Source organism: Streptomyces sp. C36 (genome assembly GCF_040932295.1).
GTDB classification, from domain to species: Bacteria; Actinomycetota; Actinomycetes; order Streptomycetales; family Streptomycetaceae; genus Streptomyces; species Streptomyces triculaminicus.
The window spans coordinates 339,533-396,101 of record NZ_JBFQGI010000004.1; the positions used below are offsets into that span (position 1 = coordinate 339,533).

The 56,569-nt window shown below is 70.3% G+C and carries 53 protein-coding genes and 1 pseudogene (2 of these 54 cut by a window edge); 26 read left to right on the forward strand and 28 right to left on the reverse strand.

Annotated features, from left to right (window positions below):
• A protein-coding gene (locus AB4K12_RS15055) for a YibE/F family protein (protein WP_368434705.1) crosses the window boundary here: on the forward strand, positions 1–1,245 show its 3' portion. Its footprint begins 63 nt before the window's first position; only the last 1,245 of its 1,308 coding nucleotides appear in the window; its start codon lies off the left edge, out of view; the stop codon is at positions 1,243–1,245.
• A gap of 322 nt (positions 1,246–1,567) precedes the next feature.
• Here the strand turns inward: AB4K12_RS15055 and AB4K12_RS15060 are convergent, their stop codons facing one another.
• From AB4K12_RS15060 to AB4K12_RS15070, 3 genes are all read right to left on the reverse strand, one after another.
• Entirely contained in the window at positions 1,568–2,014 is a 447-nt protein-coding gene (locus tag AB4K12_RS15060) for an SsgA family sporulation/cell division regulator (RefSeq protein WP_086573811.1), read from the reverse strand.
• A gap of 430 nt (positions 2,015–2,444) precedes the next feature.
• Entirely contained in the window at positions 2,445–2,663 is a 219-nt protein-coding gene (locus AB4K12_RS15065; protein ID WP_086573813.1) for a DUF5326 family protein, read from the reverse strand.
• 218 nt (positions 2,664–2,881) lie between these two features.
• Complete coding sequence (locus AB4K12_RS15070; protein ID WP_086568383.1) at positions 2,882–3,199, reverse strand: cupin domain-containing protein; 318 nt, start codon at positions 3,197–3,199, stop codon at positions 2,882–2,884.
• A 104-nt stretch (positions 3,200–3,303) separates the two neighbouring features.
• On the opposite strand from AB4K12_RS15070, the gene AB4K12_RS15075 reads away from it, so the two are divergent.
• From AB4K12_RS15075 to AB4K12_RS15085, 3 genes are all read left to right on the forward strand, one after another.
• Positions 3,304–3,684: a phage holin family protein gene (locus AB4K12_RS15075; protein WP_086568385.1), complete on the forward strand. Its 381-nt coding sequence runs from the start codon at positions 3,304–3,306 to the stop codon at positions 3,682–3,684.
• 213 nt (positions 3,685–3,897) lie between these two features.
• Entirely contained in the window at positions 3,898–4,794 is an 897-nt protein-coding gene (locus tag AB4K12_RS15080; protein WP_362260105.1) for a LysR family transcriptional regulator, read from the forward strand.
• A gap of 41 nt (positions 4,795–4,835) precedes the next feature.
• Entirely contained in the window at positions 4,836–5,333 is a 498-nt protein-coding gene (locus AB4K12_RS15085) for an NUDIX domain-containing protein (RefSeq protein ID WP_086568388.1), read from the forward strand.
• A 23-nt stretch (positions 5,334–5,356) separates the two neighbouring features.
• On the opposite strand, the gene AB4K12_RS15090 is transcribed toward AB4K12_RS15085, so the two are convergent.
• The 3 genes from AB4K12_RS15090 to AB4K12_RS15100 all read right to left on the reverse strand — a co-directional run bounded on the left by AB4K12_RS15090 (position 5,357) and on the right by AB4K12_RS15100 (position 8,839).
• Positions 5,357–6,682, reverse strand: a complete 1,326-nt coding sequence (locus tag AB4K12_RS15090) for a globin domain-containing protein (protein WP_368434706.1) — start codon at positions 6,680–6,682, stop codon at positions 5,357–5,359.
• Between the two features lie 199 nt (positions 6,683–6,881).
• Positions 6,882–7,520: an HAD family hydrolase gene (locus AB4K12_RS15095; RefSeq protein WP_368434707.1), complete on the reverse strand. Its 639-nt coding sequence runs from the start codon at positions 7,518–7,520 to the stop codon at positions 6,882–6,884.
• Positions 7,521–7,615: 95 nt separating this feature from the next.
• Positions 7,616–8,839, reverse strand: a complete 1,224-nt coding sequence (locus tag AB4K12_RS15100) for an MFS transporter (protein WP_368434708.1) — start codon at positions 8,837–8,839, stop codon at positions 7,616–7,618.
• Between the two features lie 189 nt (positions 8,840–9,028).
• Here AB4K12_RS15100 and AB4K12_RS15105 point away from each other — a divergent pair, with 189 nt between their 5' ends.
• Positions 9,029–9,490 carry a MarR family winged helix-turn-helix transcriptional regulator gene (locus AB4K12_RS15105; RefSeq protein WP_368434709.1) on the forward strand — a complete coding sequence of 154 codons (462 nt, stop codon included), beginning with the start codon at positions 9,029–9,031 and terminating at the stop codon, positions 9,488–9,490.
• 81 nt (positions 9,491–9,571) lie between these two features.
• Here the strand turns inward: AB4K12_RS15105 and AB4K12_RS15110 are convergent, their stop codons facing one another.
• A complete protein-coding gene (locus AB4K12_RS15110; protein ID WP_368434710.1) occupies positions 9,572–9,934 on the reverse strand; it encodes an ArsR/SmtB family transcription factor in 363 nt (120 codons plus the stop codon).
• Between the two features lie 105 nt (positions 9,935–10,039).
• On the opposite strand from AB4K12_RS15110, the gene AB4K12_RS15115 reads away from it, so the two are divergent.
• On the forward strand, positions 10,040–11,317 hold the full coding sequence (locus tag AB4K12_RS15115) for an MFS transporter (RefSeq protein WP_368434884.1): 1,278 nt from the start codon (positions 10,040–10,042) through the stop codon (positions 11,315–11,317).
• A gap of 12 nt (positions 11,318–11,329) precedes the next feature.
• On the opposite strand, the gene AB4K12_RS15120 is transcribed toward AB4K12_RS15115, so the two are convergent.
• The 5 genes and pseudogenes from AB4K12_RS15120 to dnaB form a co-directional block, all read right to left on the reverse strand.
• Entirely contained in the window at positions 11,330–11,821 is a 492-nt protein-coding gene (locus AB4K12_RS15120) for a hypothetical protein (RefSeq protein WP_368434885.1), read from the reverse strand.
• 57 nt (positions 11,822–11,878) lie between these two features.
• A pseudogene (locus AB4K12_RS15125) lies at positions 11,879–12,082 on the reverse strand (helix-turn-helix domain-containing protein); the annotation flags it as partial.
• Positions 12,083–12,266: 184 nt separating this feature from the next.
• Entirely contained in the window at positions 12,267–13,394 is a 1,128-nt protein-coding gene (locus tag AB4K12_RS15130) for an alanine--glyoxylate aminotransferase family protein (RefSeq protein WP_368434711.1), read from the reverse strand.
• 92 nt (positions 13,395–13,486) lie between these two features.
• Positions 13,487–14,854, reverse strand: a complete 1,368-nt coding sequence (locus AB4K12_RS15135; RefSeq protein ID WP_368434712.1) for a serine hydrolase domain-containing protein — start codon at positions 14,852–14,854, stop codon at positions 13,487–13,489.
• Positions 14,855–14,967: 113 nt separating this feature from the next.
• Positions 14,968–16,431: a replicative DNA helicase gene (dnaB, locus tag AB4K12_RS15140; protein WP_368434886.1), complete on the reverse strand. Its 1,464-nt coding sequence runs from the start codon at positions 16,429–16,431 to the stop codon at positions 14,968–14,970.
• 545 nt (positions 16,432–16,976) lie between these two features.
• Here dnaB and AB4K12_RS15145 point away from each other — a divergent pair.
• Positions 16,977–18,317 (forward strand): MATE family efflux transporter, encoded by a 1,341-nt coding sequence (locus AB4K12_RS15145; RefSeq protein ID WP_368434713.1) that lies wholly within the window; start codon positions 16,977–16,979, stop codon positions 18,315–18,317.
• Positions 18,318–18,441: 124 nt separating this feature from the next.
• On the opposite strand, the gene rplI is transcribed toward AB4K12_RS15145, so the two are convergent.
• The 4 genes from rplI to rpsF form a co-directional block, all read right to left on the reverse strand.
• Entirely contained in the window at positions 18,442–18,888 is a 447-nt protein-coding gene (gene rplI / locus AB4K12_RS15150) for a 50S ribosomal protein L9 (RefSeq protein ID WP_086567625.1), read from the reverse strand.
• 18 nt (positions 18,889–18,906) lie between these two features.
• Positions 18,907–19,143 (reverse strand): 30S ribosomal protein S18, encoded by a 237-nt coding sequence (gene rpsR / locus AB4K12_RS15155; RefSeq protein ID WP_004950692.1) that lies wholly within the window; start codon positions 19,141–19,143, stop codon positions 18,907–18,909.
• 78 nt (positions 19,144–19,221) lie between these two features.
• Positions 19,222–19,806, reverse strand: a complete 585-nt coding sequence (locus tag AB4K12_RS15160) for a single-stranded DNA-binding protein (RefSeq protein WP_086567626.1) — start codon at positions 19,804–19,806, stop codon at positions 19,222–19,224.
• Positions 19,807–19,887: 81 nt separating this feature from the next.
• The gene (gene rpsF / locus AB4K12_RS15165; protein WP_006604399.1) at positions 19,888–20,178 is read right to left on the reverse strand and encodes a 30S ribosomal protein S6; all 291 of its coding nucleotides are present in this window, start codon (positions 20,176–20,178) and stop codon (positions 19,888–19,890) included.
• A gap of 273 nt (positions 20,179–20,451) precedes the next feature.
• Between rpsF and AB4K12_RS15170 the strand changes: the two genes are divergently transcribed.
• The 3 genes from AB4K12_RS15170 (at position 20,452) to AB4K12_RS15180 (ending at position 23,114) form a co-directional block, all read left to right on the forward strand.
• On the forward strand, positions 20,452–20,778 hold the full coding sequence (locus AB4K12_RS15170; RefSeq protein ID WP_086567628.1) for a hypothetical protein: 327 nt from the start codon (positions 20,452–20,454) through the stop codon (positions 20,776–20,778).
• Between the two features lie 101 nt (positions 20,779–20,879).
• The gene (locus AB4K12_RS15175; protein ID WP_362260125.1) at positions 20,880–21,998 is read left to right on the forward strand and encodes a peptidoglycan bridge formation glycyltransferase FemA/FemB family protein; all 1,119 of its coding nucleotides are present in this window, start codon (positions 20,880–20,882) and stop codon (positions 21,996–21,998) included.
• Positions 21,999–22,082: 84 nt separating this feature from the next.
• Positions 22,083–23,114, forward strand: a complete 1,032-nt coding sequence (locus tag AB4K12_RS15180) for an alanine racemase (RefSeq protein WP_086567631.1) — start codon at positions 22,083–22,085, stop codon at positions 23,112–23,114.
• Positions 23,115–23,151: 37 nt separating this feature from the next.
• Here AB4K12_RS15180 and AB4K12_RS15185 read toward each other — a convergent pair whose 3' ends face one another.
• Positions 23,152–24,645 (reverse strand): glycosyltransferase family 87 protein, encoded by a 1,494-nt coding sequence (locus tag AB4K12_RS15185; RefSeq protein ID WP_368434714.1) that lies wholly within the window; start codon positions 24,643–24,645, stop codon positions 23,152–23,154.
• Positions 24,646–24,774: 129 nt separating this feature from the next.
• On the reverse strand, positions 24,775–27,381 hold the full coding sequence (locus AB4K12_RS15190) for a transglycosylase domain-containing protein (protein WP_368434715.1): 2,607 nt from the start codon (positions 27,379–27,381) through the stop codon (positions 24,775–24,777).
• 430 nt (positions 27,382–27,811) lie between these two features.
• Here AB4K12_RS15190 and AB4K12_RS15195 point away from each other — a divergent pair, with 430 nt between their 5' ends.
• The 4 genes from AB4K12_RS15195 to AB4K12_RS15210 all read left to right on the forward strand — a co-directional run bounded on the left by AB4K12_RS15195 (position 27,812) and on the right by AB4K12_RS15210 (position 31,510).
• On the forward strand, positions 27,812–28,399 hold the full coding sequence (locus tag AB4K12_RS15195; RefSeq protein ID WP_190063694.1) for a PadR family transcriptional regulator: 588 nt from the start codon (positions 27,812–27,814) through the stop codon (positions 28,397–28,399).
• Between the two features lie 49 nt (positions 28,400–28,448).
• The gene (locus AB4K12_RS15200) at positions 28,449–29,531 is read left to right on the forward strand and encodes an inositol-3-phosphate synthase (RefSeq protein WP_362260132.1); all 1,083 of its coding nucleotides are present in this window, start codon (positions 28,449–28,451) and stop codon (positions 29,529–29,531) included.
• 73 nt (positions 29,532–29,604) lie between these two features.
• On the forward strand, positions 29,605–30,873 hold the full coding sequence (locus AB4K12_RS15205) for an MFS transporter (RefSeq protein WP_368434716.1): 1,269 nt from the start codon (positions 29,605–29,607) through the stop codon (positions 30,871–30,873).
• A 109-nt stretch (positions 30,874–30,982) separates the two neighbouring features.
• Complete coding sequence (locus tag AB4K12_RS15210; protein ID WP_207246754.1) at positions 30,983–31,510, forward strand: hypothetical protein; 528 nt, start codon at positions 30,983–30,985, stop codon at positions 31,508–31,510.
• A gap of 113 nt (positions 31,511–31,623) precedes the next feature.
• Here AB4K12_RS15210 and AB4K12_RS15215 read toward each other — a convergent pair whose 3' ends face one another.
• Positions 31,624–33,084, reverse strand: a complete 1,461-nt coding sequence (locus tag AB4K12_RS15215; RefSeq protein WP_368434717.1) for a CCA tRNA nucleotidyltransferase — start codon at positions 33,082–33,084, stop codon at positions 31,624–31,626.
• A gap of 210 nt (positions 33,085–33,294) precedes the next feature.
• Here AB4K12_RS15215 and AB4K12_RS15220 point away from each other — a divergent pair, with 210 nt between their 5' ends.
• The 7 genes from AB4K12_RS15220 to trxA all read left to right on the forward strand — a co-directional run bounded on the left by AB4K12_RS15220 (position 33,295) and on the right by trxA (position 42,950).
• Complete coding sequence (locus AB4K12_RS15220) at positions 33,295–35,628, forward strand: DUF6049 family protein (RefSeq protein WP_368434718.1); 2,334 nt, start codon at positions 33,295–33,297, stop codon at positions 35,626–35,628.
• A 45-nt stretch (positions 35,629–35,673) separates the two neighbouring features.
• A complete protein-coding gene (murJ, locus tag AB4K12_RS15225; RefSeq protein ID WP_368434719.1) occupies positions 35,674–37,977 on the forward strand; it encodes a murein biosynthesis integral membrane protein MurJ in 2,304 nt (767 codons plus the stop codon).
• 109 nt (positions 37,978–38,086) lie between these two features.
• A complete protein-coding gene (locus tag AB4K12_RS15230; protein WP_368434720.1) occupies positions 38,087–39,760 on the forward strand; it encodes a protein kinase family protein in 1,674 nt (557 codons plus the stop codon).
• A gap of 31 nt (positions 39,761–39,791) precedes the next feature.
• Positions 39,792–40,481 (forward strand): RNA polymerase sigma factor SigM, encoded by a 690-nt coding sequence (sigM, locus tag AB4K12_RS15235; RefSeq protein ID WP_368434721.1) that lies wholly within the window; start codon positions 39,792–39,794, stop codon positions 40,479–40,481.
• Positions 40,478–41,485: an anti-sigma factor gene (locus AB4K12_RS15240; RefSeq protein ID WP_368434722.1), complete on the forward strand. Its 1,008-nt coding sequence runs from the start codon at positions 40,478–40,480 to the stop codon at positions 41,483–41,485. Before sigM ends, AB4K12_RS15240 begins: the two co-directional genes overlap by 4 nt.
• 118 nt (positions 41,486–41,603) lie before the next feature.
• Positions 41,604–42,572, forward strand: a complete 969-nt coding sequence (gene trxB, locus AB4K12_RS15245; protein WP_086567651.1) for a thioredoxin-disulfide reductase — start codon at positions 41,604–41,606, stop codon at positions 42,570–42,572.
• A gap of 51 nt (positions 42,573–42,623) precedes the next feature.
• Positions 42,624–42,950: a thioredoxin gene (trxA, locus tag AB4K12_RS15250; protein WP_086567653.1), complete on the forward strand. Its 327-nt coding sequence runs from the start codon at positions 42,624–42,626 to the stop codon at positions 42,948–42,950.
• Between the two features lie 101 nt (positions 42,951–43,051).
• On the opposite strand, the gene AB4K12_RS15255 is transcribed toward trxA, so the two are convergent.
• The 9 genes from AB4K12_RS15255 to rpmH form a co-directional block, all read right to left on the reverse strand.
• Entirely contained in the window at positions 43,052–43,669 is a 618-nt protein-coding gene (locus AB4K12_RS15255) for a GNAT family N-acetyltransferase (protein WP_368434723.1), read from the reverse strand.
• Between the two features lie 321 nt (positions 43,670–43,990).
• Positions 43,991–45,160, reverse strand: coding sequence for a ParB/RepB/Spo0J family partition protein (locus AB4K12_RS15260; protein ID WP_368434724.1), 1,170 nt, complete (start codon positions 45,158–45,160; stop codon positions 43,991–43,993).
• Positions 45,157–46,209: a ParA family protein gene (locus tag AB4K12_RS15265; RefSeq protein ID WP_368434725.1), complete on the reverse strand. Its 1,053-nt coding sequence runs from the start codon at positions 46,207–46,209 to the stop codon at positions 45,157–45,159. The genes AB4K12_RS15260 and AB4K12_RS15265 overlap by 4 nt, the downstream gene beginning before the upstream one ends.
• Positions 46,210–46,470: 261 nt before the next feature.
• Complete coding sequence (gene rsmG / locus AB4K12_RS15270) at positions 46,471–47,205, reverse strand: 16S rRNA (guanine(527)-N(7))-methyltransferase RsmG (protein WP_362256089.1); 735 nt, start codon at positions 47,203–47,205, stop codon at positions 46,471–46,473.
• An 85-nt stretch (positions 47,206–47,290) separates the two neighbouring features.
• Entirely contained in the window at positions 47,291–47,803 is a 513-nt protein-coding gene (locus tag AB4K12_RS15275; protein WP_368434726.1) for a protein jag, read from the reverse strand.
• 14 nt (positions 47,804–47,817) lie between these two features.
• Positions 47,818–48,918: a membrane protein insertase YidC gene (gene yidC, locus AB4K12_RS15280; protein ID WP_368434727.1), complete on the reverse strand. Its 1,101-nt coding sequence runs from the start codon at positions 48,916–48,918 to the stop codon at positions 47,818–47,820.
• Between the two features lie 3 nt (positions 48,919–48,921).
• On the reverse strand, positions 48,922–49,239 hold the full coding sequence (yidD, locus tag AB4K12_RS15285; protein WP_086567664.1) for a membrane protein insertion efficiency factor YidD: 318 nt from the start codon (positions 49,237–49,239) through the stop codon (positions 48,922–48,924).
• Positions 49,236–49,664: a ribonuclease P protein component gene (gene rnpA, locus AB4K12_RS15290; RefSeq protein ID WP_368434728.1), complete on the reverse strand. Its 429-nt coding sequence runs from the start codon at positions 49,662–49,664 to the stop codon at positions 49,236–49,238. The genes yidD and rnpA overlap by 4 nt, the downstream gene beginning before the upstream one ends.
• A gap of 24 nt (positions 49,665–49,688) precedes the next feature.
• The gene (gene rpmH, locus AB4K12_RS15295) at positions 49,689–49,826 is read right to left on the reverse strand and encodes a 50S ribosomal protein L34 (RefSeq protein ID WP_003949374.1); all 138 of its coding nucleotides are present in this window, start codon (positions 49,824–49,826) and stop codon (positions 49,689–49,691) included.
• A 427-nt stretch (positions 49,827–50,253) separates the two neighbouring features.
• Between rpmH and dnaA the strand changes: the two genes are divergently transcribed.
• The 5 genes from dnaA to AB4K12_RS15320 form a co-directional block, all read left to right on the forward strand.
• Positions 50,254–52,095 carry a chromosomal replication initiator protein DnaA gene (dnaA, locus tag AB4K12_RS15300; protein WP_368434729.1) on the forward strand — a complete coding sequence of 614 codons (1,842 nt, stop codon included), beginning with the start codon at positions 50,254–50,256 and terminating at the stop codon, positions 52,093–52,095.
• A 961-nt stretch (positions 52,096–53,056) separates the two neighbouring features.
• The gene (dnaN, locus tag AB4K12_RS15305; protein ID WP_086567668.1) at positions 53,057–54,187 is read left to right on the forward strand and encodes a DNA polymerase III subunit beta; all 1,131 of its coding nucleotides are present in this window, start codon (positions 53,057–53,059) and stop codon (positions 54,185–54,187) included.
• A gap of 164 nt (positions 54,188–54,351) precedes the next feature.
• On the forward strand, positions 54,352–55,230 hold the full coding sequence (gene gnd / locus AB4K12_RS15310; protein ID WP_368434730.1) for a phosphogluconate dehydrogenase (NAD(+)-dependent, decarboxylating): 879 nt from the start codon (positions 54,352–54,354) through the stop codon (positions 55,228–55,230).
• A 35-nt stretch (positions 55,231–55,265) separates the two neighbouring features.
• Entirely contained in the window at positions 55,266–56,390 is a 1,125-nt protein-coding gene (gene recF / locus AB4K12_RS15315) for a DNA replication/repair protein RecF (protein ID WP_362256102.1), read from the forward strand.
• 13 nt (positions 56,391–56,403) lie between these two features.
• Positions 56,404–56,569, forward strand: partial view of a DUF721 domain-containing protein gene (locus AB4K12_RS15320; protein WP_368434731.1) — the start only. It continues 377 nt past the right edge of the window; the window shows 166 of its 543 coding nt (coding positions 1–166); its start codon is at positions 56,404–56,406; its stop codon lies beyond the right edge, outside the window.

Genomic DNA, 56,569 nt, shown 5'->3' on the forward strand with positions numbered 1-56,569 from the left:
AGCCATGGCCCCGCGACCCCCGTCTCGGCACATCTGCGCAAGGTGATCGCCGCCGTTCTCGTCCCGTTCGCGGCCGCGGTCGTGGCCGGCCTGATCATCCTGTGGCCCGGTGGCGTCCCACCGCATCCGCACACGGGACTGGGCCTCGACCAGCAGACCGAATCGGGCCGGGTCGTGAAGATCGAGGAGCTCGACTGCCCCAAGTCCGGTGCTCAACCGCCCCCGTCACAGCAGCAACAGGGAGCGCCTCAGCCCACCAAGGGCAAGTGCGAGAAGGCCGAGATCGAGGTGACCTCGGGCAAGGACAAGGGCCACACCTTCACGGAGATGGTGCAGCCGGACGCCTCGCGCCGCTACGACGTGGGCCAGGAGGTCGTCCTGGCCTACGCCCCGAAGGCGCCGGAGGCCCTTCGCTATTCGGTCACCGACGTGAACCGGACACTGCCGATGGCCATACTCGCGGGCATCTTCGCCCTGTCGGTCGTGGTGGTGGGCCGGCTGCGCGGCATCTTCGCGCTGGTGGCGCTGGTCATCAGCTTCGGCGTGCTGACGATGTTCATCCTCCCGGCCATCCTGCAGGGCTCCGATCCCCTGCTCGTCGCGGTGGTGGGCGGCAGCGCGATCATGCTGATCGCGCTCTACATGTGTCATGGGCTCAACGCCCGCACCTCCGTCGCCGTCCTCGGAACGCTGACGTCCCTGCTGGTCATCGGCCTGCTCGGGTCGTTCTTCATCGACTGGGCGCACCTGACGGGCAACACCGACGACCAGACGGGCCTGGTGCACGGGCTCTATCCGCAGATCGAGATCCGCGGCCTGCTGCTGGCCGGGATCATCATCGGCTCGCTGGGCGTGCTGGACGACGTCACGGTGACCCAGACGTCGGCGGTGTGGGAGCTGAAGGAGGCCGACCCCACGGCCAATTGGCGGAAACTGTACGGCTCGGCGATGCGCATCGGCCGGGACCACATCGCCTCCGTGGTGAACACGCTGGTACTGGCGTACGCGGGCGCCTCGCTGCCGCTGTTGCTGCTGTTCTCGATCGCGGACAGCGGGGTGAGCACGGTGGCGACCAGCGAGATCGTCGCGGCGGAGATCGTCCGCACGCTGGTCGGCAGCATCGGGCTGGTGGCCTCGGTCCCGGTGACGACCGTGCTGGCGGCGCTCGTTGTCAGCGCCGACCGGCAGACGGCGACCACGGGGAGGGGAAGGGCGCGCGGAGGCAGGCGGCGCCGCGCGAAGTGATCGACGGGTGATCGACGGTGGTCGACGGGTGGTCCGCCGGGGTTCGGTGAACTGGGGAGGGTCACGGGGACGATCGGCCCGGGCGTCGTCAACGGCCCCGGCGGGGGGTGGCAGTTGTTCGCGACCATGGGCACGGCCTGCGGGCCGGACATCGGTGCGAAAGGTGACAGTGTCGACAAAACCACTGTGAAGGGAGCAGCGGCGGGGGAAGCGGCGGCGGTCCGGCGGTCCGGACTGCGGCGACCGCGCCGCGGGGGGTGGCACCGCGCGCCGAGCGGGTGCCGATCGGGGAGGGCGCCAGCCGACCGGGCCGGTCGGCCCGCTAACCGGCGTTCTGACCCTCGGGATTGCCGGCGAGGATGCTGTCCAGCGCCGCGGCGAGCTCGTAGTCGAAGTCGGCGACCGTGCGCTCCTCGCCCAGCGGGGCCACGCGGTCGGTGCGGTCGAGGAAGGCCACCAGCGGCGCCGCGCCCGCCCGGAACAGCGCGCCCTCCCCACCCACTTGCAGCCGGATGAAGACGTCCGACAGGTGCTGGGAGGAGGCGGGGGCGATGTGCACATCGCCCTCGCCGGACGGCTGGCTCAGCCCGTCGAGCAGCAACTCGCGGGCGAAGGCCCAGGTCACCGGGGCGTCGCCGGGGAGGTGGAAGGTGAACTTCACCGCGTACGGATCACTGCTGTCGTAGCCCAGCTCCACCGGGATCCGGAAGGACAGCTCCTCGGAGACGAGGAACGTCATGACCACTTCTGCCTGAACTGTGTCGCGCATCGCCCAATGCCCCGTCTTCGTCGGTTTGGCAGGGATTGAAGCCTGATGGCCCCAATGACGCCATAGTCTGACAAGAACGCCCAGTGGATCACAAGGAGTGATTTTCCAGTTACTCATGGAGACCGAGGGTGAGCATACGAGCTCGCCGACTCTGGAGCGTAGCGACTCGACTACTGCATGGAGTCGTAACCAGGGGATTTGCTGGCACGGAACAGCCGAGAACTGGCCAAAGTGGCCCGAGGGCGCACGGATTACCGTTTACGCCCCCGGGCTTCGCGTTCACGTTGACGGAGAGATGTTGACGGAAGAGATAACTCCCCGCCTTCCGCTTCGTTGAGTTGACCGAGCGGACACCGAACGGTGGCGTGGGCGACGCCGCCTGCCGGTGGGGACGTTCCGGGCGGCACGTCACGTCCGGAACGACCGGCCCCTACCAGTCGCCCCTCGACGACGAGGACGACGTGAACTTCTTGACGACGAAGATCAGGCCACCGACGAGAGCGACCAGCAGCAGCGCCTTGAAGAGCAGGCTGATGACAAAGCCGAGCACGCTCATGATCAGGCTGCCGAACACCAGCAGGACGAGGACCGGCACGGCGATCCACTTCACCCACCACGGCATCCCGTCGAATATCCCCTTCTCGGCCATGTCGATCCCTGCTCTCCGCTTCGCGCGTGATTTCACGCGGCCTCGTCACATCACGGCCGGTCGGACTTCCACGGCGAATGCCGTGGGGGGAGTCTGCGGCCGCCCGGAGCGGAATGCCCCGGCCTGCATTCGATGCTAGGGCGGCGGGACCTTCCGGCGGGGCCCGCGCAGCCCCCGTCCTCCCCTGAACCGCCCCCTACGGGATCGCGGGGTCCGGCTCAGCTCTCGGGCGGAGAGAAGACCACCAGAACCCTCAGATCCTCGCTGATGTGGTGGAAGCGGTGGACCACCCCGGCGGGGACGTACACCACGCTGCCGCGCCCCACCGTCGTGGTCTCCTCCCCGACCGTGACGGACGCCCGGCCGCTCATCACCACGTACACCTCGTCCTGGAGGTGCGGCCCCTGGGGGTCGGCGTCGCCGGCGTTCAGCGCGTACAGCCCGACGGACATGTTCCGTTCGCGCAGGAACTGCAGGTAGGCGCCGTCATTGGCGACCCGCTCGGCCTCGAGCTCATCCAGCCGGAACGCTTTCATGCGTGGTCCATCCCTCGCCGTACCGATCGCCGCGCCGGTCACCCCGGCGCCCGCGCCCATCGAGCGGATCTTCATCGACCGCGCCCGTCTGCAACGATCTCACCATGAAGAATTTCGTAGTCAAGACGATCGCCAACGCGGCGGCCCTGGCGGTAGCCATCTGGCTGCTCAAGGGCATCACCCTGTCCGGCGAGAACACCGCCCGCAAGGTGGTCACGCTCTTCCTCGTCGCGCTCGTCTTCGGCGCGGTCAACTTCATCGTCAAGCCGGTGGTGAAGCTGCTGTCGTTCCCGCTCTTCATCCTCACCCTCGGCCTGATCACGCTGGTCATCAACGCCCTGATGCTGTTGCTGACCTCGTGGCTCGCGGACCGGCTGGACCTGGCCTTCCACGTGGGCGGCTTCTGGCCCGCCCTGGTCGGCGGCGTGATCATCTCCGTCGTGGCCTGGGCGATGCACATGATCCTGCCGGACGAGAACGACTGACGGCGGGCCGCGTCCGGCGTCGGCGGACCACGGCACGAGGACGGCTCGAGCCTCCCCCCTCTTGGCTCGAGCCGTCGCGGCTCCACGCGTGAAGAACCGCGCGACCCAGGCTAGTTGACTCTGCGTCAGTGTCCAATCACGCTAGCGACACAGACCTATCGACTTATTTATAGTTCCCCTACGGCCGATGGCGGCGAACAAGGGGATGACAGCATGGATCTGGCCCTTTTACGCACATTCGTCACGGTGCACCGGGCTGGCTCCTTCACCCGTGCCGCCGCCCTGCTCGGCCTCTCCCAGCCCGCCGTCACCAGCCAGATCAGGACCCTGGAACGACAGCTGGGCCGCCCCCTCTTCCTGCGTCAGGCCCGCGGCGTGCGCCCCACCACCACCGGCGACGAGCTCGCCCACAAGATCGCCCCGCATGTCGACGCCCTGTTGGAGATCGCCGAGGCCGACCTCGACGACCAGCGGGCCAACCGCACACTGCACCTGGCCGGTCCCCCCGAGTTCACCGCCCTGCGCGCACTGCCCGCGCTCACGCCCCTCATCGTCCAGGGGCTGACCGTGCGCGCCGCCCACGGCATGGCCGAGGACCTCTTCGACGGCCTGGGCGCCGGCCATCACGACCTCGTCGTCACCACTTCCCGCCCGCGCGGACGGCTGCTGGCCGCCACGCCCCTCTGCGACGAGGAGCACGTCCTGGTCGCAGGCCCCCGCTGGGCGGCCCGCCTGGGAGGCGCCGCCGTCGTCCGCGACAAGGGCGTGCACGCGCTGGAGGACCTGCCCGTCGTCGAGGTCCACGAGAGCCTGCCGTTCGTCTCCCGCTACTGGGCCGCCGTCTTCGACACCAAGCCCACCGCCGCGGGCGCCGTCATCGCCCCCGACCTGCGCGCCGTCCTCTCCTGCGTCGCGGCCGGGGCCGGCATCGGCGTCCTGCCGCGCTACCTGTGCGGCGACGCCCTCGACAGCGGGGAGGTGGTCGCCCTGCTCGACCCGCCGGTGCCCCCGCTGCGCACCTATTTTCTGGTCGTCCGGGCCGGCTCCCTGGCCCACCCGCATCTGGCCAGGGCGCACGAGTGGCTGTTGCGTGCTGCCGTTTCCTGGTGAGAAAGGGTTTCGCGGAGGGGACCGTGCGGCAGATGTCCCCTATGACCGAACGGCCCGTGGTCAAACGCACCGCCCGCGCCATCCTGCTCGACGGCGAGCCCGGCTCCGACGCGCTCGACATGATCCTCATCAAACGCACCAAGCCCGACGAGGCCCCGTACTGGATCACCCCCGGCGGAGGAGTCGAGCCCGAGGACCCGACCGTCGTCGCCGCCCTCCACCGGGAGGTCGACGAAGAGCTCGGGGCGAAAGTCGTCGACGTGGTCCCCGCCTTCGTCGACACCGTCTCGCACTCCCTGCACCACGCCGCCCACGGCGTGAAGGTGCAGCACTTCTTCGTCTGCCGGCTCGCCTCCATGGATCTCTCGCGCCGCCACGGCCCCGAGGTGGACGAGCCCCTCGGCACATACGAGGTCGTCCGCATCCCCTTCACCCGGGCGGGCATCGACTCGGTGGAGGTGGTGCCGCCGTCGCTGCGCGCCTTCCTCCACGCCAACATCGAGGGCGTACGCGCCCTGCTCGCCGCCGACCTGGGGTGACGGGCCGGCCCATCGGACACCCCCTAGGTCGCGGACGCCGTCAGCTCGTCGAGCGAGTCGTGCCGTATGCGATCGGCGGGCATGCCGATGCCGACCAGGGTGTCCACGCCGCTGCGGATCATGCCGGGAGGACCGGAGAGATACGCGTCGTAGGCGTTCCACGGCCCGTACTTACGGACGACCTGAGGCAGTTGCCCGCTCAGGCCGAGGGTGGGGCCGTCGGAGATCACCGGACGGACCATGAGCCAGCGGTGCGACTTCTGCAGCCTGAGCATGGTGTCGATGTCGTAGAGATCGTCGTTGTGCCGGGCGCCGTAGAACACGTCCACGGGACGGCTGCGGCCGTGCCGCGCGACGTCCTCCACCAGGGCCTTGATGGGGGCGATGCCGGTGCCGCCGCCCAGGCAGAGCAGGCCGTTGTCGCTGCCGTGGTCGACGGTCATCGAACCCGTGGGCGGCCCCAGGCGGATGACGTCGCCGGGGCGGGCGCGGTGCACCAGCGCGCGGGAGACCCAGCCGGCCGGGACGGCCTTGACGTGGAAGGACAGCAGACCGTCGGGGCGGGGCGCGCAGGAGAAGGAGTAGTTGCGCCAGACCCTCGGCCACCACGGCGTCTCCAGGCTCGTGTACTGGCCGGCGCGGAAGGAGTAGGGCCGGTCGGGCCGTACGGTCACGACGGCGATGTCCGGCGTGCGCGACTCGTGCGAGACGATCTCGGCCTGCCACCAGGCCGGGGACGTGCGCGCGTCCTCGGCCGCCGCGTCGATCATGATCTGGGAGATCGCGGTATAGGCCCGCACCCACGCCGCCTCGGCGTCCGCGTTCCAGCTGTCCCGCGCGTAGTGGGCCAGCGCCCCGATCAGGCACTCGCCGACGGCGGGGTAGTGGGCGGACTCGGTGCCGTACTTGCGGTGGCCGCGGCCCAGTTGGGAGAGGTACTCGGTGAGGGTGGCGGTGTCGTCGACGTGCCGGGCGGCGGTGAGCAGGGCCCTGAAGAGCCGGTCGCGCTGGGTGTCCATGGCGGCGGGGAAGAGGGCCCGCAGGCCGGGGTGGCGCAGGAACAGCAGCGCGTAGAAGTACGAGACGACCTTGTCGGCACTCGGTTCGATCTCGGCCAGCGTGCGGCGGATCAGCAGGGCGTCGGGGGACGGTCCGGCCGCCGGCGCGCCGGCGGAGGCGGGGCCGGGCGCGGGGCGCCGGCCGGCCGGGCCCCCGGTTCGGCGCGAGGGCGCGGCCCCCTCCGGTAACCGAGGCGGCCCCCCCTGGGCGCCCGGCCGGGTGAACCAGCCCCGCTCACCCGCGTCGCCGGTGGTGCGGCCGTCGGCCGAGGGGGTGGTCGGAGCGTTCATGGTCGCGTCGCCTCGCCTCGAACATCTCGGTGTTCCAGCACGCGCAGCATTCCACCCCTTGCCCGGCGCCCGGCAAGCTTTGCCGGAAGTCCCCGCACCGCTCCCCCGGTTGGGGATAGGCTGCGCTCCTTTCCGGCCCGCCGGTAAGCCCGTGGGACGCCAGGGCGTGTCCCGCCCGTGCCGGCCCGTCGGCCACGCCCTACGCCCGGGGCGCGTCCGCCACCAGCGCGTAGGCCTCCCTGAGGTCACGCCCGCCGTAGGCGTGGGAGGCGATGTCCCGCACATGGTGGTCGGCGTTGACGGCGACCGACACCGGGACCACCGCGAAGAGCCGGGCGTCCGACATGGAGTCGCCGTACGCCACGCAGTCGGCGCGGCCCAGGCCGTAGCGCTCGCACAGCTCGTCGGCGATCCGGACCTTCGCGGACGCGTCGAGGATGCCCGCCGGGTCCACCGGGTCGCGGAACGGCACGGCGGGCCACCGCGAGCCATGGGCCGCGTCCGCTCCCCAGTCCAGCAGGCGTTCGACGAAGAACCCCGGCGACAGCGAGATCACCGCGCACCGCTCGCCCCGCGCCCGTATCTCCTGCCAGACGTCCCGGATGCCCGCCAGCCAGGGCGCGCCCTCGAAGGCCGCCGCCACCTGCGGCTCGGTCAGCTCTCCCCAGAGCTCCACCGCCAGCTCGGCGAACCGGGGCGGCGTCAGCTCCCCCGCCGCGAACGCCTTCTCCAGCTCGCCGATCTCCGTCTCCAGCCCGAGCTGCCGGGAGATCTCCACCGCGGCCGCCGATCCGTGGATCAGCGTGCCGTCGAGGTCGAACAAGTGCAATCTGCTCATGACGACCGAGCGTAGGCGCACTCCCGCCGCGAGGGATCACGCCCCTGACCTCTGCCCGGGCCACGACCGGCCCCCGGGTCCCGGCCGCCCGCCGCTCAGCGGGCGGCCGGCGAGGCCTCCCGCTCGGCGGCCACGGGCGATCCCCCGGCGACCACGCGCCCGGCCGAGGGGGCCGTGGTGCGCCGCTCGAGCGACGCGGAGAGCAGGGCGAGGAGCAGCGCGGAGGCGGCCATGGCGGCGCCGACCCAGTTGGGGGCGGTGTAGCCGAAGCCGGCGGATATCACGAGGCCGCCGAGCCAGGCCGCCATGGCGTTACCCAGGTTGAAGGCGCCGATGTTGACGGCGGAGGCGAGGGTGGGGGCGTCGGCGGTCTGGTCGAGCACCCGCTTCTGCAGCGGGGGGACGGTCGCGAAGCCGAAGGCGCCGATGAGCGGGATGGTGACGGCGGCCGCGGTCTTGTCGTGCGCGGTGAGCGGCAGCAGGGCGAGCAGGACCGCCAGTCCGCCGAGGGCGGTGAAGAGCATGGGCATCAGCGCGCGATCGGCGTACCGGCCTCCGATCAGGTTGCCGACGAGCATGCCGAGGCCGAAGAGGACGAGCAGCCAGGTGACGGACGAGGGGGCGTAGCCGGCGACGTCGGTCATCATCGGGGCGAGGTAGGTGCTCATGGTGAAGACGCCGCCGAAGCCGAGGACGGTCATCGCCATGGCGAGCAGGACCTGGGGGTTGCGGAAGGCCGCGGTCTCGCCGCTGAGCCGGGTGCGCTCGGGCCGGGGCTGCGGGGGCACGAGGGCGGCGATGCCCAGGACGGCGAGGACGCCGAGCCCGGCGATGATCAGGAACGTGACGCGCCAGCCCACGTTCTGGCCGACCAGGGTGCCCATCGGCACGCCGACCACCGTGGAGGTGGTCAGCCCCGTGAACATCATCGCTATCGCGCCCGCCTTCTTCTGCGGGGCGACGAGCCCGGCGGCGACGATCGACCCGATGCCGAAGAACGCCCCGTGCGCGAGCGACGCGACGATCCGTCCGGCGAGCATCAGCGAGAAGACGGGGGCGGCGGCGGAGATTGTGTTGCCCACGACGAACAGGCCCATGAGGCCCATGAGCATCGTCTTGCGCGGAATCCGGCCCCCGAGGATGGCCAGGACCGGCGCCCCGACGACGACGCCGAGCGCGTAGCCGGTGGTCAGGAGGCCGGCGGTGGGGATGGAGACGCCGAACTCGTCCGCGATCTCGGGAAGCAGGCCCGAGGTGACGAATTCGGTCGTGCCGATACCGAAGGCGCCGATGGCGAGCGCCAGCAGGGCGAGTGGCATGACGGGGGTCCTTAGCGGAGGCAGCGGTGGGCGAAGTCTTTGCGGCAGACTTTTACCGGCCTCAACAATAATTGCAGACGCGGGTTACTTGCAAGCGCGGGCCATTGCGGCGGGGAGATACGCTGGTCGGGAGCGACTCGAACGGCACGTGCCCCGGCGACCGCGTACGACTCCGAAGGAGGGTCATCCATGTCCCACACCCCGGACCCCGCCCTGACCGGCCTGGCGCAGGGCTGGTGCGCGCTGTCCGCGCTGCACAGCCGCATAGAGGCCCATCTCGAGCGGGCGCTGCAGGCCCATCACGAGCTGAGCGTGCGCGAGTTCTCGGTGCTCGACGTCCTCAGCCGCCAGCACGACGGCGACGGCGGGCACCTGCGCATGAACGAAGTCGCCGACGCCGTCGTACTCAGCCAGAGCGCGACGACGCGCCTGGTCAACCGCATGGAGGACCGCGGTCTGCTGACCCGCTACCTCTGCCTCACCGACCGCCGCGGCATCTACACCGACGTCACCGAGGCCGGCCGCTCCCTGCTGGACCAGGCCCGTCCCACCAACGACGCCGCGCTGCGCGAGGCGCTGCACGAGGCGTCGGGCCGCGCCGAACTCGCCCCGCTGGTCGCCGCCGTGGAAGGCCTCACCCCGGCCTCCTGACCGGCACCCCGCGCCCCGCGCCCGCCGTCAGGCCGGGCGCATCACGCCCCGCCGTCAGGCCGGGCGCGCCGCGCCTGATCGTCAGGCCGACTCGGACGGCGTCCAGTCGGCCACCAGTCGCAGCAGTCCCGGGAAGCGCGCCTCGAGGTCGTCGATCCGCACATGGCTGCGCCGCTCGAGCCCGTACTGCCGCTGCCGGATGACCCCGGCCTCCCGCAACGCCTTGAAGTGATGCGTGAGCGAGGACTTGGGCCGGTCCAGCCCGAACCACCCGCAGGTGTGATCGAACTTCTCCCGCTCCAGCAGGAGTTTGCACACGATCCCCAGTCGCAGCGGGTCGCTCAGCACCCCCAGCACCGCCTCGAGCCGCAGGTCGCCGACCGCGGGCTCGGGAAGCGGCTCGGGCGCGTCCGCCGGCACGGGCAGAACCTTGAAGGCCGTCATCGGCGTTCTCACCTTTCCGTCAACCTTGTACGACTCCAATCGTACAGCGTGCTAAGTTCGATAAAACTCGTACTGAGCGCGAACCGAGGGGGACCCATGACGGCCATGACCACGACCACGACCAGGGCAACGGCCCCGACCACGAAGGCGACCGGCGGGACACAGGCGACGGCGCCGCCGGCGCCCGCGCCCCGCCGGTGGATCTGGCTCGCGGCCTGGCCCGTGACGGCGGTGTTCATCCTGTCCAACGCGGCGACACCGCTGTACGTCCTGTGGCAGCGCGACATCGGCTTCTCCCGGGGCACGCTGACGATCGTCTTCGCCTCCTACATCGCCGGCCTCATCGGCTCGCTGCTGGTCTCGGGCGTGGCCTCGGACCGGATCGGCCGCAAGCCGGTGCTGCTCCCGGCGCTGGCGCTCGCCGCGATCGCCTGCGTGATCTTCGCGACCGCGTCCTCCGTCGCCGAGCTGATCGCCGCCCGGCTGCTCAGCGGAATCGCCGTCGGCGCGGTCGTGTCCGCCGGCATGGCGGCGGTGGCGGACGTGGCGGGCCCGGCGCGCAGGCGGCTGGCGGCGCTGCTCGCCTCGAGCGCGATGGTGCTCGGCGCCGGGCTGGGCCCGCTGCTGGCGGGCGTGCTGTCCGAGACGCTGCCCGCCCCGACGGCGGCCGTCTTCCTCGTCGAGATCGTCCTGCTCGCCCTGGCCTTCGCCGTCGTCGTGCGCATGCCGCTGCCGCGCCCGGCCGAGGGGCCGGGACGACGCACGGGCGGGTCGTGGGTGCGGCTGCCCAAGGTGCCGCGGGGCGCGGGCGGCCGGCTGCTGGCGGGTGCGGCGGCGTTCGCGCCGGGCATCACCGCGACGTCGTTCGTGCTCTCGCTCGGCCCGTCCCTGCTGTCCGGGCTGCTGGGCACGACCAGTCGCGCGGTGGCCGGCGGCATGGCGTTCGCGATGTTCCTCGCCTCGACGACGGTGCAGTTCGCGGTCCGGCGGCTGCGCGTCCGTACGATTCTGCTCGCCGCCTCGGTGAGCACGGCCGTGAGCATGGCCGCCCTGATCGGCGCGGTGCGCACCTCGTCCGTCGTCCTGCTCGCCGCCGCCGCGATCGTCGTCGGAGCCGGGCAGGGCATGGGCCAGCTCGGCGGTGTCTCCCTGCTGAACTCCACGGTCCCCGCCGGGCGTCTGGCCGAGGCCAACGCCGCACTGAACGTCAGCGGCTACCTCCCCGCCGGCCTGCTGCCCGTGGCGGCCGGCTACCTGAGCGACGCCGTCGGCCTGACCTCGGGGGCGACCACGTTCGGCGTCGCGCTCATCGGCCTCGCGGCGACCGGCGGCCTCGTCATCGCCAAGGGCCGCGGGTCCGCCGAGACCACCGGGTCCGCGTGAGGCGGGCCGCCGTCACGTGCCCGTACGCGCCCGTGCCCGCTCGCGGTGCGCCCGCTGCCGGCAGGCGCCGCCGCAATACCGCGCGGGCCGGCCCGTACGCGACACCCGCACCGGGCCCCCGCATGCCGCGCATCCCGTTTCGTTACGCCGTACGGCCGGATTCGGGGGCAGTTTCGTCACATGACGCCCCGGCCGCAGACTGTCGCACAGCAGCGCCGTCATCCTTCCCGGTGCCACCGCCGGACCCCGCCGCTGCTCCATCGAAAGACAGCCCATGAGCAGGGCCATCACATCGTCGATGGTCACGTCCTTCCGTACGGCGGCGGCCTGTTGGGCCCGCTCGAGCAGGACCGTCAGCGCCTCGCGGAAGCCCTCCTCGACGCCGGGAGAGGGCTCGAGACTGCCCTCCAGGGCGTCGCACAGGCCCTTGTTCCGTACCGACAGCCGTACGACCGCCGAAAGATAGCGGAAGAAGACCGCTCCGGGGTCGTCCGCGTGCGCCAACTCCCTTGCCGTATCGGTGAATAGCCGCACACGGTCCACAACCGTGGCCCTGAACAGGGCTTCCTTGGACGGGAAATGACGGTAGACGGTGCCCGTGCCGACGCCGGCACGGCGCGCGATCTCACCGAGCGGAACCGCCAACCCGGCTTCCTCGAAAGCGGATCGGGCGGCCTGGAGGACGAGTTCCCTGTTGCGGCGTGCGTCCGAGCGGAGCGACGGGGCGAGGGGCGGGGGCGGAGACGGACTCCTGCGCCGGGCCATGCGCGGGGACCTTCCGGGAGGGCGGATCGAAACGGGACGTGGGTTCCGATTCTATTCGCGTGTGACGACGAGGAGGCCCACGCGACATAAGGGTGATAAGCGACAGAGAACGCAAAAAAGGCCGCTGCCGGTGCGAGAAGCACCGGCAGCGGCCTTGCGCGAAGGGCGGCCCGGGGGCCGTGCGTCAGCCCGCGATCACCGCGTCCCAGGCGTCGCCCGCGGCCCGCACGACCCCGGCCGGGTCCGCGACCTGCACGCCCAACGCCCGCAGGCCCTCACCGAACGCCGCCAGCGAGGCGAGCACGACCTCCCGGTCCGCGTCCAGGCCGTAGTGGTTGACGCGGATCATCTCCTTGGCCAGAGAGCCTGCCGCCGCCTGTACGGGCACCGAGGCGTCGGCCGCCAGGGCCGCCGCCACGACGTCCCGGGCGTCGATGCCCTCCGGGGCGCGCAGCGTGGTGGCCGCCGGGGCCGCGTCCTCGTCACGGATCACGTAGGGGGCCAGGGCGCCGAGCGCCCGTACGCCCGCGCGCGTCGCGGCCGAGGCGGCGCGGTGGCGGGCGATGACGCCGTCCAGACCGTCGGCCTCGATGCGGTCGAGGGCCTGCTCCAGCGCGAGCATCTCCAGCTGCGCGGGGGCGTGCGGCAGCGCGGTGCGGCCGCCGTCGATCCAACGCTCCTTCCAGTCCAGGAGGGAGAGGTAGGAACGGCGGGGCGCCTGCTCGTTGGCGGCGATGCGCTCCCAGGCGCGGGCGCTGACCGACACGGCCGACACCCCGGCCGGCCCCGCCATGGCCTTCTGACCGCCGATCACGCACAGGTCGACGCCCCACTCGTCCGTGAGCAGCGGCTCGGCGGCGACGGAGGCCACCGCGTCCAGCATCAGCAGCGCGCCGTGCTCGCGGACCACCGCGCCGATCTCCGCGACGGGGTTGGTGTTGCCGGTGGCCGCCTCGGCGTGGACGAGGCTGACGAAGTCGATGTCCGGGTGCGCGCGCAGCGCGTCGGCGACCTGGGCGGGGGTGACCGCGCCGCTGAAGGGCGCGGCCACCGTGACGACCTCGGCGCCGCAGGAGCGCAGCCAGCCGCCGAACGTCTCGCCGTACGGGCCGGTGATGATGTTGAGCGCGGTGCTGCCGGGGCGTACGGCCGAACGAATGCACGCCTCCAGCGGCAGCAGGGCCTCGCCCTGCATCGCGACCACGGTCTCGCGGGTGCGCATCAGCGCCGCGACCTTGTCCTCGATGCGGGCGAAGTGACCGGCGCCGAGGGGCGCCAGGTCGAGCAGGGCCGGTGCGGTGTTCGCAGTCACGGTGCCTTCCAGGTGGTATCGCGCCGCGTGTCCGGCGCCGCCAGTCTCCCGTCGACTCTACGTCCGCACCCCGGCCCGGTCAGACCATCGGACTAACGCCAGCCGCCCGCGTCGACGCCGCCCGGCACCGCCTCTCCCGCCTCGTACGGCTCGCGGGTGAACACGAAGGTGCCGATGTCCAGATGGCTCACCGCCCCGCCCTCGCCCCGGACGACCGACAGGGTCTCGCCGGCGTAGTAGCCGTCGAGACCGGTCCAGGTCCCGTCCTCCTCCGCGCGGAAGCGCGCCGCGCGCCCGCCGTCGCCCAGCGGCGCCAGCCGCAGCTCCCGGCCGCCGGCCAGGCGCAGCGCGAAGGGGGCGGCGCCCCAGTACCAGGGCCCGGTCAGCTCCAGCAGCCGCCCGTCCACGTCGTCGAGGGGGCGCCACGGCACCGGAATGCGGGGCTCCCGCTCGGCGACCGTGCCCACGAGGTCCGCGGCGATGGCCGGGATGCCGAGCTGGGAGGTGGCGTTGCCGAGGACGACCGCGGCGACGCCGTCCTCGGCGCTGATCCACAGGGTTCCCACGAACCCCGGCATCGTGCCGACGTGGCCGTGCAGGAAGCGCCCGGACTGCCAGCTCAGCAGGGTGCCCAGGCCATAGGCCGCCGCGCGGTCCGCGTCCTGCGGCTCGGTGCGCGGGGTGCGCATCTCGGCGAGCGACCGTGCGCCCAGCACCCGGTCGTCGCCGTCCAGCAGGAACGCCGCGAACCGGCACAGATCGGCCGCCGTGGACCACAGCTGACCGGCCGGGGCCATCCGCCCGGTGTCCACCGCCGGTTCCGGAAGGAGTACGTCCGCCCAGGGGTGCACGGCCCAGCCCCGGGCATGCGGCGCCTGGGGCTCGAGGGTCGTACGGTGCATGCCCAGCGGCTCGAGCACCTCCCGGCGCAGCACCTCGTACCAGTCCTGCCCGCGCAGCCGCTCGACCAGGGCGCCCAGCAGCGCGAAGCCGACGTTGGAGTAGTGGTGCAGGAGCCCCGGCGCGTGGCGCTGGGCGCGTTCGCCGAAGAGGTCGGCGAGCTCGGGGCGCAGCGCGCCGTCCGTGCGCTCCCACCACGGCCCGCCGGTCTCGGCGGCCAGCCCCGAGGTGTGCGACAGCAGCTGGGCGATGGTCGCGTCGCTGCCCTCGGGCGTCTCCAGGTACGCGCCGAGACGGTCGTCGAGGTCGAGCAGTCCCTCGTCGCGCAGCCGCATCACCAGGACCGCGACGAACGTCTTGGTGATCGAACCGATCCGGTACTGCGTGTCCGCCCCCGGAACGTCCCCGTCCACGGCGCCCCACCCCGCCGACCACACCATGCGCCCCTCACGCATCACCGCACCCACGAGCGCGGGTGTGCGCCCCTCCACCTGGCCGGTGGCGAGGCGGTGCAGCAGGGCACGGCGGGTATCGGGCAGCAGTTCGTACGAATCCGTCATGTCCGCACCCTAACCAGCCGGATGATCACCCGCCGGTCCTGACGATCACTCCGGGGCCATGCCGAGGTCATGCCGAGGTCATGCCGAGAAGTCCCCGCGGGGGGACCGGCGGATCAGGTCTGTGCCATGTCCACGAAGCGCGAGTAGTGACCCTGGAAGGCCACGGTGATCGTGGCCGTGGGGCCGTTACGGTGCTTGCCGACGATGATGTCGGCCTCGCCGGCGCGGGGGGACTCCTTCTCGTAGGCGTCCTCGCGGTGCAGCAGGATGACCATGTCGGCGTCCTGCTCGATGGAGCCGGACTCACGGAGGTCGGAGACCATCGGCTTCTTGTCCGTACGCTGCTCGGGGCCACGGTTCAGCTGCGACAGCGCGATGACCGGCAGCTCCAGCTCCTTGGCCAGCAGCTTGAGGTTACGGGACATGTCCGAGACCTCCTGCTGGCGGCTCTCGGAGCGCTTGTTGCCGCCGGCCTGCATCAGCTGGAGATAGTCGATGATCACGAGCTTGAGGTCGGCGCGCTGCTTGAGGCGGCGGCACTTGGCCCGGATCTCCATCATCGACAGGTTGGGCGAGTCGTCGATGTAGAGCGGCGCGGCCGACACGTCCGGCATGCGGCGGGCCAGCCGGGTCCAGTCGTCGTCGGTCATGGAGCCGGAGCGCATGTGGTGCAGGGCCACACGGGCCTCGGCGGACAGCAGGCGCATCGCGATCTCGTTGCGGCCCATTTCGAGCGAGAAGATCACGCTCGGCAGGTTGTTCTTGATCGAACAGGCGCGGGCGAAGTCCAGCGCGAGGGTGGACTTACCCATCGCGGGACGGGCGGCGATGACGATCATCTGCCCGGGGTGCAGGCCGTTCGTCAGGGCGTCCAGGTCGGTGAAGCCGGTGGGCACACCCGACATCTGGCCGCTGCGCGAGCCGATGGCCTCGATCTCGTCGAGCGCGCCTTCCATGATGTCGCCGAGGGGGAGGTAGTCCTCGCTCGTGCGCTGCTCGGTGACGGCGTAGACCTCGGCCTGGGCCTTGTTGACGATGTCGTCGACGTCGCCGTCGGCCGCGTATCCCATCTGGGTGATGCGCGTGCCCGCCTCGACCAGGCGGCGCAGCACCGCGCGCTCGTGGACGATCTCGGCGTAGTACTCGGCGTTGGCCGCGGTCGGGACGGACTGCACCAGGGTGTGCAGATACGCGGCGCCGCCGACGCGGGTGATCTCGCCGCGCTTGGTGAGCTCGGCGGCGATGGTGATCGGGTCGGCCGGCTCGCCCTTCGCGTAGAGGTCGAGAATGGCCTGGTAGATCGTCTCGTGCGCCGGGCGGTAGAAGTCCTGGCCCTTGAGGACCTCGACGACGTCGGCGATGGCGTCCTTGGACAGCAGCATGCCGCCCAGGACGGACTGCTCGGCGTCAAGGTCCTGCGGCGGCACCCGCTCGAAGCCGGACCCGCCACGGTCCCAGGAGCCGCCCTCGTCGCCGCCGCGGTCGTGCTGCTCACCGCGGCCCTTGGCGTCGCCGCGACGGGAGCGGGGGAAGGGGAGCCGGTCTCCGGGGCCGCCGTCGCCCCAGGGGTCGTCCATGGGCTCGGGGATACTCACCCGGGCCACCTCCTCCCGTCCGCGACGCGGACCTCGCCGTGCCACTCTTTCCTACGGCACGGCTCTGACAAATGAAGACGCCCGACTCCGCTTCTTCCGCGTCGACTTCGCGGTGCGTTCGTGTCGGTCCCGTAAGGTCCACGAGACGAGAACGAGGACGTGACGGGACCGGGAACGGGACCGTGAACGGGGCCGGAACGGACGGCAGGCGCCGGTCCACGGTAGGCCCGCGGGCACCGTCAGCCAATCTGGTTATCCACAGGGCTTGTGGATGAGCGGCCCCAGCCTGTGGAGAACCCCCTCCAACCTGTGCACGGCGCGGGGGAAAGCACTGTGGACAAACACACAATCGCCCTCCACTCACCACTCTGACCTGCGACTTTGTCATCCACTGGCTGTTGAGGAGAAAAACTTTCCCGCCCGGGCGGAGATCGCGACAAACGACGCAGAGAAGATCACACACATCGCAGACAGGTAAGGGTCGTAAGCTGGATGCGCTGATTACCTGTGGAAGATTGGACGGCAGCGTGACCCAGGCCCCCGCGCGCCGGCGGCGCAGTGCCCGCCATCACGACCGCGAGATCCTCGCACTCGCCGTACCCGCCTTTGGCGCGCTCGTCGCCGAACCCCTCTTCGTGATGGCCGACAGCGCCATCGTGGGCCACCTCGGCACCCCCGAACTCGCCGGCTTCGGCATCGCCGCCCCGCTGCTCACCAGCGCCGTCGGGATCTTCGTCTTCCTCGCCTACGCCACCACCTCCGGCGTCGCCCGCCGGGTCGGCGCCGGCGACACCCGGGCCGCCATCCGGCAGGGCCTGGACGGCATATGGCTCGCGCTCATACTCGGCGCGGCGGTCACGGCCGCCGCGCTCCCCACCGCCCCCGCCCTCGTCGACGTCTTCGGCGCCTCCCCGGCCGCCACCCCGCACGCCGTGGACTACCTGCGGATCAGCTCCCTGGGCGTGCCCGCCATGCTCGTCGTGATGGCCGCCACCGGCGTGCTGCGGGGCCTGCAGGACACCCGCACCCCGCTGTACGTCGCCGTCGGCGGCTTCGCCGCCAACGCCGCCCTGAACCTCGGCCTCGTCTACGGCGCCGACCTGGGCATCGCCGGCTCCGCCTGGGGCACCGTCATCGCCCAGTGGGCCATGGCCGCCGTCTACCTCGCCGTCGTCGTCCGCGGAGCGAGACGGTACGACGCCTCCCTGCGCCCCGACGCCGCCGGAATCCGGGCCTGCGCCCAGGTCGGCGTGCCGCTGCTGGTCCGTACGCTCTCGCTGCGCGCCGTGATGCTGATCGCCACGGCGGTCGCGGCCCGGCTCGGGGACGCGGACATCGCCGCGCACCAGATCGTGCTGACCCTGTGGAGCCTGCTGGCCTACGCCCTGGACGCCATCGCGATAGCGGGGCAGGCGATCATAGGGCGCTGCCTGGGCGCCGACGACGCGGACGGGGCCCGGGCCGCCTGCCGCCGCATGGTGCAGTGGGGCATCGTCTCGGGTGTGGTGCTGGGGCTCCTGGTGATCGCGGCGCGACCGGCGTTCACCCCGCTGTTCACTTCCGACCCGGCCGTACGGGACGCGCTGCTGCCGGCGCTGCTGGTCGTGGCCGTGGGCCAGCCGGTGGCGGGCGTGGTGTTCGTCCTGGACGGGGTGCTGATGGGCGCCGGCGACGGGCCGTATCTCGCCTGGGCGATGCTGGCGGTCCTGGCGGTCTTCGCGCCCGCCGCGGTGCTCGTCGTGGGCCTGGGCGGCGGTCTGACGGCCCTGTGGTGGGCGATGACGCTGATGATGACGGCCCGGCTGGCCACCCTGTGGCTGCGCGCCCGCTCCGGACGCTGGCTGGTGACGGGAGCCGTACGCGCCTGAGGCCGCCGATGGGCTTGCGGGGCCCAAGGCCCCGGCCAAGAACGGGGGGCCCGGCCAAGAACGGCGGAAGGGCCGCACCCCGAGGGGTGCGGCCCTTCCTTCAGGCTGTGCCTGATCGCAGCCGTCAGGCGGCGATGACCTCGATGCCGAGCTTGGCAACGACGTCGGCGTGCAGACGCACGGACACCTGGTGGGCGCCCAGGGTCTTGATCGGCGAACCGACCTCGACGCGACGCTTGTCGACGTTCGGGCCACCGGCGGCCTTGATCGCGGCAGCGACGTCGGCCTGGGTCACGGAGCCGAACAGACGGCCGGCGTCGCCGGCGCGGACGGCAAGCTTGACCTTGACGCCCTCGAGCTGACCCTTGACCTCGTTGGCCTGCTCGATCGTCGCGATCTCGCGGATCTTGCGAGCGCGGCGGATCTGAGCGACGTCCTGCTCGCCACCCTTGGTCCAGCGGATCGCGAAACCGCGCGGGACCAGGTAGTTGCGGGCGTAACCGTCCTTGACGTCGACGACGTCACCGGCGGTGCCGAGGCCGGAGACCTCGTGGGTGAGGATGATCTTCATTAGTTGGTCACCCTTCCCTTATCGCGCGGACGAGGTGTAGGGCAGCAGCGCCATCTCACGGCTGTTCTTCACGGCCGTGGCGACGTCACGCTGGTGCTGAGTGCAGTTACCGGTCACGCGACGGGCACGGATCTTGCCGCGGTCGGAAATGAACTTCCGCAGCATGTTCGTGTCCTTGTAGTCCACGTAAGCGGTCTTGTCCTTGCAGAACGCGCAGACCTTCTTCTTGGGCTTGCGCGGGGGCGGCTTCGCCATTGTCTCTCTCCTGTGAATCAAGAAGTTTTGTGCTGTCGCCCTCGGGCCGCCAGGCGGCCCGGGCCCGTGGAGACGGGCCTAGAAGGGCGGCTCGTCCGAGTAGCCGCCGCCGGAGTTGCCGGAGCCGCCGCCCCAGCCGCCTCCGCCGCCGCCCTGCTGGTTGCCGGACGGAGCGCCGGTGGCCCAGGGGTCGTCGGCGGGAGCCCCGCCGCCGCTCTGCTGGCCGCCGGGACCGGAGCCCCAGCCGCCACCCTGGCCACCACCACTGCCACCGCCATAGCCACCCTGGCCACCGCGACCCGCGGTCTTGGTGACCTTCGCCGTGGCGTTCTTCAGGCTGGCGCCGACCTCTTCGACGTCGAGCTCGTAGACCGTGCGCTTGACGCCCTCACGGTCCTCGTAGGACCGCTGCTTCAGACGGCCCTGCACGATGACGCGCATGCCTCGCTGAAGCGACTCGGCGACGTTCTCCGCCGCCTGCCGCCACACCGAGCACGTGAGGAAGAGGCTCTCGCCGTCCTTCCACTCGTTGGTCTGGCGGTCGAAGGTGCGGGGAGTGGACGCGACGCGGAACTTCGCGACCGCCGCACCGGACGGGGTGAAGCGCAGCTCGGGGTCGTCGACGAGATTGCCGACGACCGTGATGACGGTCTCGCCTGCCATGGATGAACCTCTCGGCGGGTGTGCTGCTGGCTGCTTGCTACTCGTGGAGATGCAGCCCGATTACCTCTGAACCGCTGGGGTTCAGTGGGTCTCGGGACGAAGGACCTTGGTCCGGAGGACCGACTCGTTCAGGTTCATCTGGCGGTCGAGCTCCTTGACGACCGCAGGCTCGGCCTGCAGGTCGATGACCGAGTAGATGCCCTCGGGCTTCTTCTTGATCTCGTACGAGAGACGACGACGGCCCCAGGTGTCGACCTTCTCGACCTTTCCGTTGCCCTCACGGACGACGGAGAGGAAGTTCTCGATCAGCGGGGAGACAGCGCGCTCCTCGAGATCGGGGTCGAGGATGACCATCACCTCGTAGTGACGCATGTGGAACCCACCTCCTTTGGACTCAGCGGCCACGGTCGATCCGTGGCAGGAGGGTCGTGATGCGTGAACAACGGTATCGGCGGACACTGACAATCAGCGGAAAGTCCCTGGGTTGCCCCTGGGACCGAAGCTGGGTCCGGGCAGACACCGGTGCAGACCGTACAGAGTACCCGCTCACGGGCGCCGGGTTGAAATCGGTCCTCCGGGCCCCCCAATCTGGACGCATCGTGTGTGACCGGCGCTACATCGCGCTCGCCATCAGGAGGTGGCCCCATGACACAGGCGGTTCGGCAGCCCCATGGATCCCGCGGTCTGCTCGCGGTCCTCAACAGCGACGGAAGGTCCCACCCCGTCGAGAACACCCTCGCCGCCGTGACGGTGGTCCTCGGTGCGCTCGCCGCCATCTCGTCCCTGTGGACCGGGCTGCACCTGCTCAGCTCCTGGAGCGGGCTGGCGGGCATCCTCACCGGGGCCTGGGGACAGTTCATCTCCGCCACCACCGGCGAGCGATTCCTGCTGATCATCGGACTAGGCGCGTCCGCTTTCGGCTTCTTTCTGGGCATGGCGCACGGGGGGCTCTTCGGGGGTGTGATCGGATAGCGGGCCGTACGCCCGATCGGGGCGCTCCCCTGTCGCAGTAGGCTTCGGCGCGAGAGCCGGAGCCCCGACCATGGGGACACACCTGCCGAGGAGCGCCCCGCATGAGCCTGACCCTGAGGACAATCAGCCGAGAGCAGCATCTGGCTTACATCCAGAGCCTGCCCGCGGCGAGTCACATGCAGGTCCCGGGGTGGGCGGACGTCAAGGGCGAGTGGCGCTCGGAGAACCTGGGCTGGTTCGACAAGACCGGCCAGATGGTGGGCGCCGGTCTGGTGCTCTACCGCCAGCTGCCCAAGATCAAGCGTTACCTGGCCTACCTGCCCGAGGGCCCGGTCATCAACTGGTTCTCGCCGAACCTGAGCGACTGGCTGCAGCCGATGCTGGCCCACCTCAAGCAGCAGGGCGCCTTCTCCGTGAAGATGGGCCCGCCGGTCGTCATCCGGCGCTGGGACGCCAACGCGATCAAGACCGGCATCGCCGACCCCGACGTCAAGCGCCTGCGCGACGTCGAGGCGACCTTCATCGAGCCGCGCGCCTTCGAGGTGGCCGACCAGCTGCGCCGGATGGGCTGGCAGCAGGGCGAGGAGGAGGGCGCCGGCTTCGGCGACGTCCAGCCCCGCTACGTCTTCCAGGTGCCGCTGGAGAACCGTTCCCTGGAGGACGTCCACAAGGGCTTCAACCAGCTGTGGCGCCGCAACATCAAGAAGGCCGAGAAGGCCGGCGTCGAGGTCGTCCAGGGCGGCTACGAGGACCTGCCGACCTGGCAGCACCTGTACGAGATCACCGCCGAGCGCGACAAGTTCCGCCCGCGCCCGCTGAGCTACTTCCAGCGCATGTGGACGGCCCTCAACTCCGAGGACCCCAACCGCATGCGGCTGTACTTCGCCGTGCACGAGGGCGAGGCCGTCGCCGCCGCGACCATGCTGATCGTCGGCGGGCACGTCTGGTACTCCTACGGCGCCTCGGCCAACCACAAGCGCGAGGTCCGGCCGTCGAACGCCATGCAGTGGCGGATGCTGCGCGACGCCTACGCGCTGGGCGCCAGCGTCTACGACCTGCGGGGCATCGGCGACTCGCTCGACGAGAACGACCACCTCTTCGGCCTCATCCAGTTCAAGGTCGGCACCGGCGGCCAGGCGGCGGAGTACCTCGGCGAGTGGGACTTCCCGCTCAACAAGCTGCTGCACAAGGCCCTCGACATGTACATGTCGCGCCGCTGATCCTTCCGTCCGCCCGCGGAGCGACTCCGCCGGGCACACGACCACGTCACTTCGCAGCCACAGGGAAAGGTTCCGGGACCGGCCATGGCGCTCACGCTCTACGTCGACACCGCGCGTTGGCGGGCACACCAGCAGTCCGTGATCCAGCAGTTTCCGGGGATAGTCCCGGTCTGCAAGGGCAACGGCTACGGCTTCGGCCACGAGCGGCTCGCCGAAGAGGTGACGCGCTGGGGAGCCGACACCCTCGCGGTGGGCACCACCTACGAAGCGGCCCGCATGAAGGACTACTTCGGCGGTGACCTGCTGGTGCTGACGCCGTTCCGGCTCGGCGAGGAGCCGGTGCCGCTGCCGGACCGGGCCATCCGCTCGGTCTCCTCGGTGGAGGGCGTGCGCGGCCTGGTGGGCGCGCGCGTCGTCATCGAGGTCATGAGCAGCATGAAGCGGCACGGCATCAGCGAGGAGGACCTGCCCAAGCTGCACGCGGCCATCGAGGACGTGCGCCTGGAGGGCTTCGCGATACACCTGCCGCTGGACCGCGCCGACGGCACCACCGGCGTCGACGAGATCACCGCGTGGATGGAGCGGCTGCGCAACGCGCACCTGCCGCTGCACACCATGTTCGTCAGCCACCTCAAGGCCGACGAACTGCACGAGCTGCAGCAGCGGTTCCCCCAGACCCGCTTCCGCGCCCGCATCGGCACCCGGCTGTGGCTGGGCGACCACGAGGCCACCCACTACCGCGGCGCGGTGCTGGACGTCACGCCCGTCTCCAAGGGCGATCGCTTCGGCTACCGCCAGCAGAAGGCGGCCGGTGACGGCTACCTCGTCGTGGTGGCCGGCGGCACCTCGCACGGCGTCGGGCTGGAGGCGCCCAAGGCGCTGCACGGCATGATGCCGCGCGCCAAGGGCGTCGCCCGCGCGGGGCTGGCGACCATGAACCGCAACCTGTCGCCCTTCGTCTGGGCCGGCAAGCAGCGCTGGTTCGCGGAGCCCCCGCACATGCAGGTCTCCATCCTCTTCGTGCCGAACGACGCCCCGGCCCCCCAGGTCGGAGACGAGCTGGTGGCCCATCTGCGGCACACCACCACGCAGTTCGACCGCATTCTCGACCACTGATCCCACCCCCGTGGTTCGGGGCGGGGACCCGCCGGCCCTACAGGCCGCGGCTCCCGGTGCCCCACTGGACGCGTGCTCCCTGGGAGAGCTCCGCGTGCCGCTCGCGGCGCGCGGAGCCCAGGACGAATATGTCGGGAGCCCCGTCCAGCACGCCCCCGGACGGGTCGTCCGAGCCGTCGCGCCGGACGACGTCCCGCTCGGGCTTGAGGATGTCCCGCACCACCAGCGCGCACAGGTACAGCGTGCCCAGCAGGTGGACGATGATCGCGAGTTGGTAGCCCTCGGGCGGCAGGCCCTGGTGCTTGTCGCCGCTTCCCGTGTACGCCAGGTAGAACCAGATGCCCAGGTAGTACATGACCTCGCAGGCCTGCCAGATCAGGAAGTCACGCCACTTCGGGCGGGCCAGCGCGGCCAGCGGCACCAGCCACAGCACGTACTGCGGCGAGTAGACCTTGTTGACCAGGATGAACAGCGCCACCACCAGGAAGGCCAGCTGCGCGAACCGAGGCCGCCGGGGAGCGCACAGACCGAGGGCCGCCATGCCCAGGCAGCCCAGGATCATCAGCAGCGTCGCGTAGTCGTTGGCGTCGTTCAGCGGATCGCCGGTGCGCTGCGAGATGAAGAGCCAGACCGACCCGAAGTCCACCGGCCGGTCCTGGCTGAAGGTGTAGAACTTCGCCCAGCCCTCGCGGATGTGGAACCCGTCGGCGTCGTACATGAGCATGACCGGCAGATTCACCACCAGCCAGGCCCCCACGGCCGCGGCGGCGGCGCCGAGGAACGCCCGCATCCGGCCGGCCCGCCAGCACAGCACCAGCAGCGGCCCCAGCAGCAGCGCCGGGTACAGCTTCGCCGCGGCCGCCAGGCCGATCAGCACACCGGCCGCGACCGCCCGGCCACGTGACCACATCAGCATCGCCGCGGCGGTGAGGGCCACCGCGAACAGGTCCCAGTTGATGGTGGCCGTCAGCGCGAAGGCCGGGGCCAGGGCGATCAGCAGCGCGTCCCAGGGCCGGCGCCGGTGCGTACGGGCCGCGCACACCGCGATGACGGCCGTGCAGGCCAGCAGCATCCCGGCGTTGATGAACCAGTACATCCGCTCGCGGTCCTGGAGGGTGCCGCCACCCGGCGTGAGCAGCGCCGCGACCTCCATGAACAGCCCCGTGAGGACCGGGTACTCCAGATAGTCCATGCCGCCGGAGAGCGACTGCGGAATGCGGTCGAAGTACGGCAGCAGCCCCTGGTCGAAGCCGCGCCCGCTGTACAGATGCGGGATGTCGGAATAGCAGGCGTGGGTGTACTGCGTGGTGGCGCCGAAGAACCAGCCGTGGTCGTAGCACGGCAGCTTCTGCACCATTCCCAGCGCGAACATCCCGATGGCCACCAGCGCGATCACCCGCACCGGCGTCCACCAGTTCACGCCGATCAGCGCCCGCCGCCCCACCGGACCGCCGATGAGCTCGCTGCCGGCGGCGGCCACCTCGTCCTCGACGGTGGGCCGTACAAGCTGGTCGTCCCGCGCGCTCCTCATGCCCACATCCTGCCGTACCGGTCCGTGACCCGGCGGAACCTGTGGACAACTCGAGGGCCGCCCCGCGCGAACGCGGGACGGCCCTCGAAAAGACCTGCTCAGCAGGGGTAGGACGGATTCATAGGATGATCAGCCGTCGGGGCCGCCGAACAGTCCTCCGTCCGGCTGGCGCGCGGTCGGATCCGGTGACGGCGTTCCACCGCTGCCGCCCGCACCGCTGCTGGTGCCACCGTGCTTCCCTCCGCCGCCGCCGTTGCCGCCCGGCTTGCACTTGGGGTCGAACGGGTTGCAGGACTGCTTCGGGGAGGGCGAGCCGGACGGGCGCTTGGACGGCGAGGACGACGCCGACGGGGACGGCGTGACCGAGGGCGACGTCGACGGCATCGGGCTGGGGGAGGGGCTGGCCCCGTCCCCGTAGACCTTCTCGCCGATCGCCTGCGGCGCGTCGAACTGCAGGACGGGCTGTCCCTTGAGCGCCTTGCCCATGTAGTCGGCCCAGATCTCCGCCGGGAACGACGCGCCGTGGATGGTGGCCTTGCCGCCCACACCACGCATCGAGAGGAACTCCTGCTTCTTGGCGTTGGGGTCGACGCGGTACATGCCGATCGCCGTCGACAGCTGCGGGGTGTAGCCCGCGAACCAGGCCGAGCGGTTGCCGTCGGTCGTACCCGTCTTGCCCGCCACCGGGCGGTCGCCGAGCTTCGCGGCGGTGCCGGTGCCCGACTCCACGACGGTCTTCAGCACGTCGGTGACGTTGTTGGCCACGTTGGAGTCGAAGGCCTGGGCGCTCTTCTTCTCGTGCTCGTAGGCGGGCCGGCCGTCCTTCTCGACCTTCTCGACCGAGTAGGGGTCGGTCTGCTTGCCGTTGGCCGCGAAGGTGCCGTACGCGCCCGCCAGGCGGATCGCGCTGGGCGCGGAGGTGCCCAGGGAGAAGGTGGGCGTCAGCGAGGACAGCTGGTCCTTGTCCAGGCCCGCCTTGAGGGCGGCCTCCTGCACCAGGTCGGTGCCGACGTCCATGCCCAGCTGGATGAAGGGCGTGTTGACCGAGAACTGCATGGCGGTGCGCAGGGTGACCAGGCCCTTGTCCTCGTCACCGTCGTTCGGCTGGCGCCATTCCCCGCCGTTCTGGTCGTGCCAGACCCGGCCGTTGTACTCCCGCAGGGTCAGCTTGTTGTTGCCGTTGTAGATGCTCTCCGGAGAGACGATCGTGCGCTGGCTGTCGCTCTGCTGCGGGCCGAGCCCCGGGTTGCGCTTGCCGTGCGTCATCGCGGCGGCCAGGACGAAGGGCTTGAAGGTCGAGCCCACCTGCACACCGGTGTAGTCGGAGTTGTTGGTGAAGTGCTCCAGCGCGTTCTCGCCGCCGTAGATGGCGACGATCTTGCCGGTCTTGGGCTCCACCGACGCCCCGCCGAACTGCACGAACTGGTCGACCTCGCGCGCCTTCGGCTTGATGTTCGCCTTGCGCACCTCATCGACCGACTTCGCCAGCGCGTTGACCTTGTCCCGGTCGAACGTGGTGTAGATCTGGTAGCCGCCCTTGTCCAGCTCCGCCTTGCTGAGCCGGGAGTGGGCCACGATGTAGTTGTCGGCGAGGTCGGTCAGGTAGCCGATCTGCCCGGCCCGGTTGGTCGCGGGCTTCGGCTTCTGCACCTTCGGGAAGCCCTGCGCGACCCACTTGTCGCGCTCGAGACCCTGCATGCGGCCGACCTGGACCTCACGGTCCAGCGTCCACTTCCAGCGGTCGGTGGCCCGCTTGGTGTTCTTCTCGGGCGTGGCCGCCGGGCCCTGGCCGCCGTACGGGTCGTAGAGGTTCGGACCGTTCAGCGTGGCCGACAGGAACGCGCTCTCGCTGGGCGTCAGGTCGGCGCAGTCCTTGTCGAAGTACGCCCGCGCCGCGGCCTGGATGCCGTACGCGCCACGTCCGTAGTAGGCGGTGTTGAGATACCCCGCCAGGATGAAGTCCTTGTCCTTCGTGGCACCCACCTTCACCGAGATGAGCAGCTCGGTGGCCTTGCGCTTGAGCGTCTGCTCCTGGCTCAGGTAGGTGTTCTTCACGAACTGCTGCGTGATCGTCGAGCCGCTCTGCGTCTCACCGCCCTGCGCCATCTTCACGACGGCGCGCGCGATGCCCATCGGGTCGACGCCCCAGTCCTTCTCGAAGCTGGCGTTCTCCGCGGAGATCACCGCGTTCCGCATCGACAGGGGGATCTGGGCGATGGGCACGATCTGCCGGTTGAGGCTGCCGCCGCCGGCGACGACCATCTGCTTGCCGTCGGCCCAGTAGTAGACGTTCTTCTGGACGACCGAGGCCTTCTGGGCGCTGGGCACCTGCACCAGCGCCAGGGCCACGCCGACGATGCCGAGCACCAGGCCGACCGTGGTGATGACCAGGCCCGTCATGAGCTTCCAGGACGGCAGCCAGCGCCGCGCTCCGGTCTTGCCCGCGCGCGGATAGTCGATGAAGCGCTTCACAGGGGGGCGCCCGCCGTCCCTGCGGCCCCGCCCGGCGTCCGGGGAACGTCTGCGCCCGCCGGCCGCGGCATCGCCGCGCTGGGGCACGCGGCGCGCGCCCGTCCGCCCGGCGGACCGGGGTTCCTCTCCGCGCCCGTTCCCCGGACCTGCGGAGTTGCTGGCTGGTGTGACGCGACGGCCGGACGTCGGCGGCTGGACCGCGCGACGGGCCGAGCCTCGTCCTCCGCCCTCGGGCGGTGGCGGCTTGCGGCGGTGCTCGCTCATCGAACGATTACTCCTCGGGCAGGCGCTATCGCCTGACAGCGGCAGGTGGCTTGCATTCCCCCCGATGTGCGGTCCGGCTGTCCCCCCGAGCGACGGGCCGCACTGCATACGGGACGAGGACGTCTGACGACGTCACCCGGTTCCCGTTGGTCTGCATGGCGCACAGACTACGCACGGCCAAATCCAGCCCACTGGGGATGTTCACTCCAAATCAGGCCTGTTGTGTCCCACGAATCGGTGATGTGACCTCGTTCACCGTGCCCCCTCTTGTCGCCGCAGGACGCTCGTTCTATCGTCTGGATGTATCGAGTCGATACATCAGCTCGGCACATCAGCTCGGAACACCCGGTCGGCACATCAAGTCGGCATAAGGGACCAATAAGGATTAGGGATCACAAGGACTAGGCTGTGGGGGACAAGGAGGCGAAACATGAGCCGACGCTCCGGCATCCTCGAGTTCGCCGTCCTCGGCCTGCTCCGCGAGTCCCCGATGCACGGCTACGAGCTGCGGAAACGCCTGAACACCTCACTCGGGGTGTTCCGTGCGTTCAGCTACGGCACCCTCTACCCCTGCCTGAAGTCCCTTGTGGCGAGCGGCTGGCTGGTCGAGGAGCCCGGGAGCGCACCGGAGGACGCCCGTGCGGCGTCGCTGGCCGGACGGCGGGCGAAGATCGTCTACCGCCTCACGGCAGAGGGCAAGGAGCACTTCGAGGAGCTGCTCGCCCACACCGGTCCGGACACGTGGGAGGACGAGCACTTCGCCGCCCGCTTCGCGTTCTTCGGACAGACCTCGCGGGATGTACGGATGCGGGTGCTGGAAGGCCGCCGCAGCCGTCTGGAGGAGCGTCTGGAGAAGATGCGCGCCTCCCTCGCCCGCACCCGGGAGCGGCTGGACGACTACACCCTCGAACTTCAGCGACACGGCATGGAGTCCGTGGAGCGAGAGGTCCGCTGGCTGAACGAGCTGATCGAGAGCGAGCGGGCCGGGCGTGACAAGCGCAACGGCCCGGACCAGTGAGCCCTGCACTCCGCAGGGCTTCGTCGAGTACAAACAGGGAGCAACCGGAATGGGTTCGGTTCGCGTAGCGATCGTCGGTGTGGGCAACTGCGCCGCCTCGCTGGTGCAGGGCGTCGAGTACTACAAGGACGCCGACCCGAACGGCCGCGTGCCGGGTCTGATGCACGTGCAGTTCGGCGACTACCACGTGCGTGACGTCGAGTTCGTCGCCGCCTTCGACGTGGACGCGAAGAAGGTCGGCCTCGACCTCGCGGACGCCATCGGTGCCAGCGAGAACAACACCATCAAGATCTGCGACGTTCCGCAGTCCGGTGTCACGGTCCAGCGCGGCCACACCCTCGACGGCCTGGGCATGTACTACCGCCAGACCATCGAGGAGTCCCCCGAGGCCCCTGTCGACATCGTCCAGGTCCTCAAGGACAAGCAGGTCGACGTTCTGGTCTGCTACCTGCCGGTGGGCTCCGAGGACGCGGCCAAGTACTACGCGCAGTGCGCCATCGACGCCAAGGTCGCCTTCGTCAACGCCCTCCCGGTCTTCATCGCCGGCACCAAGGAGTGGGCGGACAAGTTCACCGAGGCCGGCGTCCCGATCGTCGGTGACGACATCAAGTCGCAGGTCGGCGCCACCATCACGCACCGCGTCATGGCCAAGCTCTTCGAGGACCGGGGCGTCGTCCTGGACCGCACGATGCAGCTGAACGTCGGCGGCAACATGGACTTCAAGAACATGCTCGAGCGCGAGCGCCTGGAGTCCAAGAAGATCTCCAAGACGCAGGCCGTCACCTCCCAGATCCCCGACCGCGACATGGGCGAGAAGAACGTCCACATCGGCCCGTCGGACTACGTGGCCTGGCTGGACGACCGCAAGTGGGCGTACGTCCGCCTCGAGGGCCGCGCCTTCGGCGACGTCCCGCTGAACCTGGAGTACAAGCTCGAGGTCTGGGACTCCCCGAACTCCGCCGGTGTCATCATCGACGCCGTGCGCGCCGCGAAGATCGCCAAGGACCGCGGCGTCGGCGGCCCGATCCTCTCCGCCTCCTCGTACTTCATGAAGTCGCCGCCGGTGCAGTACTTCGACGACGAGGCCCGCGAGAACGTCGAGAAGTTCATCAAGGGCGAGGTCGAGCGCTAAGCGCCGGCTTCCCTGATCACAGGCCCCTGGGTAATACACCCAGGGGCCTGTGTGTTGTGTGAGGCTGGGGAACATGCCTGTTGTGCGTGATCTTCGCGTCCTGCTGCAACTGCGCGATTTCCGCCGTCTGCTGGCAGTCCGGCTGCTCTCCCAGGCCGCCGACGGCGTCTACCAGGTCGCCCTCGCCGCCCACGTCGTCTTCTCCCCCGAGAAGCAGACCTCCCCCGCCGCCATCGCCTCCGCCATGGCCGTCCTGCTCCTGCCCTACTCGCTCCTCGGCCCCTTCGCCGGCGTCCTGCTCGACCGCTTCAGCCGCCGTCAGGTGCTGCTGTACGGCAACCTGACGCGGGCCGCCCTGGCCACCGGGACCGCGCTGCTCGTCGTCGTCCATGTCCCCGACTGGCTCTTCTACGCCTCCGCGCTGTCGGTGACCGCCGTCAACCGCTTCGTCCTCGCCGGGCTCTCGGCCGCCCTGCCCCGCGTCGTCGACTCGCCCGAGCGCCTGGTCATGGCCAACTCCCTCTCCCCCACCGCCGGTACCCTCGCCGCCACCGCGGGCGGCGGGCTCGCCTTCGCGGTACGCCTGGCCGGGTCCGACAGTGCCGCGACCGACGCCGGGGTCGTCCTGCTCGGCGCCACCCTGTACCTGTGCGCCGGCCTGTGCGCGCTGCGCATGCCCATCGGGCTCCTCGGACCGGACGCCGCGGTGTCCCGGACACGACTGCGCACCGCCCTGGCACTCACCCTCCGCGGCCTCGCCGCCGGACTGCGCCACCTGGCCGAACGTCGCCTCGCCGCCGGGGCGCTGGCCGCGATGACGCTGATGCGCTTCTGCTACGGCGCGCTGACGGTGACGCTGCTGATGCTGTGCCGCTACGCCTGGGCGGACAACGAAGCCGACGGGCTGGCCCTGCTGGGCTACGCCGTCGCCGTCTCGGGCGCGGGATTCCTCACCGCGGCCCTCATCACGCCCTGGGCGGTCTCCCGGCTGGGCCGCCTGGGCTGGATGACCTTCTGCGCCGGGGCGGCGGCGGTTCTCGAGCCCGCCCTCGGGCTGCCCTTCGCCCCGGCACCCATGCTCGTCGCCGCCTTCATCCTGGGCATGATCACCCAGAGCGCCAAGATCACGACCGACACGGTGGTCCAGTCCTCGGTCGACGACGCGTTCCGGGGCCGGATCTTCTCGCTCTACGACGTCGCGTTCAACGTCGCTTTCGTCGGCGCGGCGGCGGTGGCCGCGCTGATGCTGCCGCCGGACGGAAGGTCGTCCGTACTGATCCTCACCATCGCCGTGATCTATGCGGCGATTGCCGCCGCTATGGCCGGTTTCCGACGCCGGTAAGTGTCACATCAAGGCCACAGGATCTCTGTGAGCTGCAGAAATGTCATGGACACCGGATAACTTACGGGCTGCGTTCACCGACCGGATCTCGCCTTCCGAAGGATTCCCCGTGACCACTCCGCCGCCCCAGCCCTACCCGCACGCCCCGCAGGGCGGCCACCCCTACGGCCAGCAGCCGCCGGCCCCGTACGGCCAGCAGCCCGGCCCGTACGGCCAGCAGCCCCCGATGCCGCCCTACGGCCAGGCGCCCGCCGCCCCCTACGGCCAGCCCGGCGGCTTCCCGGGGGCGCCGGTGCCGCCGCCGGCCCGTCCGAAGCGCTCGGTCATCAAGATCCTCCGCAACATCGTCCTGCCGATCCTCGGCCTGATCGTGGCGGGGGCCGCCTGGCTCTTCGGCAAGGACGACGTCAAGACGCTGTCGGTCGGCCAGTGCCTGGAGAACACCGGCTCCAGCTACAAGCCGAACATCGAGCAGCGCGACTGCTCGGCCTCCAACGCCACCCACAAGGTGCTGAAGAAGGTCAAGGGCACGTCCTCCGCCTACACGGCGTGCGAGAACGTCGAGGGAACGGTCGCGGCCGTGACCTGGAAGGAGCGCAGCGACTCCTTCGTGCTCTGCCTGGCGAAGAACAAGTAGCGCTGCCAAATCTCCCCGGCATACGACGAGGGCCGGTGTTTCACGTGAAACACCGGCCCTCGTCATGTCCGCAGCGGGTCATGTTTCACGTGAAACACGACCCGGAAGCGCGATCAGCCCTGCTGGGTCGCCCACCACTCCTTGAGCGCGGCGACGGCGGCCTCCCGCTCCATCGGGCCGTGCTCCAGGCGCAGCTCCAGCATCTGCCGGTAGGCCTTGCCGATCTCCGGACCCGGGCCGATGCCCAGGATCTCCATGATCTCGTTGCCGTCCAGGTCGGGCCGGATCGCGTCCAGCTCCTCCTGCTCCTGCAGCCGTGCGATGCGCTCCTCGAGCCCGTCGTAGGCGCGGGAGAGCGCGTTGGCCTTGCGCTTGTTGCGCGTCGTGCAGTCGGAGCGGGTGAGCTTGTGCAGCCGGTCCAGCAGCGGGCCGGAGTCGCGCACATAGCGGCGCACGGCCGAGTCGGTCCACTCGCCGGTGCCGTAGCCGTGGAAGCGCAGGTGCAGCTCGACCAGCTTCGAGACGTCCTTGACCAGGTCGTTGGAGTACTTGAGCTTGGTCATCCGCGCCTTGGTCATCTTGGCGCCCACCACCTCGTGGTGGTGGAAGGAGACGCGGCCGTCCTTCTCGAAGCGTCGCGTCTTCGGCTTGCCGATGTCGTGCAGCAGGGCCGCGAGCCGCAGCACCAGGTCCGGGCCGTTCTCCTCCAGGTCCATGGCCTGCTCGAGGACGGTCAGGGTGTGCTCGTAGACGTCCTTGTGCCGGTGGTGTTCGTCCCGCTCCAGGCGCAGGGCGGGCAGCTCCGGCATGACGAGGCGGGCGAGGCCGGTGTCGACGAGGAGCTTGAGGCCCTCGCGGGGGTGGCTGGAGAGGATCAGCTTGTTCAGCTCGTCCCGGACCCGCTCGGCCGAGACGATCTCGAGGCGGTCGGACATCTCGGTCATCGCGGTGATGACCTCGGGGGCGACCGTGAAGTCCAGCTGCGCGGCGAAGCGCGCGGCACGCATCATGCGCAGCGGGTCGTCCGAGAAGGACTCCTCGGGGGTACCGGGCGTGCGCAGCACGCGCGCGGCCAGGTCCTCGAGGCCGTTGTGCGGGTCGATGAACTCCTTCTCCGGCAGCGCGACGGCCATCGCGTTGACGGTGAAGTCACGGCGGACCAGGTCCTCCTCGATGGAGTCGCCGTAGGAGACCTCCGGCTTCCGCGAGGTCCGGTCGTACGCTTCCGACCGGTATGTCGTGACCTCAATATCAAAGTCTGATTTGCGGCAGCCGACCGTGCCGAAGGCGATGCCGACCTCCCAGACCGCGTCCGCCCACGGACGGACGATCTTCAGCACGTCCTCCGGGCGGGCGTCCGTGGTGAAGTCCAGGTCGTTGCCGAGACGGCCGAGCAGCGCATCCCGTACCGAGCCGCCGACCAGGGCGAGCGTGAATCCGGCCGCCTGAAATCGGCGGGCGAGGTCGTCGGCTACGGGAGACACCCGCAGAAGCTCGCTCACGGCACGGCGCTGCGCCTGGCTGAGCTCGTTCGTCGACGGCGGGGTATGGCTGTCATTGTTGGCGTTCGGCACAACAGAAGAGGGTACGTGTCCGCGCGCGTGGCGGCCTCCTCGTTATGAGGCGCCCCTCGGTGGCCTGGGCAAAGCAGGCGCAGCCCGGACAACGGCCCCTGGGGGCGATCTTGTAGCGCGGTCCGCAGCACTTCGTCGCAGCGGGCCTCGTTACCATTCACGGACGCACCATCCGACGACCACTGACGACGACGAGGGACGGGCGAGCGCGTGGCCGAGGCGGCAGAGGTCCAGGGGGCCTTCCAGGGGACAGCGCCCGCTCCTGCCTGCCGGTGGTCCCGGCACATCGCGACGTTGCTCGCGGGGGTGCTGGTGCTCCTGGGCCTGGTGGAGCTGCCGACGGCGCCCGCCGCGCACGCGGAGCCGGCCGGATCGCGTGTGTCGGTCACGGTGGACTCGCTGGCACCGGTCGCTCCCAAGCAGGACGACACGCTCACGATCTCGGGCACGGTCACCAACAACGGCAAGTCGACGGTCACCGGCGCCCATGTGGACCTGCGGGTGGGCCAGCAGATCAACACGCGCAGCGACATCGACGACATCGGCGACCGCAGCGGCTTCTCCCCGGGCACCGACGGCTCCGAGGTCGGCGGCAACCACGCGCAGAAGCTCCAGCCGCTGGCCCCGGGCGTCAGCCGTGACTACACCCTGACCGTCCCGGTCAAGGACCTGAACCTCGGCAAGGACGGCGTCTACCAGCTCGGCGTCACCCTCTCGGGCCAGGCCGACGGCCAGTCGTACGAGCGCGTGCTCGGCATCCGGCGGACGCTGCTGCCCTGGCAGCCGTCCGGGACCGACGGCAAGAAGACCCAGCTGACGATGATGTGGCCGCTGATCTCCGCGACACATCTCACCGCCCGCACGGAGTCCGACCAGCAGCAGACGCCGATCTTCCCCAACGACGCCCTGTCGGCCGAGCTGGCCCCCGGCGGCCGGCTCCAGCAGCTGGTGGCGCTGGGCAAGGGCCTGCCGATCACCTGGGTGATCGACCCCGACCTGCTCGCGACGGTCGAGGCCATGACCAAGAGCTACCGGGTGAGCGGCCCCAGCGGCCAGAACGTCCCCGGAAAGGGCCAGGCGGTCGCCAAGCAGTGGCTCTTCCAGCTGCAGGACGCGGTCAAGGACCACCAGGTCGTGGCGCTGCCGTTCGGTGATCCCGATCTGGCCTCGCTCGCCCACCACGGCAAGGACGTCTCGGGCTCCCTGAGCCACCTGCAGTCCGCCACCGAGCTCGCCTCGACCACCGTGGACACGATCCTCGGCGTGAAGCCCCGCACGGACTTCGCCTGGCCCGTCGACGGCGCGGTCGACTCCTCGATCGTGGACGTGGCCACGTCCGCCGGCGCCCACAACGTGATCGCCCGCAGCGACAGTCTCCGCGAGGGCGGCGGCTCTCCCTACGCGCCCACCGCGGCCCGGCAGATCGGCGGGGGCAACACGGCGATCGTCGCCGACGCCCGGCTGTCCACCGCCTTCGAGGGCGAGATGATCAAGGCCGACGACTCCGCGCTCGCGGTGCAGCGGTTCCTCGCCCAGAGCCTCATGGTGAACAAGCAGGCCCCGGAGAACGAGCGCAGCATCGTCGTGGCCCCCCAGCGCATGCCCACCACCAGCCAGGCACAGGCCATGGCCACCGCGCTCAAGGGCCTGTCCGACGGCCGCTGGACCCAGCCCCTGGACCTCGGGGACGCGGCCAGGGCCAAGCCCGACCCCGCCGCGAACCAGCAGGTTCCCGGCTCCGGCAGCTACCCGGAGACGCTGCGCGACCAGGAGCTGTCGACCGAGGCCTTCGAGGCGATCCAGCGGACGCAGAACACCCTGGACAGCTTCAAGGTGATCCTCACCTCCCAGGACCGGGTGGTCACCCCCTTCGGCAGCGCGATCATGCGGGCAATGTCCACCTCATGGCGCGGCAACCCCCGGGGCGCCGCGGAGTTCCGCGACGCCGTCCAGTCCTACCTGGACCAGCTCACGCGCCAGGTGCACCTGATCAAGAAGTCCGACGCGACGCTCTCCGGACGCAGCGCGACGATCCCGGTGACCGTGCAGAACGGCCTGCTCCAGGGCGTACGGGGGCTCAGGCTCGTCCTCACCTCCAGCCAGCCGAACCGTCTCAAGATCGACGACGAGTCGCAGCAGATCCACGTCGAGGGCGGCCGCAGCCAGTCGGTGAAGTTCGAGACACGGGCCAACGCCAACGGTCCGGTCCAGGTGAAGGCCCGGCTCTACGCCGACGACGGCCAGCCGTACGGCGAGCCGATCACCTTCACTGTGCATGTCACGTCCATCACCCCTATGGTGCTGCTGGTCATCGCCGGTGGCGTCCTCCTCCTGGTCCTCGCGGGGCTTCGTATCTACCTCCAGCGCAAGCGGGCCGCGGCCCGTAAAGCCGCAGGTGGCGAGCCGGGCGGCGAAAACGGGGGAGACTCGGGCGACGACGGCGGATCCGGCGACGGCGAGCCCGAGCAGCCGGGTGATCCCGAGGCGGGAACCGGAGCGCGAAACGGTGACCCGTCCGGCTCAGGTGAGAAAGTGGAACGTTGACGTGTAGTGGGGCCAAGCGGCCGCGGACGATGAGGTGGGGTAGCGATGAGCGCGCCGTACGACGGTGACCGCGGTCAGGGCATGGGCGGTGACCAGCGGGATCAGTACCCGCCGGCTCCGCCTGCCCCGGTCCCTCCCGCGCCGGCCCCCGGCCACCCGGGAGGCCCGGCGCACCAGGGCCCGTACGCCCGTGATCCCTACCTCCGGGACGCCTACGCGTCGGACCCGTACCCCGGCCACGACCCGGCCGCACAGGATCCGGTGACCGAGGCCCTGTACGACCGGGCCACGCCCCCGCCGCCCCCGGGCGGCTACCAGCAGCCCTCCGCGCCTCCCTACGCCTCCGACGGCCGGATGTGGGATCGGCCACAGGCCCCGCAGCCCCCGGCTCCGGGACGCCCGTACGCCGACGACGCCGCGGCGACCCAGGTCATGGGCCGGGGCGGCCTCGTGGGCCAGGGCACGCCCACCGACGGTCCCCAGCAGCGCGACGCCTTCACACACCTCTACCGCGACCAGCAGCAGCCGTACGAGCCCCAGCGCCCGTCCGGCCGGCAGGTGCCGCCGCCTCCGGGTCAGATGGTGCCGCCGCCCCCCGGCCAGATGGTGCCGCCGCCTCCGGGCCAGATGGTTCCCCCGCCGATGCAGCCGCCGGCCGCCGAGCCCGGCCCCGAGCCGGAGCCCGCGCCGGCTCCGGCCAAGGGCGGCGGACGTGCCGCGAGCCTGATGAAGTCGAGCGCGCTGATGGCGGCGGGCACGATGGTGTCCCGCATCCTCGGCTTCGGCCGGAACCTCGTCATGGCGGCGGCGGTGGGCGTCGGCGCGCTCAACGACGACTACCAGGTCGCCAACGTCCTGCCGACGATGATCTACATCCTGGTGGGAGGCGGCGCGCTCAACGCCGTGTTCATCCCCCAGCTGGTGCGTTCGATGAAGAACGACGAGGACGGCGGCGAGGCGTACGCCAACCGGCTCCTCACGCTCGTCGTCGTCCTGCTGGCGGGTGTCACCACCGTCTGTGTCCTGGGAGCCCCGTTCTTCATCCAGGCGATGTCGCCGACCATCGCCTCCGACCCCGACCGGATGGACGTGGCGGTGGCGTTCGCGCGCTACTGCCTGCCCACGATGTTCTTCATGGGCGTCCATGTCGTCCTGGGTCAGATCCTCAACGCGCGCGGCAAGTTCGGCGCGATGATGTGGACCCCGGTCCTCAACAACATCGTCATCATCGCCACCTTCGGCTCCTTCATCTGGGCCTTCGGTCCCTACTCCAGCAGCCAGGTCAACGCCTCGAGCATCACTCCCGAGGGCGTGCGCCTGCTCGGCCTCGGCACGCTGCTGGGTCTGACCGTCCAGGCCCTGGCGATGCTGCCCTACCTGCGCGACGCCGGCTTCCGGATCCGTCCCCGCTTCGACTGGCGCGGCCAGGGCCTCGGCAAGGCCGCCGGGCTCGCCAAGTGGACGTTCTTCTTCGTCCTCGCCAACCAGCTCAGCATGGTCGTCGTCACCCAGCTCGCCACCAAGGCGGGCGCGCTCGCCGAAAAGGGCGGCCACCCGGGTACCGGCATCGCCGCCTACAACTTCGCGCTGCAGCTCTGGCAGATGCCGCAGGCCATCATCACCGTCTCGGTGATGACCGCCGTCCTGCCCCGCATCTCGCGCGCCGCCCACGACGGGGACGTCTCGGCCGTCCGTGACGACCTCTCGCACGGACTGCGGACCTCGGCCGTCGCGATCGTGCCCTGCGCCTTCGCCTTCCTCGCCCTCGGCGTCCCCATGGCGACGCTGATGTTCTCCAGCGGCTCGGGCACGGGGGGCGCCACCAGCATCGGCTTCATCCTCATGGCCTTCGGTCTCGGCCTGATCCCGTACTCCGCGCAGTACGTGATCCTGCGAGGCTTCTACGCCTACGAGGACACCCGCACCCCCTTCTACAACACCCTGATCGTCGCGGCCGTCTTCGCGGCGGCCTCCGTCCTCAGCTACGTGGTGCTCCCCGCCCGCTGGGCCGTCGCCGGCATGGCCGCCTCCTACGGGCTGGGCTACGTCGTCGGCGTCGGCGTCGCCTGGCGCCGTCTGCGCAGCCGGCTCGGCGGCGATCTGGACGGCGCGCGCGTCATCCGCACCTACACCCGCCTGATCGGCGCGTGCGTCCCCGCCGCCCTGATCGGTGGAGCCGTCTCTTACGGAATCGGTCAGGTTCTGGGCAGCGGTGTCCTCGGATCGCTCGCCTCCCTGGCAGGCGGTGGTCTGACCCTGATCGCGGTCTTCTACATCGCCGCAAAGCGGATGCGGATCGAGGAGCTGACCGCCATGGTCGGTATGGTTCGCGGTCGGCTCGGTCGCTGACCGAGCACAACCATCGCCCGCCGGAGTGTGTCGTGCATTACGCCGGACTGTGGGCACAATTGGTCTTGGCTGTGGACAGCGTGCAACGGATGGGGAGGCAGGAACGACGGTGGCGGAACGGAGCACGGCTGCCGTCGACGTGGCCGACAACAGCGGCGAGCAGCCACTGACCGCCGCGGCGGGCAAGGCCACGACCGACGGGACGGCGGCCGACAAGAAGGTCAGCACGCACAAGGACACCCAGCGCGCGGGGCACGAAAGCCCCGCGCGCGACGCACAACCGCCCGAGTTGCACAGCGGACACAAACTCGCCAGAAGGTACCGCCTGGAGGAGTGCGTCACCCGTCTGGAGGGATTCAGCAGCTGGCGCGCCGTGGACGAGAAGCTCCGTCGCGCGGTCGGAGTGCACCTGCTGCCCGCCGACCACCCGCGCGCCCGTCCGGTGCTCGCCGCGGCCCGTTCCGCCGCGCTGCTCGGCGATCCGCGGTTCGTCCAGGTCCTCGACGCCGTCGAGGAGAACGACCTGGTCTACGTCGTCCACGAGTGGCTGCCCGACGCCACCGAGCTCACGCCCGTCCTGGCCGCCGGCCCGATGGAGCCGCACGAGGCCTACCAGCTCGTCAGCCAGGTCTCCCAGGCCATGGCCGCAGCCCACCGCGAGGGCCTCGCGCACCTGCGCCTGAACCCCGGCTCCGTCCTGCGCACCGGGACCGGCCAGTACCGCATCCGCGGCCTCGCCGTCATGGCCGCACTCCGCGGCATCACCTCCGAACACCCCCAGCGGACCGACACCGAGGCCATCGGCGCGCTCCTGTACGCCGCGCTCACCCAGCGCTGGCCCTACGAGAACGACGCCCACGGCCTGTCCGGGCTGCCCAAGGGCCTCGGCCTCATCGCGCCCGACCAGGTGCGCGCCGGGGTCCACCGCGGCCTCTCCGAGCTGGCCATGCGCGCCCTCGTCAACGACGGCGCCACGGCCTCCCGGCAGGAGCAGCCCTGCACCACGCCGGAAGAACTCTCCAAGGCGGTCGCCGCGATGCCGCGCATCCGGCCCCCGGAGCCGGACTTCGCCACGCTGCCGGCCTATCCGCGCGCCCAGACCTCGCCCCGAGGCGGCGGTCCGGCCCAGCCCCTGCCGACGGCTCCGCCGCCCCCGCTCCAGAGCCGCACGGGCCGGGCCCTGAAGTGGAGCGTGTCGGCCCTGCTGATCGCCGCGCTCGGCCTCGGCAGCTGGCAGCTCGCGGACACGCTCCTCGAGGACGGCCAGCCGGACAAGCCGCGGACGCAGTCGTCGAGTGACGATCAGGCACGACGGGCCGACGGTAAGCCGGTTCAGATCGAGAACGTCAAGGACTTCGACCCGCCCCCGAACGGCGACGGCGAGGAAAAGCAGGACGGCTTCCACGCCGTCCGCTTTTCCCACGACGGCAATCCCGACACGTACTGGTCGACGAACCACTACACCAACGCCAACTTCGGAGGCCTCAAGGACGGCGTCGGCGTCATCCTGGACCTGGGCAAGAAGCAGCAGGTCGGCGAGGTGAAGGTCACCTTCCTCAATGAGGTGTCCGTCCAGCTGATGACGGCCAAGGACAGCTCCTCGATGCCGACGAAACTCTCGGGCTTCAAGAAGGTCACCGAAACGAGGGCCACCGGCGAGGTCTCGCTCAAGCCGAAGAAGCCACAGGAGACGCGCTACGTCCTGATCTGGCTGACCAAGCTGACGCAGACCGAAGCGGGCGAATACCGAGGCCGGATCTCCGAGATCCAGGTGACCAGCTAGTCGTAAGGCCACTCAGGGGGAGGGCTCGACGTTGGACGACGTCACACGTGGCGGCGCGAGCGACGCCGAGCTCCTGGCGCGGCATGTCGACGGCGATCCCGACGCCTTCGGGGAGATAGTGCGGCGCCACCGCGACCGGCTCTGGGCGGTGGCGCTGCGCACGCTCGGGGACCGGGAGGAGGCCGCCGACGCCGTCCAGGACGCGCTGGTCTCGGCCTACCGGGCCGCTCACACCTTCCGGGGGCAGTCCGCCGTCACCACATGGCTGCACCGCATCACCGTCAACGCCTGTCTGGACCGGGCCCGCAAGGCGGCCTCCCGGCGCACCGCGCCGCTCGTCGAGACCGAGCGGCTCGAGCAGCTTCTCGAGCCCCATGAGTCCGCCGCCGCGCCCGCCGAGCGCGGGGATCTGCAGCGGGAGCTGGTGCGGGCCCTCGCCAAGCTGCCGCCGGAGCAGCGGGCGGCCCTGGTCCTGGTCGACATGCAGGGCTATCCGGTCGCCGAGGCGGCCAGGGTTCTCGACGTCCCAGCCGGCACGGTGAAGAGCAGATGCGCGCGCGGACGGGCGCGGCTGCTGCCATTGCTCACCCATCTGCGCCCTGATGGCAGGGGTAGCCCCCCTCTTGACAGGGAAAGGAACCGGTCGCAGGGGGCGTCCGTCCCACCACCGGCAGGACAGAACGACGCGGATCCAGTGAAGGGCGGAGGTGGGCGAGCGTGACTTCTACGACCGGCACGGATGAGCACCCGGAGGTCGAGGAGATCTCCGCGCTCACCGAGGGAGTGCTGCCCCCTGCCCGTACCGCGGATCTTCGGGAGCATCTCGCGGCGTGCGAGCTGTGCGACGACGTACGGACCTCACTGACCGAGATCCGGGATCTGCTCGGCACGCTTCCCGGGCCGGCCCGGATGCCGGCCGACGTCGCCGAGCGCATCGACGCCGCTCTCGCGGCCGAGGCGCTGCTGAGCGCGACCGGCCCCGATCCCGACCCGAGTGCCGATGTTTCACGTGAAACGGAGACGGCGGCGACGGCACCCGTCGCTGCCGCCACCCCGCATGTTTCACGTGAAACCAGCCGTAAAACCAGCCGTAAAACCAGCCGGGAAACCGGCCGGGAAAGCCGTGAAACCGGCCGGGAAGCGCCCGACCGCCCCGACGGTCGCCCCCGCGTCTCCACCGGCCCGGGCCGGCAGCGGACGGGTACCGCCGGCCCCCGGTCCCGGCGCGGACGGCGCTGGCGTACGGCCCTGCTCGGCACCGCCTGTGCCGCGGCCGTCATCGGCGTCGGGAGCTTCTTCCTGACCTCCGGAAGCGTCGGCGACCACCAGGCGGCACCTCCCCGCCCCACGGGCAACCAGGCGTCGGGGCCGACCACCCTCGGCTTCGACGACCTCGGGACCCATGTGCGCGATCTGCTCCAGACCACCAAGAGCAGCGAGACCGCCAAGGGCACCGAGACTCGGGGGATGAAGACCTCACCCGAGACCCTGCGTGATTCCGGCCTCACGGCCCCGGTCTGTGTGCAGCAGGGCATCGGGCGTCCCGAGTCGGCGCTGGCCTCCCGCCAAGAGAAGTACAACGGGCAGGACGCCTATCTCGTCGTCCTGCCGCACCCCGGCGACGACACGCTCGTCGACGCCTACCTGGTGTCCTCCACCTGCGAGGGCTCCTCGCCGTCCGCTCCTGGGAAGGTCCTGGCGAACCGGACCTTCCCGCGCGACTGAGCCCTCGCGCTCCGTGCTGTCGTCCGCGTCGGGAATGCTCGCCCCGTAGGATCCGTTGGGTGGGGTGAGACCCAGCAAGGACCCAGAACAGCTGTCGGCTAAGACAAGGAAGACACCCGTGAGCGACGTCCGCAACGTGATCATCATCGGCTCCGGGCCCGCGGGCTATACGGCCGCGCTCTACACCGCCCGCGCGTCCCTGAAGCCGCTGGTCTTCGAAGGCGCCGTGACGGCCGGTGGTGCGCTGATGAACACCACCGAGGTGGAGAACTTCCCCGGGTTCCGTGAGGGCATCATGGGCCCGGACCTGATGGACAACATGCGGGCCCAGGCCGAACGCTTCGGCGCCGAGCTGATCCCGGACGACATCGTCGCCGTCGACCTCAGCGACGAGATCAAGACCGTCACGGACTCCGCCGGCACCGTCCACCGCGCCAAGGCCGTGATCGTCACCACCGGCTCCCAGCACCGCAAGCTGGGCCTGCCGCGCGAGGACGAGCTCTCCGGTCGCGGTGTCTCCTGGTGCGCCACCTGCGACGGGTTCTTCTTCAAGGACCAGGACATCGCCGTCATCGGCGGTGGCGACACCGCGATGGAGGAGGCCACCTTCCTCTCCCGGTTCGCCAAGTCCGTCACCGTGGTCCACCGCCGCGACGCCCTGCGGGCGAGCAAGGCGATGCAGGAGCGCGCCTTCGCCGACCCGAAGATCTCCTTCGTGTGGGACAGCGAGGTCGCCGCGATCCACGGAGACACCAAGCTCTCCGGGCTGACGCTGCGCAACCTCAAGTCCGGTGAGACGTCCGAGCTCCCGGTGACCGGCCTCTTCATCGCGATCGGCCACGACCCGCGCACCGAGCTGTTCAAGGGCCAGCTGGACCTGGACGACGAGGGCTACCTCAAGGTGAACGCCCCCTCGACCCGCACCAACCTCTCCGGTGTGTTCGCCGCCGGCGACGTCGTGGACCACACCTACCGCCAGGCGATCACCGCCGCCGGTACGGGCTGCTCCGCCGCCCTCGACGCCGAGCGCTTCCTCGCGTCCCTCGGGGACGGCGAGAACGTCCGCGAGCCCGAGCAGACCGTCTGACCCCCGCCTCTTCCCCCCCACCCGACGTAGAGAAGATTCAAGGAGACCTCAATGGCTCTCAAGGCCGTGACCGACGCGTCCTTCGACGATGACGTGCTGAAGAGCGACAAGCCCGTCCTGGTGGACTTCTGGGCCGAGTGGTGCGGTCCGTGCCGCCAGATCGCTCCCTCCCTGGAGGCGATCGCCAAGGAGTACGGCGACAAGATCGAGATCGTCAAGCTCAACATCGACCAGAACCCGACCACCGCGGCCAAGTACGGCGTGATGTCGATTCCGACGCTCAACGTCTACCAGGGCGGCGAGGTCGTCCAGACCATCGTCGGTGCCAAGCCGAAGGCGATGCTCGAGCGCGAGCTGGGCAACTTCATCCACGCCTGAGCCACATACGCTCCGGGGTGGCCGGGTGCTGTTTCACGTGAAACAGCACCCGGCCACCCCGTTTTCGTGACCCTGTCGGCGGCTGTCAGCGCGTCGCGCCGCTAGAGCGGCCTGAGCGCCGGCTCCTTCTGGACCGCCCCGAGGAGCCGGTCCAGCGCCAGCTCGACGTCCTCCTTCCAGGAGAGCGCCGTGCGCAGTTCCAGCCGCATGCGCGGATGGCGCGGGTGCGGCCGTACGGTCTTGAAGCCGACCGCCAGCAGATGGTCGGCGGGCAGCACACACGCCGGTTCCTTCCAGCGGGCGTCGCCGAAGGCCTCGATCGCCTTGAAGCCCCTCCGGAGCACGTCCTTGGCCACCGTCTGCACCATGGTCCTGCCCAGCCCCTGCCCCTGGTGGGAGGGCGTCAGCCAGGCGGTCATCAGCTGGACGGCATCGGCGGCGACCGGGCTGGTGGGGAAGGCGGTCGACCGGGGCACATAGGCTGGAGGCGCGTAGAGCACAAAGCCCACGGGCACCTCGTCGACATAGACCACCCGGCCGCAGGAGCCCCACTCCAGGAGCACGGCGGAGATCCAGGCCTCCTTCTCCAGCTCGGGGCGGCCGGCCCTCAGCGCGGCTTCGCCGCTGACAGGGTCCAGTTCCCAGAAGACGCAGGCCCGGCAGCGCTTGGGGAGGTCAGGGAGGTTGTCCAGAGTGAGCGGTACGAGCCGACGCCCCATGCAGTCAGTTCCTCACTTCCGTCGCGTGCCACGCTCCGGGCGGCGCTCAGCGCCCTGCGCTCCCTGAGGAGACCGCCGACGAATCCGCCGACCGCCCCCAGGCCCAGGCCTGCTGCCACCAGTCCGGTCCGGCTCACCGTTCGCATGGCCCCGCCCCTCCGTGAACCGCGTCCAACGTGGATGTGCCATACCTCAACGCATCGTATCCGGAGGCTGTTTGAGTCGACAGCGCGACAAGGCAAAGGGCGGGTTGTGTTCCGGGAACCCCCAACGGTTCCACGTGAAACACAACCCGCCCTCAGCGCGAGCGTCGACGAAGAGCTAACCCTCGGAACTCTCCTCGCCGGCGCCGGAGAGCTTCTGCTCCAGGACCCGGCCCTCACCCGGGGCGAGCGTGCCGAGGATCCGCTCCAGGTCGTCCATCGAGGCGAACTCGACGACGATCTTTCCCTTCTTCTGACCCAGGTCCACCTTCACCCGGGTCTCGAAGCGGTCCGACAGCCGGGAGGCAAGGTCGGTCAGCGCCGGCGAGACCCGCCCGCCGGCCCGGGGCCCCTTGGCCTTGCCGGAACCCTTCGACCGCGACCCCATCAGGGTCACGATCTCCTCGACCGAACGGACCGAGAGGCCCTCGGCCACGATGCGCCGGGCGAGCTGGTCCTGCTCCTCCGAGTCGTCGACGGAGAGCAGAGCCCGGGCGTGTCCGGCGGAGAGCACCCCGGCGGCGACCCGCTTCTGCACGGCGGGCGACAGCTTCAGCAGCCGCAGCGTGTTGGAGACCTGCGGACGCGAGCGCCCGATGCGGTCGGCCAGCTGGTCATGGGTGCAGCTGAAGTCCTTCAGCAGCTGGTCGTAGGCGGCGGCCTCTTCCAGAGGATTCAGCTGAGCCCGGTGCAGGTTCTCCAGCAGCGCGTCCAGCAGAAGCTTCTCGTCGTCGGTCGCCCGGACGATGGAGGGAATCCTCTCCAGTCCGGCCTCACGGCAGGCCCGCCAGCGCCGCTCGCCCATGATGAGCTCATAGCGCTCGGGAGCCAGCTGCCGGACCACCACGGGCTGCAGCAGGCCGACCTCGCGGATGGAGGTGACCAGCTCCGCGAGGGCGTCCTCGTCGAACACCTCCCGCGGCTGCCGGGGGTTGGGCGTGATGGAGTCCAGGGGCAGTTCGGCGAAGTACGCACCGGCCTCCGTGCCCGGGGACTGCTCGGGCACACCCTGCGAAGCGCCCTCTGTTTCACGTGAAACGCCGTCCACCGGAACGGAAGCGGGAGAGCCCCCCTCCCGCGAGACGGTTTCACGGGAAACGGTGATCTCGTCCAGCGGAAGCGCGGTCACCTTCGCGGCGGCCACCCCCCGCTCCGCCGTCAGCACCGGCACCGCGGTCGGAGACATGACGCCGGGCCCGACTGCCGGTCCGCTCTGCTCCGCTCCCTTCGGCGCCGGCGGGATCAGCGCACCGAGCCCCCGGCCCAGTCCTCTGCGTCGCTCACTCACTGAAGCCCCTCCGACATGCTGTGCTGGTCTTGCTGTTGCTGGCGGCCCACCGTGTGAGCCCTGCTGCCGTCGTAGTGCACACCGACCCCCCGTAGTGCGATTTCCCGGGCGGCCTCCAGATAGGACAGAGCGCCACTGGATCCCGGGTCGTACGTCAGAACCGTCTGCCCATAGCTGGGCGCCTCGGAGATACGGACCGAGCGGGGAATGCTGGTCCGCAGCACCTCCTTGCCGAAGTGGGTGCGCACCTCCTCGGCCACCTGGGAGGCGAGCCGCGTCCGCCCGTCGTACATCGTCAGCAGAATCGTCGACACATGGAGCTCGGGGTTCAGGTGGCCCCTCACCAGCTCGACGTTGCGCAGCAGCTGGCCCAGGCCCTCCAGCGCGTAGTACTCGCACTGGATGGGGATCAGCACCTCGGCACCCGCGACGAGGGCGTTGACCGTCAGCAGGCCGAGCGACGGCGGACAGTCGATGAGGATGTAGTCCAGGGGCTGCTGATAGGCCTTGATCGCCCGGTCCAGCCGGCTCTCCCGGGCCACGAGCGAGACCAGCTCGATCTCCGCACCGGCCAGGTCGATCGTGGCGGGGGCGCAGAAGAGGCCCTCCACATCCACCACCGGCTGCACCACGTCGGAGAGCTGCCTGTTGTCCACGAGGACGTCGTAGATCGACGGGACATCGGCATGGTGGTCGATGCCCAGAGCCGTCGAGGCGTTGCCCTGCGGATCGAGGTCGATGACCAGCACACGATTGCCGTGCAGCGCCAGCGAGGCCGCCAGGTTCACGGTGGTCGTGGTCTTGCCGACCCCGCCCTTCTGGTTGGCGACCACCATTACCCGGGTCTGCTCCGGCCGGGGCATCGGGGGCGGTGACGTTTCACGTGAAACGGCCTCGCCACCGGGCGGCGGAACGGGAGCAGCCATGGATTCGGAGTCGGCGGGGCGGGGGCCGGGGACCGGGTCGGTCATCGGCCCCGCGATATTGGCGTCGGACCGCAAGGATTCACTCTCCTCGACATCAGGCTCGCGATGGACAGAGCCTGCCATGCTTTCGGGGTCGTGAACCAGCGAGGCCTGTTCTCCTGTGGATGAATCCCGTGGGCCTGTGGATGAACCCACTTCCTCGACCGGTCGACGGTCACGCGGCGCGGCGGCCGCACGGGTGCGACCGATGATTCCATGCAGCAGGGAGCGATGTTTCACGTGAAACACGATGCATGGCACGCGCCGCTACCCCGTCGCGACACTCCGTAATGCGTAGTTTTGCCAGCTTGTAGGAGCACGGCCCCCGGCAGGGGGCCGCTCACCTCAGCGACGGCGGCGGGACCGGCTCACCCTGGCGGCCTTCGCCCGCTTGGCCGCGAAACGCACACCGCCGGGGCTCTCCCCGACCTCGACCCGGACCACGGTGGACAGCGGGTCGACCACGCCCTCACCCACGTGCAGCACCGAGGTACGCACCACACCGAGCTTGCTCAGCGCGGCACGGGCGCCCTGGAGCTCCTCCTCCGCGGTGTCACCCTTGAGGGCCAGCATCTCGCCGTAGGGGCGCAGCAGCGGCACTCCCCACCCGGCCAGCCGGTCCAGCGGCGCCACGGCCCGCGCGGTGACCACATGCACCGGCTCGACCTTGCCCAGCATCTCCTCGGCCCGGCCGCGGACGACGGTGACATGGTCCAGCCCCAGCAGCTCCACGACCTCCTGGAGGAAGTTGGTGCGGCGCAGCAGCGGCTCGAGGAGGGTGATCTGCAGATCGGGGCGGACCAGGGCCAGCGGAATGCCGGGCAGTCCGGCACCGGAGCCCACGTCGCACACCGAGACGCCGTCCGGCACGGCCTCGGAGAGCACCGCGCAGTTCAGCAGGTGCCGCTCCCACAGCCTCGGGACCTCGCGGGGGCCGATCAGCCCGCGCTTGACGCCCGCGTCCGCGAGGAGCTCGGCATAGCGGACGGCCTCCGGAAAGCGGTCACCGAATACCGCCCGAGCCGCCTCGGGCGCCGGAGGGAGCTCCGCTGCCTCTTCCACGGGAAACCGTCCTTCCATACAAAAAGGGTCTGAATATCAGGCTGACAAGGATCGGCCCCGCCTGCGAGCAGACGGGGCCGTACACACCTGGAAGTGGAGCTGGTCAGGCGGGGAGGACGACCACTCGACGCTGGGGCTCCTCGCCCTCGGACTCGCTGCGCAGGCCCGCGGCGGCCACCGCGTCGTGGACGACCTTGCGCTCGAAGGGGGTCATCGGGTCGAGCTTGACCGGCTGACCGGTGCTCTTGGCCTCCTCGGCCGCCTCGGCGCCCAGGCCGGCCAGCTGCTCGCGCTTGCGCGCGCGGAAGCCCGCGATGTCCAGCATCAGACGGCTGCGGTCGCCGGTCTCCCGGTTCACCGCGAGCCGGGTCAGCTCCTGGAGCGCCTCCAGCACCTCACCGTCGCGGCCCACCAGCTTCTGCAGGTCACGGCTGGTGGAGTCGCTGATGATCGACACCGAGGCGCGGTCGGCCTCGACGTCCATGTCGATGTCGCCGTCGAGGTCGGCGATGTCCAGCAGCCCCTCGAGGTAGTCGGCCGCGATCTCGCCCTCCTGCTCCAGGCGGGACAGGGTGTCGGTGCCCTCAGCGGCGTTCTGGCGCTGCGTCTCCGTCACGGTGGACTCCTTCATCACTTCTTCGAGGGGTGCTTGGGCCGCTGCGGGCCGCCCTTGCGCTGTCCGGACTTGGCACTGCGGGAGGAGCCGCCGCCCTGCTGGGGCGTCTCGTCGCCGGCCTGCCCGGACTGGCCCTTCTCCAGGGTGGTCTTCTTCTCGGAGCCCGCGGTCGGCTGCGTGGTGCCGGTGACCTGACGCTTGGACTTCGTCTGACGCTTGGGCTGCTGGCGAGCGGCACGGGCGGCCTCGACGGCCTTCCTGGCCTCGACCTCCGCCGGGTCCTCCTTGAGCTTGCCCTTGGCCTTCAGGCGCTCCTGGCGCTGCTGGAAGGCGAGGCTGCCCGGGGTGGGGTTACGGCGGATGACGAACATCTGCTGACCCAGGGTCCACACGTTGGTGGTCAGCCAGTAGACCAGGACACCGACCGGGAAGTTGATGCCGAAGACGGCGAACATGATCGGGAAGACGTACATCAGCATCTTCTGCTGCTGCATGAACGGCGTCTTCACCGTGAGGTCGACGTTCTTCGTCATCAGCTGGCGCTGCGTGTAGAACTGCGACAGCGACATCAGGATGATCATGATGACCGTGACCACGCGGACATCGGTCAGCGTGGCGCCGAGCGACTCGACCTTGGCCGCGCTGTCCATGAACTTCGACGCGATCGGGGCACCGAAGATGTGCGCCTTACGGGCGCTGTCGACCAGCTCCTGGTCCAGGAAGCCGACCTCGTGGCCACCGGCGATCTTGTTCAGCACCTGGTACAGCGAGATGAAGAACGGCGACTGGGCCAGAATCGGGAGGCAGCTCGAGAGCGGGTTGGTGCCCGACTCCTTGTAGAGCTTCATCATCTCTTCGGACTGGCGCTGCTTGTCGCTCTTGTAGCGCTCCTGGATCGCCTTCATCTTCGGCTGGAGCGCCTGCATGTTCCGCGTGGCCTTGATCTGCTTCACGAAGAGCGGGATCAGGCAGATACGGATCAGCACCACCAGCGAGACGATGGACAGACCCCACGCCGCGCCACTGTCCTTGTTGAAGATCAGGCTGAAGAACGAGTGGAACTGGACGATGATCCAGGAAACGGCGTAGTAGAGAGGATTCAGGATCGTGTCCACGAATCAGGCTCCTTGGGCGTTGGGCTGAGTCTCGGGCTGCGCGGCGGTCCCCGCAGGGGGGTTTCCGCCCATGCGGCTCCTCAGCCGCTGGTGCCAGACCGGACGCTTCCGGGGAGGGACGTGGTCGACGCCACCGAGCGACCACGGGTTGCAGCGCAGGATGCGCCAGGCCGTCAGCACCGTCCCTTTGACCGCGCCGTGCACATTGATGGCCGTGTAGCCGTAGTGCGAGCACGAGGGGTAGTACTTGCAGACCGGGCCCAACAAAGGGCTGATGGTCCACTGGTAGAGCTTGATCAACCAGAGCAGCGGGTACTTCACTGTGCACTCCCTCCCGGGTGACCGGGGTTCCGGGGGGCACCCCCCGGGGGATTGCTTCGCGGCGCCCCTCCCAGCAGCCGCTGCAGTGCGGTATCGAGATCACGGCCCAGCTGTGTGTGGTCCGCCTCGCCCGCGCCCGGCAGGGCTCGCACCACCACCAGGCTACCGGCGGGCAGCTGATCCAGCCGGTCACGCATGAGGTGGCGAAGACGCCGCTTGACGGAGTTGCGGACGACGGCACCGCCGACGGCCTTGCTCACGACGAAACCCGCACGCACCGGAGGGGCGATCCCCCCCGGTGTGTGCGGGTCCGTGTTACCGCTGCTTAGGTGAACGACGAGGAGCGGGCGGCCGGCCCTGCGTCCTCGACGAACCGCGGTCGCGAAGTCCTCGCGCCGCCTCAGCCGAGACTCGGAAGGCAGCACGTCAGGACCTCGACGTCAGACTGGTCAGGCCGACAGGCGGGCGCGACCCTTGCCACGGCGGGACGCGAGGATCGCGCGGCCGGCACGGGTGCGCATGCGCAGGCGGAAGCCGTGGGTCTTCGCGCGGCGGCGGTTGTTCGGCTGGAAGGTGCGCTTGCTCACTCGGGGACTCCAGAAATGAATTGATGGCGGGACATCGCCTGGCTGTCACCGTGCGCCCGCGAGGAGCTCGCAATACGCCCAAGTGCACCGCTTCATAACCATGACCGGTTAGGATCATGATCTTTGCCCATCGGAGGCAGGCGGCAGCAGCCATCGACAACTCGACCTGGTCACGGTACGCGCGGTTACGCCATCCGGTCAAACCGGCAGTGCACCAGGCATACACCGTAGCTTCTTCAGGGCCGGAACGGCGCCACGCGCCACGGCATGGCACATTTGTACACACCCTGTGGACAACGACTTGAACCGCACCACTCGCCCTGACTACCGTGACTGAACTCCGAATCCTTCCCGCCCGTCCCGAGAACCACACATTCGTGGGACTCCCGGACACCCCCCGTGACCAGTGACTGAGAGAGCGTGCCCTGTGGCTGACCTGCCCGCCGATCTTGCCGCAGTGTGGCCGCGCGTGCTCGAACAGCTCCTCGGTGAGGGGCGGGGCCAGGGCGTGGAGAGCAAGGACGAGCACTGGATCAAGCGGTGCCAGCCGCTGGCGCTGGTGGCCGACACCGCGCTGCTGGCCGTGCCGAACGAGTTCGCCAAGGGCGTCCTCGAGGGCCGGCTGGCCCCGATCGTCAGCGAGACCCTCAGCCGTGAGTGCGGCCGCCCCATCCGGATCGCGATCACCGTCGACGACTCCGCGGGCGAGCCCCCGGCCCCGCAGGCCCCGGAACCCCGCCAGCAGCCTCCGCACGGCTCCGGCCAGGGCGGCCGGGACACGTACGAGGGATACGGGGACCGCGGCGGCTACGAGGGCCGTGACGCCTACGGCACCCGGCCCGGCGGCGACGACCTGCCGTCCGTACGGCCCGCCTACCCCGACTACCAGCAGTCCCGTCCCGAGCCCGGCGCCTGGCCGCGCGGCTCGGCGTCCGCCGGCCCGTCCGGCGGCGACCGCGGCGACTACGGCTGGCAGCAGCCGCGGCTCGGCTCCTACGGCGAGGGCGAGCGTGATCCCTACGCCTCCCCGTCGCAGTACGAGCAGCAGTCCTACGAGCAGCAGCCGGACTACCGCTCGCCGGAACGGCCCGAGCGCATGTCCTACGAGCAGCAGCGCCGGGAGCTGCCCGACGTCCCCGCCCGCGGCGGCTCCGCGTCCGGCCCCGGCCCGCACACGGACCGCTCCTCCTCGTCCTCCGGCTCCGGCACGTCCTCGACCGGTGGCGCCGCGGAGCCGACGGCCCGGCTGAACCCGAAGTACCTCTTCGACACCTTCGTCATCGGCGCGTCCAACCGCTTCGCCCACGCGGCGGCGGTCGCGGTCGCCGAGGCGCCGGCCAAGGCGTACAACCCGCTGTTCATCTACGGCGAGTCGGGGCTGGGCAAGACCCACCTGCTGCACGCCATCGGGCACTACGCGCGCAGCCTCTATCCGGGCACGCGGGTGCGCTACGTGAGCTCCGAGGAGTTCACGAACGAGTTCATCAACTCCATCCGCGACGGCAAGGCGGACGCGTTCCGCAAGCGCTACCGCGACATGGACATCCTGCTGGTCGACGACATCCAGTTCCTGGCGAGCAAGGAGTCGACGCAGGAGGAGTTCTTCCACACCTTCAACACCCTGCACAACGCCAACAAGCAGATCGTGCTCTCGTCGGACCGGCCGCCCAAGCAGCTGGTGACCCTGGAGGACCGGCTCCGCAACCGCTTCGAGTGGGGCCTGATCACCGACGTGCAGCCGCCGGAGCTCGAGACCCGGATCGCGATCCTGCGGAAGAAGGCGGTCCAGGAGCAGCTCAACGCTCCGCCGGAGGTCCTGGAGTTCATCGCGTCCCGTATCTCGCGCAACATCCGTGAGCTCGAGGGCGCGCTGATCCGGGTCACGGCCTTCGCCAGCCTCAACCGGCAGCCGGTCGACCTGGGCCTGACCGAGATCGTGCTGAAGGACCTGATCCCCGGCGGCGAGGACGCCTCCCCGGAGATCACCGCGCCGGCCATCATGGCGGCGACCGCGGACTACTTCGGGCACACCGTCGAGGACCTGTGCGGCGCCTCGCGCAGCCGGGTGCTGGTGACGGCCCGGCAGATCGCCATGTACCTGTGCCGCGAGCTCACCGACCTGTCGCTGCCGAAGATCGGCGCGCAGTTCGGCGGCCGCGACCACACGACCGTGATGCACGCGGACCGCAAGATCCGTGCGCTGATGGCCGAGCGGCGCTCCATCTACAACCAGGTGACCGAGCTGACGAACCGCATCAAGAACGGCTGACAGAGCCTTACGAGGGCCTGCGCGAGGGCGCTTCGGGACGTTTTCCCGGGGCGCCCTTCGCCGTTCCCGGGCGCCTGTGGAGCCTTCCGGAGGCCGCTCGGACGACCCTCGGACGGCACCCGGACGGCCTCCGAACAGCCTCCGAACGACCCCAAGACAGCCCCTGGAGCACCCCCGCGCCGTCCCCGGAGCGTCCCCAGCCCGTCGCCCGCGGCCTCGCGCCTGTTCGAATTGGGGTCCTGACCTGGCGGTTCTCCACAGATTCGGCCCCAAGTCCCCGTCCACACCCTGGGGACCGGGAAGTTATCCAGATGATGTCCACAGACCAGGCTGTTGATATGCCATCAGGCGAGGTCAGAGGGGTGTGGATTTGTGGTCGACGGGGTTCCACAGCCTGTGGACAGACGATCTGTGCACAGCGGCCCCGGAGGTTGTCCACCGGCCGCCCACAGGAGGACCGGTGTTATACACAGTCTTTCCACACGACTGTCCACTGTTCGGCAACGAAACACCCAAGCTCACCGCACCGAGTGAAAGGCGTCACACCAAGCTGCCGGGTTGGCCTGTGGGCAACGTGGGTAAACCTGGGGACGCACCTGGGGAGAAGTGGGGCCTGCCTGTGCACCGGGTGTGCAGAACTTTCCGTGGTCCACAGAACCCCCCGGTTATCCACTGCCGTCACCCACAGGGCCGGTGGACAAAAAATCCGGCCTGACCTGGGAAAAGGAAGTTTTCCACGGTTTCCACAGGCCCTACTACTACGACCACTGAGATGTAGCGGAGAACTCGTTTCGAAGTGGGTGCTGTGGATGAAGCGGCTGCACGCCGCGCCACGCCCCGGACCTCGACTTGACCGCCACCCGCACCGACTGTCAGCGGCGTGCGTCAGACTGGTCTCCGGCGACTGAAGCCGACGAAGAAGCCAGCAGGGCGAGCCAGCAACAAGCAGGAGGCGGTTCCGGTGAAGATCCGGGTGGAGCGCGATGTACTCGCGGAGGCAGTGGCCTGGGCGGCCCGCAGCCTCCCGGCCCGTCCGCCGGTGCCGGTCCTCGCGGGGCTGCTGCTGAAGGCCGAGGACGGCTCGCTGAGCCTGTCCGGCTTCGACTACGAGGTCTCCGCCCGCGTCTCCGTCGAGGCGGATGTGGAGGAGGACGGCACCGTCCTCGTCTCCGGCCGCCTGCTCGCCGACATCTGCCGCGCACTTCCCAACAGGCCTGTGGAGATCTCCACCGACGGCGTGCGGGTCACCGTGGTCTGCGGCTCCTCGCGATTCACACTCCACACACTGCCTGTGGAGGAATACCCGGCCCTGCCCCAGATGCCGACCGCCACGGGCACCGTCCCGGGCGAGGTCTTCGCCTCGGCCGCCGCCCAGGTGGCCATCGCCGCCGGCCGCGACGACACGCTCCCGGTGCTCACCGGCGTGCGGATCGAGATCGAGGGCGACACCGTCACCCTGGCCTCCACCGACCGCTACCGCTTCGCGGTCCGCGAGTTCATGTGGAAGCCGGAGACCCCGGACATCTCCGCCGTCGCCCTGGTGCCCGCCAAGACGCTGCTGGAGACCGCCAAGTCGCTCAGCGGCGGCGACACCGTCTCGATCGCCCTGTCCGGCTCCGGTGCCGGCGAGGGCCTGATCGGCTTCGAGGGCGCCGGCCGGCGTACGACCACCCGCCTCCTCGAGGGCGACCTGCCGAAGTACCGCACGCTCTTCCCGACCGAGTTCAACTCCGTCGCCGTGATCGAGACCGCCCCGTTCGTCGAGGCCGTCAAGCGCGTGGCGCTCGTCGCCGAGCGCAACACCCCGGTCCGTCTCAGCTTCGAGCAGGGCGTGCTGATCCTGGAGGCCGGTTCCAGCGACGACGCACAGGCTGTGGAAAGGGTCGACGCCCAGCTCGACGGCGACGACATCTCGATCGCCTTCAACCCCGGCTTCCTGCTCGAGGGCCTGTCCGCGATCGATTCGCCGGTCGCCCAGCTGTCCTTCACCACGTCCACCAAGCCGGCCCTGCTCAGCGGCAAGCCCGCCGTCGACGCCGAGGCCGACGAGGCGTACAAGTACCTGATCATGCCGGTGCGCCTCTCGGGCTGACGTCCGGGGAAGGTCGCGGTCCACAGGGCCGCGACCGCCTGTGGACCGGGGCGCTCTCACCCGATGAGCGCCCCAGCCCACAGCTGTGCACGGACCCTCGGGCGTAGGCTCGGGAGCACGTACCTCCGGTACGCATCGGACGACTACGGCATGAAGGATCACTGATGGAGCTCGGTCTCGTCGGCCTCGGCAAGATGGGCGGCAACATGCGCGAGCGCATCCGCCGCGCAGGCCACACCGTCATCGGATACGACCGCAACCGCGACCTGGCGGACGTCCACAGCCTCAAGGAGCTTGTGGACGGCCTGCAGGGTCCGCGCGTCGTCTGGGTCATGGTCCCGGCCGGTGCCGCGACCCAGTCCACCATCGACGAGCTCGCCGAGCTGCTGTCGCCCGGCGACATCGTCGTCGACGGCGGCAACTCCCGCTGGACCGACGACGAGAAGCACGCCGAGGAGCTGAAGGCCAAGGGCATCGGCTTCGTCGACTGCGGCGTCTCCGGTGGCGTCTGGGGCCTGGAGAACGGCTACGCCCTGATGTACGGCGGCGACGCCGAGGACGTGGCGAAGGTCCAGCCGATCTTCGACGCGCTCAAGCCGGAGGGCGACTTCGGCTCGGTCCACGCGGGCAAGGTCGGCGCCGGCCACTTCGCCAAGATGGTCCACAACGGCATCGAGTACGCGATGATGCAGGCCTACGCCGAGGGCTGGGAGCTGCTGGAGAAGGTCGACTCCGTCACCGACGTGCGCGAGGTCTTCCGCTCCTGGCAGGAGGGCACGGTCATCCGCTCCTGGCTGCTCGACCTGGCCGTCAACGCCCTGGACGAGGACGAGCACCTGGACGGCCTGCGCGGCTTCGCCGCCGACTCCGGCGAGGGCCGCTGGACGGTCGAGGCCGCCATCGACAACGCCGTGCCGCTCCCCGCGATCACGGCCTCCCTCTTCGCGCGCTTCGCCTCGCGCCAGGAGGACTCCCCGCAGATGAAGATGATCGCCGCGCTGCGCAACCAGTTCGGTGGCCACGCGGTCGAGACCAAGAAGTAGAACCCAGCACAGCCGGGGGAGGTCGGCGCGCAACCATGCATGTCTCGCATCTGTCGCTCGCCGACTTCCGCTCGTACGCCCGGGCCGAGGTGGCCCTCGACCCGGGCGTCACGGCCTTCGTGGGCCCCAACGGCCAGGGCAAGACCAATCTCGTCGAGGCCGTCGGCTATCTGGCCACCCTCGGCAGCCACCGGGTCTCCTCCGACGCGCCCCTGGTGCGCATGGGCGCCGACCGCGCGATCGTCCGCGCCGCCGTGGTCCAGGGGGAGCGGCAGCAGCTGATCGAGCTGGAGCTCAACCCGGGCCGGGCCAACCGGGCCCGGATAAATCGTTCCTCCCAGGTCAAGCCGCGCGACGTGCTGGGGATCGTGCGCACCGTGCTGTTCGCCCCGGAGGACCTCGCTCTGGTCAAGGGCGACCCCGGGGAGCGCCGCCGCTTCCTGGACGAGCTGATCACCGCGCGCGCCCCGCGCATGGCGGGCGTGCGCTCGGACTACGAGCGCGTCCTCAAGCAGCGCAACACCCTGCTGAAGTCGGCCGCGATGGCCCGCCGCCACGGCGGCCGCGGCATGGACCTGTCCACCCTCGACATCTGGGACCAGCACCTGGCCCGCTCCGGCGCGGAGCTGCTGGCGCAGCGGCTGGACCTGATCACCACGCTGCGGCCGCTGGCCGACAAGGCGTACGAGGAGCTCGCGCCCGGCGGCGGTCCGGTCTCCTTCGACTACCGCGGTCCGGCCGGCGTGGAGGGTGCCCGGACCCGTGAGGAGCTGTACGAGGTCCTGCTGGCCGCTCTCGGCGAGACGCGCAAGCAGGAGATCGAGCGCGGCGTGACGCTCGTCGGGCCGCACCGCGACGAACTGCTGCTCAAGCTCGGGCAGCTGCCGGCGAAGGGCTACGCCAGCCACGGCGAGTCCTGGTCGTACGCGCTGGCGCTGCGCCTGGCGTCGTACGAGCTGCTGCGCTCGGAGGGCAACGAGCCGGTGCTGGTGCTGGACGACGTCTTCGCCGAGCTGGACGCCCGCCGCCGCGAGCGGCTGGCGGAGATGGTGGCCCCCGGCGAGCAGGTGCTGGTGACGGCGGCTGTGGACGACGACGTCCCGGGCGTCCTGGCGGGCACGCGGTACGCGGTCGCCGAGGGCAGGGTCGAGCGCGCGTGAACGGACACCGGTCATGAACGGACACGGCGAGAAGCCGGCGGCACCCAGAACCCCCGAGCCCTCGGGCGTGGACCTGGCGCGGGTGGCGCTGCGGGCGGCCAAGGAGCAGGCGCGGGCCAAGGGCAACGCCGCGCAGCAGAAGAAGCAGGTGCGCCGTGGCGGCGGCCTGCGCTCCGGCG

What these genes read in the sequence shown, in the direction of transcription:
- AB4K12_RS15075 (WP_086568385.1), top strand. Translation starts at nt 3,304, where the DNA reads ATGAAGAATTTCGTAGTCAAGACGATCGCCAACGCGGCGGCCCTGGCG.
- rpsR (WP_004950692.1), bottom strand. Translation starts at nt 19,143, where the DNA reads ATGGCGAAGCCGCCCCCGCGCAAGCCCAAGAAGAAGGTCTGCGCGTTC.
- murJ (WP_368434719.1), top strand. Translation starts at nt 35,674, where the DNA reads ATGAGCGCGCCGTACGACGGTGACCGCGGTCAGGGCATGGGCGGTGAC.
- AB4K12_RS15180 (WP_086567631.1), top strand. Translation starts at nt 22,083, where the DNA reads ATGGCGCTCACGCTCTACGTCGACACCGCGCGTTGGCGGGCACACCAG.
- AB4K12_RS15070 (WP_086568383.1), bottom strand. Translation starts at nt 3,199, where the DNA reads ATGAAAGCGTTCCGGCTGGATGAGCTCGAGGCCGAGCGGGTCGCCAAT.
- gnd (WP_368434730.1), top strand. Translation starts at nt 54,352, where the DNA reads ATGGAGCTCGGTCTCGTCGGCCTCGGCAAGATGGGCGGCAACATGCGC.
- AB4K12_RS15175 (WP_362260125.1), top strand. Translation starts at nt 20,880, where the DNA reads ATGAGCCTGACCCTGAGGACAATCAGCCGAGAGCAGCATCTGGCTTAC.
- AB4K12_RS15060 (WP_086573811.1), bottom strand. Translation starts at nt 2,014, where the DNA reads ATGCGCGACACAGTTCAGGCAGAAGTGGTCATGACGTTCCTCGTCTCC.
- AB4K12_RS15205 (WP_368434716.1), top strand. Translation starts at nt 29,605, where the DNA reads ATGCCTGTTGTGCGTGATCTTCGCGTCCTGCTGCAACTGCGCGATTTC.
- dnaB (WP_368434886.1), bottom strand. Translation starts at nt 16,431, where the DNA reads ATGGACGACCCCTGGGGCGACGGCGGCCCCGGAGACCGGCTCCCCTTC.
- trxA (WP_086567653.1), top strand. Translation starts at nt 42,624, where the DNA reads ATGGCTCTCAAGGCCGTGACCGACGCGTCCTTCGACGATGACGTGCTG.
- AB4K12_RS15185 (WP_368434714.1), bottom strand. Translation starts at nt 24,645, where the DNA reads ATGAGGAGCGCGCGGGACGACCAGCTTGTACGGCCCACCGTCGAGGAC.
- AB4K12_RS15195 (WP_190063694.1), top strand. Translation starts at nt 27,812, where the DNA reads ATGAGCCGACGCTCCGGCATCCTCGAGTTCGCCGTCCTCGGCCTGCTC.
- AB4K12_RS15090 (WP_368434706.1), bottom strand. Translation starts at nt 6,682, where the DNA reads ATGAACGCTCCGACCACCCCCTCGGCCGACGGCCGCACCACCGGCGAC.
- AB4K12_RS15135 (WP_368434712.1), bottom strand. Translation starts at nt 14,854, where the DNA reads ATGACGGATTCGTACGAACTGCTGCCCGATACCCGCCGTGCCCTGCTG.
- rsmG (WP_362256089.1), bottom strand. Translation starts at nt 47,205, where the DNA reads ATGGAAGGACGGTTTCCCGTGGAAGAGGCAGCGGAGCTCCCTCCGGCG.
- AB4K12_RS15110 (WP_368434710.1), bottom strand. Translation starts at nt 9,934, where the DNA reads ATGACGGCCTTCAAGGTTCTGCCCGTGCCGGCGGACGCGCCCGAGCCG.
- AB4K12_RS15190 (WP_368434715.1), bottom strand. Translation starts at nt 27,381, where the DNA reads ATGAGCGAGCACCGCCGCAAGCCGCCACCGCCCGAGGGCGGAGGACGA.
- AB4K12_RS15080 (WP_362260105.1), top strand. Translation starts at nt 3,898, where the DNA reads ATGGATCTGGCCCTTTTACGCACATTCGTCACGGTGCACCGGGCTGGC.
- AB4K12_RS15160 (WP_086567626.1), bottom strand. Translation starts at nt 19,806, where the DNA reads ATGGCAGGCGAGACCGTCATCACGGTCGTCGGCAATCTCGTCGACGAC.
- AB4K12_RS15255 (WP_368434723.1), bottom strand. Translation starts at nt 43,669, where the DNA reads ATGGGGCGTCGGCTCGTACCGCTCACTCTGGACAACCTCCCTGACCTC.
- AB4K12_RS15200 (WP_362260132.1), top strand. Translation starts at nt 28,449, where the DNA reads ATGGGTTCGGTTCGCGTAGCGATCGTCGGTGTGGGCAACTGCGCCGCC.
- rplI (WP_086567625.1), bottom strand. Translation starts at nt 18,888, where the DNA reads ATGAAGATCATCCTCACCCACGAGGTCTCCGGCCTCGGCACCGCCGGT.
- AB4K12_RS15085 (WP_086568388.1), top strand. Translation starts at nt 4,836, where the DNA reads ATGACCGAACGGCCCGTGGTCAAACGCACCGCCCGCGCCATCCTGCTC.
- rpsF (WP_006604399.1), bottom strand. Translation starts at nt 20,178, where the DNA reads ATGCGTCACTACGAGGTGATGGTCATCCTCGACCCCGATCTCGAGGAG.
- AB4K12_RS15100 (WP_368434708.1), bottom strand. Translation starts at nt 8,839, where the DNA reads ATGCCACTCGCCCTGCTGGCGCTCGCCATCGGCGCCTTCGGTATCGGC.
- AB4K12_RS15265 (WP_368434725.1), bottom strand. Translation starts at nt 46,209, where the DNA reads ATGGCAGGCTCTGTCCATCGCGAGCCTGATGTCGAGGAGAGTGAATCC.
- AB4K12_RS15105 (WP_368434709.1), top strand. Translation starts at nt 9,029, where the DNA reads ATGTCCCACACCCCGGACCCCGCCCTGACCGGCCTGGCGCAGGGCTGG.
- AB4K12_RS15170 (WP_086567628.1), top strand. Translation starts at nt 20,452, where the DNA reads ATGACACAGGCGGTTCGGCAGCCCCATGGATCCCGCGGTCTGCTCGCG.
- AB4K12_RS15115 (WP_368434884.1), top strand. Translation starts at nt 10,040, where the DNA reads ATGACCACGACCACGACCAGGGCAACGGCCCCGACCACGAAGGCGACC.
- recF (WP_362256102.1), top strand. Translation starts at nt 55,266, where the DNA reads ATGCATGTCTCGCATCTGTCGCTCGCCGACTTCCGCTCGTACGCCCGG.
- AB4K12_RS15095 (WP_368434707.1), bottom strand. Translation starts at nt 7,520, where the DNA reads ATGAGCAGATTGCACTTGTTCGACCTCGACGGCACGCTGATCCACGGA.
- AB4K12_RS15065 (WP_086573813.1), bottom strand. Translation starts at nt 2,663, where the DNA reads ATGGCCGAGAAGGGGATATTCGACGGGATGCCGTGGTGGGTGAAGTGG.